This is a genomic window from Corynebacterium durum (assembly GCF_030408675.1).
In the GTDB taxonomy this organism is placed as follows: Bacteria; Actinomycetota; Actinomycetes; order Mycobacteriales; family Mycobacteriaceae; genus Corynebacterium; species Corynebacterium durum.
Genome location: NZ_CP047200.1, coordinates 1,614,395 through 1,672,065 on the forward strand (window position 1 = coordinate 1,614,395; position 57,671 = coordinate 1,672,065).

At 55.4% G+C, this 57,671-nt stretch carries 50 protein-coding genes and 1 pseudogene (2 of these 51 running past the window's edge); 19 read left to right on the forward strand and 32 right to left on the reverse strand.

Annotated elements, in window-relative coordinates; translation table 11 throughout:
- Positions 1-2,435, forward strand: the 3' portion of a protein-coding gene (locus tag CDUR_RS07515) for a DEAD/DEAH box helicase (protein WP_179417723.1). The gene continues 106 nt to the left of window position 1, outside the view; only the last 2,435 of its 2,541 coding nucleotides appear in the window; the start codon falls outside the window, past its left edge; the stop codon is at positions 2,433-2,435.
- A 17-nt stretch (positions 2,436-2,452) separates the two neighbouring features.
- On the opposite strand, the gene ahpD is transcribed toward CDUR_RS07515, so the two are convergent.
- Positions 2,453-2,977, reverse strand: coding sequence for an alkylhydroperoxidase, AhpD family (gene ahpD / locus CDUR_RS07520; protein WP_179417724.1), 525 nt, complete (start codon positions 2,975-2,977; stop codon positions 2,453-2,455).
- Positions 2,978-3,574, reverse strand: a complete 597-nt coding sequence (locus CDUR_RS07525) for a peroxiredoxin (protein WP_006063590.1) — start codon at positions 3,572-3,574, stop codon at positions 2,978-2,980.
- A gap of 183 nt (positions 3,575-3,757) precedes the next feature.
- On the opposite strand from CDUR_RS07525, the gene CDUR_RS07530 reads away from it, so the two are divergent.
- Positions 3,758-4,720, forward strand: coding sequence for a hydrogen peroxide-inducible genes activator (locus CDUR_RS07530; protein WP_179417725.1), 963 nt, complete (start codon positions 3,758-3,760; stop codon positions 4,718-4,720).
- 7 nt (positions 4,721-4,727) lie between these two features.
- Here the strand turns inward: CDUR_RS07530 and CDUR_RS07535 are convergent, their stop codons facing one another.
- On the reverse strand, positions 4,728-5,696 hold the full coding sequence (locus tag CDUR_RS07535; RefSeq protein WP_179417726.1) for a hypothetical protein: 969 nt from the start codon (positions 5,694-5,696) through the stop codon (positions 4,728-4,730).
- A gap of 185 nt (positions 5,697-5,881) precedes the next feature.
- Between CDUR_RS07535 and hrpA the strand changes: the two genes are divergently transcribed.
- Positions 5,882-9,802 (forward strand): ATP-dependent RNA helicase HrpA, encoded by a 3,921-nt coding sequence (gene hrpA, locus CDUR_RS07540; protein ID WP_179417727.1) that lies wholly within the window; start codon positions 5,882-5,884, stop codon positions 9,800-9,802.
- Between the two features lie 5 nt (positions 9,803-9,807).
- Here the strand turns inward: hrpA and nrdR are convergent, their stop codons facing one another.
- Both nrdR and CDUR_RS07550 read right to left on the reverse strand, forming a co-directional pair.
- A complete protein-coding gene (gene nrdR, locus CDUR_RS07545) occupies positions 9,808-10,296 on the reverse strand; it encodes a transcriptional regulator NrdR (RefSeq protein ID WP_179417728.1) in 489 nt (162 codons plus the stop codon).
- 171 nt (positions 10,297-10,467) lie between these two features.
- Positions 10,468-10,833 (reverse strand): hypothetical protein, encoded by a 366-nt coding sequence (locus CDUR_RS07550; protein WP_179417729.1) that lies wholly within the window; start codon positions 10,831-10,833, stop codon positions 10,468-10,470.
- Between the two features lie 407 nt (positions 10,834-11,240).
- Between CDUR_RS07550 and lexA the strand changes: the two genes are divergently transcribed.
- Positions 11,241-11,936, forward strand: coding sequence for a transcriptional repressor LexA (gene lexA, locus CDUR_RS07555; protein ID WP_006063597.1), 696 nt, complete (start codon positions 11,241-11,243; stop codon positions 11,934-11,936).
- Positions 11,937-12,237: 301 nt separating this feature from the next.
- Positions 12,238-13,017: a transcriptional regulator SugR gene (gene sugR / locus CDUR_RS07560; protein ID WP_006063599.1), complete on the forward strand. Its 780-nt coding sequence runs from the start codon at positions 12,238-12,240 to the stop codon at positions 13,015-13,017.
- An 86-nt stretch (positions 13,018-13,103) separates the two neighbouring features.
- On the opposite strand, the gene ptsP is transcribed toward sugR, so the two are convergent.
- Entirely contained in the window at positions 13,104-14,795 is a 1,692-nt protein-coding gene (gene ptsP / locus CDUR_RS07565; protein ID WP_179417730.1) for a phosphoenolpyruvate--protein phosphotransferase, read from the reverse strand.
- Positions 14,796-15,024: 229 nt separating this feature from the next.
- Between ptsP and CDUR_RS07570 the strand changes: the two genes are divergently transcribed.
- From CDUR_RS07570 to CDUR_RS07585, 4 genes are all read left to right on the forward strand, one after another.
- Positions 15,025-15,804, forward strand: coding sequence for a DeoR/GlpR family DNA-binding transcription regulator (locus CDUR_RS07570; protein WP_179417731.1), 780 nt, complete (start codon positions 15,025-15,027; stop codon positions 15,802-15,804).
- Positions 15,801-16,766 (forward strand): 1-phosphofructokinase family hexose kinase, encoded by a 966-nt coding sequence (locus CDUR_RS07575; RefSeq protein ID WP_179417732.1) that lies wholly within the window; start codon positions 15,801-15,803, stop codon positions 16,764-16,766. Before CDUR_RS07570 ends, CDUR_RS07575 begins: the two co-directional genes overlap by 4 nt.
- Before the next feature lie 18 nt (positions 16,767-16,784).
- Positions 16,785-18,860, forward strand: a complete 2,076-nt coding sequence (locus tag CDUR_RS07580) for a PTS fructose transporter subunit IIABC (protein ID WP_179417733.1) — start codon at positions 16,785-16,787, stop codon at positions 18,858-18,860.
- A 130-nt stretch (positions 18,861-18,990) separates the two neighbouring features.
- On the forward strand, positions 18,991-19,263 hold the full coding sequence (locus tag CDUR_RS07585) for an HPr family phosphocarrier protein (RefSeq protein WP_006063605.1): 273 nt from the start codon (positions 18,991-18,993) through the stop codon (positions 19,261-19,263).
- Between the two features lie 75 nt (positions 19,264-19,338).
- Here the strand turns inward: CDUR_RS07585 and CDUR_RS07590 are convergent, their stop codons facing one another.
- The 6 genes from CDUR_RS07590 to CDUR_RS07615 all read right to left on the reverse strand — a co-directional run bounded on the left by CDUR_RS07590 (position 19,339) and on the right by CDUR_RS07615 (position 25,481).
- Positions 19,339-19,806, reverse strand: coding sequence for a GyrI-like domain-containing protein (locus CDUR_RS07590; protein WP_006063606.1), 468 nt, complete (start codon positions 19,804-19,806; stop codon positions 19,339-19,341).
- A gap of 101 nt (positions 19,807-19,907) precedes the next feature.
- Positions 19,908-21,197: a uracil-xanthine permease family protein gene (locus tag CDUR_RS07595; RefSeq protein WP_179419073.1), complete on the reverse strand. Its 1,290-nt coding sequence runs from the start codon at positions 21,195-21,197 to the stop codon at positions 19,908-19,910.
- A 68-nt stretch (positions 21,198-21,265) separates the two neighbouring features.
- Positions 21,266-22,783: a GTPase HflX gene (gene hflX / locus CDUR_RS07600; RefSeq protein WP_179417734.1), complete on the reverse strand. Its 1,518-nt coding sequence runs from the start codon at positions 22,781-22,783 to the stop codon at positions 21,266-21,268.
- Positions 22,784-22,850: 67 nt separating this feature from the next.
- On the reverse strand, positions 22,851-23,231 hold the full coding sequence (locus CDUR_RS07605) for a helix-turn-helix domain-containing protein (protein WP_179417735.1): 381 nt from the start codon (positions 23,229-23,231) through the stop codon (positions 22,851-22,853).
- Between the two features lie 13 nt (positions 23,232-23,244).
- Positions 23,245-25,224, reverse strand: a complete 1,980-nt coding sequence (gene feoB / locus CDUR_RS07610) for a ferrous iron transport protein B (RefSeq protein WP_179417736.1) — start codon at positions 25,222-25,224, stop codon at positions 23,245-23,247.
- Positions 25,224-25,481 (reverse strand): FeoA family protein, encoded by a 258-nt coding sequence (locus tag CDUR_RS07615; protein ID WP_081598691.1) that lies wholly within the window; start codon positions 25,479-25,481, stop codon positions 25,224-25,226. Before CDUR_RS07615 ends, feoB begins: the two co-directional genes overlap by 1 nt.
- Positions 25,482-25,944: 463 nt before the next feature.
- Here CDUR_RS07615 and CDUR_RS07620 point away from each other — a divergent pair, with 463 nt between their 5' ends.
- Both CDUR_RS07620 and CDUR_RS07625 read left to right on the forward strand, forming a co-directional pair.
- Positions 25,945-26,721: a hypothetical protein gene (locus CDUR_RS07620; RefSeq protein ID WP_179417737.1), complete on the forward strand. Its 777-nt coding sequence runs from the start codon at positions 25,945-25,947 to the stop codon at positions 26,719-26,721.
- A gap of 4 nt (positions 26,722-26,725) precedes the next feature.
- The gene (locus CDUR_RS07625) at positions 26,726-27,256 is read left to right on the forward strand and encodes a hypothetical protein (protein WP_179417738.1); all 531 of its coding nucleotides are present in this window, start codon (positions 26,726-26,728) and stop codon (positions 27,254-27,256) included.
- Here the strand turns inward: CDUR_RS07625 and dapF are convergent.
- Both dapF and miaA read right to left on the reverse strand, forming a co-directional pair.
- The gene (gene dapF, locus CDUR_RS07630) at positions 27,243-28,124 is read right to left on the reverse strand and encodes a diaminopimelate epimerase (protein ID WP_179417739.1); all 882 of its coding nucleotides are present in this window, start codon (positions 28,122-28,124) and stop codon (positions 27,243-27,245) included. The genes CDUR_RS07625 and dapF overlap by 14 nt on opposite strands.
- Positions 28,121-29,020, reverse strand: a complete 900-nt coding sequence (gene miaA / locus CDUR_RS07635) for a tRNA (adenosine(37)-N6)-dimethylallyltransferase MiaA (protein WP_179417740.1) — start codon at positions 29,018-29,020, stop codon at positions 28,121-28,123. Before miaA ends, dapF begins: the two co-directional genes overlap by 4 nt.
- Before the next feature lie 205 nt (positions 29,021-29,225).
- Here miaA and CDUR_RS07640 point away from each other — a divergent pair, with 205 nt between their 5' ends.
- Positions 29,226-30,545: a DUF349 domain-containing protein gene (locus CDUR_RS07640; protein WP_179417741.1), complete on the forward strand. Its 1,320-nt coding sequence runs from the start codon at positions 29,226-29,228 to the stop codon at positions 30,543-30,545.
- An 8-nt stretch (positions 30,546-30,553) separates the two neighbouring features.
- On the opposite strand, the gene CDUR_RS07645 is transcribed toward CDUR_RS07640, so the two are convergent.
- From CDUR_RS07645 to CDUR_RS07665, 5 genes are all read right to left on the reverse strand, one after another.
- Positions 30,554-31,285: an Rv2732c family membrane protein gene (locus CDUR_RS07645; protein ID WP_179417742.1), complete on the reverse strand. Its 732-nt coding sequence runs from the start codon at positions 31,283-31,285 to the stop codon at positions 30,554-30,556.
- Positions 31,286-31,307: 22 nt separating this feature from the next.
- Positions 31,308-32,870 (reverse strand): tRNA (N6-isopentenyl adenosine(37)-C2)-methylthiotransferase MiaB, encoded by a 1,563-nt coding sequence (gene miaB, locus CDUR_RS07650; RefSeq protein ID WP_179417743.1) that lies wholly within the window; start codon positions 32,868-32,870, stop codon positions 31,308-31,310.
- Between the two features lie 119 nt (positions 32,871-32,989).
- On the reverse strand, positions 32,990-33,598 hold the full coding sequence (gene recX / locus CDUR_RS07655; RefSeq protein ID WP_179417744.1) for a recombination regulator RecX: 609 nt from the start codon (positions 33,596-33,598) through the stop codon (positions 32,990-32,992).
- Entirely contained in the window at positions 33,588-34,700 is a 1,113-nt protein-coding gene (gene recA / locus CDUR_RS07660) for a recombinase RecA (protein ID WP_179417745.1), read from the reverse strand. Before recA ends, recX begins: the two co-directional genes overlap by 11 nt.
- A gap of 237 nt (positions 34,701-34,937) precedes the next feature.
- Entirely contained in the window at positions 34,938-35,144 is a 207-nt protein-coding gene (locus tag CDUR_RS07665) for a DUF3046 domain-containing protein (protein WP_179417746.1), read from the reverse strand.
- 104 nt (positions 35,145-35,248) lie between these two features.
- Between CDUR_RS07665 and CDUR_RS07670 the strand changes: the two genes are divergently transcribed.
- From CDUR_RS07670 to CDUR_RS07680, 3 genes are read left to right on the forward strand one after another with little or no spacing between them, the layout of a single operon-like run.
- Complete coding sequence (locus CDUR_RS07670; protein ID WP_179417747.1) at positions 35,249-35,839, forward strand: biotin transporter BioY; 591 nt, start codon at positions 35,249-35,251, stop codon at positions 35,837-35,839.
- Positions 35,840-35,845: 6 nt separating this feature from the next.
- Positions 35,846-36,532 (forward strand): energy-coupling factor ABC transporter ATP-binding protein, encoded by a 687-nt coding sequence (locus tag CDUR_RS07675; protein ID WP_179417748.1) that lies wholly within the window; start codon positions 35,846-35,848, stop codon positions 36,530-36,532.
- Positions 36,532-37,146: an energy-coupling factor transporter transmembrane component T family protein gene (locus tag CDUR_RS07680; RefSeq protein ID WP_179417749.1), complete on the forward strand. Its 615-nt coding sequence runs from the start codon at positions 36,532-36,534 to the stop codon at positions 37,144-37,146. The genes CDUR_RS07675 and CDUR_RS07680 overlap by 1 nt, the downstream gene beginning before the upstream one ends.
- On the opposite strand, the gene CDUR_RS07685 is transcribed toward CDUR_RS07680, so the two are convergent.
- A complete protein-coding gene (locus CDUR_RS07685; RefSeq protein ID WP_179417750.1) occupies positions 37,123-38,370 on the reverse strand; it encodes an alpha-amylase family protein in 1,248 nt (415 codons plus the stop codon). The two genes, CDUR_RS07680 and CDUR_RS07685, sit on opposite strands and share 24 nt — an antisense overlap.
- 97 nt (positions 38,371-38,467) lie before the next feature.
- On the opposite strand from CDUR_RS07685, the gene CDUR_RS07690 reads away from it, so the two are divergent.
- Entirely contained in the window at positions 38,468-39,070 is a 603-nt protein-coding gene (locus tag CDUR_RS07690) for a TetR/AcrR family transcriptional regulator (RefSeq protein WP_179417751.1), read from the forward strand.
- Positions 39,071-39,155: 85 nt separating this feature from the next.
- Here CDUR_RS07690 and CDUR_RS07695 read toward each other — a convergent pair whose 3' ends face one another.
- From CDUR_RS07695 to pgsA, 4 genes are all read right to left on the reverse strand, one after another.
- Entirely contained in the window at positions 39,156-40,007 is an 852-nt protein-coding gene (locus CDUR_RS07695) for a PspA/IM30 family protein (protein WP_006063627.1), read from the reverse strand.
- Positions 40,008-40,099: 92 nt separating this feature from the next.
- Positions 40,100-40,417 (reverse strand): helix-turn-helix domain-containing protein, encoded by a 318-nt coding sequence (locus tag CDUR_RS07700; protein WP_040360011.1) that lies wholly within the window; start codon positions 40,415-40,417, stop codon positions 40,100-40,102.
- A 44-nt stretch (positions 40,418-40,461) separates the two neighbouring features.
- Positions 40,462-41,004: a CinA family protein gene (locus tag CDUR_RS07705; RefSeq protein ID WP_179419074.1), complete on the reverse strand. Its 543-nt coding sequence runs from the start codon at positions 41,002-41,004 to the stop codon at positions 40,462-40,464.
- Positions 40,997-41,584: a CDP-diacylglycerol--glycerol-3-phosphate 3-phosphatidyltransferase gene (pgsA, locus tag CDUR_RS07710; protein ID WP_179417752.1), complete on the reverse strand. Its 588-nt coding sequence runs from the start codon at positions 41,582-41,584 to the stop codon at positions 40,997-40,999. The genes CDUR_RS07705 and pgsA overlap by 8 nt, the downstream gene beginning before the upstream one ends.
- Positions 41,585-41,669: 85 nt before the next feature.
- Here pgsA and CDUR_RS07715 point away from each other — a divergent pair, with 85 nt between their 5' ends.
- Positions 41,670-41,963 (forward strand): YciI family protein, encoded by a 294-nt coding sequence (locus CDUR_RS07715; protein ID WP_179417753.1) that lies wholly within the window; start codon positions 41,670-41,672, stop codon positions 41,961-41,963.
- Here CDUR_RS07715 and CDUR_RS07720 read toward each other — a convergent pair.
- The 8 genes and pseudogenes from CDUR_RS07720 to CDUR_RS07755 all read right to left on the reverse strand — a co-directional run bounded on the left by CDUR_RS07720 (position 41,960) and on the right by CDUR_RS07755 (position 54,045).
- On the reverse strand, positions 41,960-42,997 hold the full coding sequence (locus CDUR_RS07720; RefSeq protein WP_179417754.1) for a TerC family protein: 1,038 nt from the start codon (positions 42,995-42,997) through the stop codon (positions 41,960-41,962). The genes CDUR_RS07715 and CDUR_RS07720 overlap by 4 nt on opposite strands.
- A gap of 164 nt (positions 42,998-43,161) precedes the next feature.
- On the reverse strand, positions 43,162-46,221 hold the full coding sequence (locus CDUR_RS07725) for an FtsK/SpoIIIE family DNA translocase (protein ID WP_179417755.1): 3,060 nt from the start codon (positions 46,219-46,221) through the stop codon (positions 43,162-43,164).
- 215 nt (positions 46,222-46,436) lie between these two features.
- A complete protein-coding gene (locus tag CDUR_RS07730) occupies positions 46,437-47,063 on the reverse strand; it encodes a TIGR03085 family metal-binding protein (protein WP_233452919.1) in 627 nt (208 codons plus the stop codon).
- Positions 47,064-47,134: 71 nt separating this feature from the next.
- Positions 47,135-48,979 (reverse strand): annotated as a pseudogene (locus CDUR_RS07735) (ribonuclease J); the annotation flags it as partial.
- Between the two features lie 167 nt (positions 48,980-49,146).
- Complete coding sequence (dapA, locus tag CDUR_RS07740; protein ID WP_179417758.1) at positions 49,147-50,058, reverse strand: 4-hydroxy-tetrahydrodipicolinate synthase; 912 nt, start codon at positions 50,056-50,058, stop codon at positions 49,147-49,149.
- 103 nt (positions 50,059-50,161) lie between these two features.
- Complete coding sequence (gene thyX / locus CDUR_RS07745; RefSeq protein WP_179417759.1) at positions 50,162-50,914, reverse strand: FAD-dependent thymidylate synthase; 753 nt, start codon at positions 50,912-50,914, stop codon at positions 50,162-50,164.
- 2 nt (positions 50,915-50,916) lie between these two features.
- Entirely contained in the window at positions 50,917-51,660 is a 744-nt protein-coding gene (dapB, locus tag CDUR_RS07750) for a 4-hydroxy-tetrahydrodipicolinate reductase (protein WP_179417760.1), read from the reverse strand.
- Positions 51,661-51,810: 150 nt separating this feature from the next.
- The gene (locus CDUR_RS07755; RefSeq protein ID WP_179419075.1) at positions 51,811-54,045 is read right to left on the reverse strand and encodes a polyribonucleotide nucleotidyltransferase; all 2,235 of its coding nucleotides are present in this window, start codon (positions 54,043-54,045) and stop codon (positions 51,811-51,813) included.
- A 200-nt stretch (positions 54,046-54,245) separates the two neighbouring features.
- On the opposite strand from CDUR_RS07755, the gene CDUR_RS07760 reads away from it, so the two are divergent.
- Both CDUR_RS07760 and CDUR_RS07765 read left to right on the forward strand, forming a co-directional pair.
- Entirely contained in the window at positions 54,246-55,499 is a 1,254-nt protein-coding gene (locus CDUR_RS07760; RefSeq protein WP_179417761.1) for a bifunctional glycosyltransferase family 2/GtrA family protein, read from the forward strand.
- A 68-nt stretch (positions 55,500-55,567) separates the two neighbouring features.
- Positions 55,568-57,671: the 5' portion of an ArnT family glycosyltransferase gene (locus tag CDUR_RS07765; RefSeq protein WP_179417762.1), read on the forward strand. Its footprint extends 50 nt past the window's final position; only the first 2,104 of its 2,154 coding nucleotides appear in the window; its start codon is at positions 55,568-55,570; its stop codon lies beyond the right edge, outside the window.

Sequence of the window (57,671 nt, forward strand, 5' to 3'; positions counted from 1 at the left end):
CCCTCTACCCCGCGCAAGAGGAAGCAGCTTTAGGAATCCTGGCCGGAGACAACGTCATCCTGGCCACCCCCACCGGGTCTGGAAAATCCATGGTCGCCATCGCCGCACATTTCATTGCCATGGCGCGCGGCCAACGCTCCTTCTACACCGCCCCCATCAAAGCACTAGTCAGCGAAAAATTCTTTGCGCTCTGCGACATCTTCGGCCCCGAATCAGTAGGCATGATGACAGGCGATGCCACCGTCAATGGTAGCGCCCCCATTATCTGCGCCACCGCCGAAATCGTGGCCAACATTGCGCTTCGCGACGGCGTAAACGCGGCCATCGATCAAGTCATCATGGACGAGTTCCACTACTATTCCGAACCCGACCGCGGGTGGGCATGGCAAGTACCCCTGTTGGAACTCAACCGAGCGCAGTTTCTCCTCATGTCTGCCACCCTGGGCGACACCACATTCCTAGAAAAAGACCTCAGCGACCGCACCGGCCGAGTCACCACCCTCGTCGCAGGCACAGAACGACCAGTCCCCCTCGAATTCTCCTACGTGTACACACCCGTTCACGAAACCATAGAAGAACTCCTAACCGGCGGCAAAGCACCCATCTACGTGGTGCACTTCACCCAGCGCGATGCTATCGAACGTGCGCAGTCGCTCACCTCCATGAGGATCATCACCCCCGAGGAAAAGGAAAAAATCGCCGCCGAGATTGGGGATTTTCGCTTCACCACCACCTTCGGCCGTACACTCTCATCACTCCTACGCAAAGGCATCGGCGTGCACCACGCTGGCATGCTGCCCAAGTATCGACGCCTCGTAGAAAAACTCTCCCAGACAGGGTTGCTGAAAGTCATCTGCGGCACCGACACCCTCGGCGTCGGCATCAACGTACCCATCCGCACCGTCCTCATGACAGGGCTCACCAAATTTGACGGCACCAAACAGCGCATGCTCAAGTCCCGCGAATTTCACCAAATAGCCGGACGAGCTGGGCGCGCCGGGTACGACACAGTAGGCACCGTAGTGATTGAGGCACCCGACCACGAAATTGAGAACTACCGACTCCGCGCCAAAGCTGGTCAGGATCCTAAAAAGCTCAAAAAACTCCGCAAAAAGGCTGTTCGACCAGGTGAAGTAACCTGGACGGAAAACACTTATAAGCGCCTCACCTCGGCTGCCCCAGAGCCACTGCACAGCCAGTTCCGGGTAAGCACCTCCATGCTGTTAAACGTGATCGCCCGTCCAGGAAACGGGTACGAGCATATGAAGAAACTACTGCGCGGAAACCACGACACCCGAACAAAACAAAATCAAGACATCCTTACAGCAGTGGAACTGCTCCAAGGCTTAGTGAGGGCAGGAATCGTGGAAAAGGCAGAAGGCGGCACGGACGCAGCAGGACGCCCCTACCATTTAGTAGAAGAACTCCAGCGAGATTTTGCTCTCAACCAGCCATTAGCACCCTTCGCATTGGCCACACTCGAACTGTTAGATCGCGAATCAGACACCTACGCACTTGATGTGATAAGCATCTTTGAGTCAATTCTGGACGACCCCCGCCAACTGCTCGTCGCGCAGCAAAAAGCCGAACGAAGTGAAGAACTCGCCGCGCTCAAAGCAGACGGTGTGGACTACACCGAGCGAATGGCCATCATCGAAGAGATCACCTGGCCCAAACCCCTTGAGGATCTCCTAGAAGATGCCTTTGATGTCTACACACAGGGACATCCATGGGCGCGTGAATTCGAACTGAGTCCCAAATCGGTTGTGCGCGACATGATCGAACACGCCATGACGTTCTCCGATCTCATTGCCACCTACGGTCTCGCCCGCTCCGAAGGTGTGGTGCTGCGCTACCTCACTGATGCGTGGCGGACCCTGCAGCATTCTGTGCCGCAGGACTACCTGACAGAGGAATTGGAAGACATCATCGTGTGGCTGGGGGAACTCGTGCGCCAGGTGGACTCTTCCCTGGTGGACGAGTGGGCGCATATGGCCGACCCTGATGCCCCCATCTCTAAGGAAACACTGGCACGTGAACTGGCCTTCGGTGTGGAAGATCCCACTGCGCTGACAGCCAACACCCGCGCTTTCAGCATCATGGTACGCAACGCCATGTTCCGCCTCGTAGAACTCTTCGCGTACGAAAAAGAAGATCAGTTGGAGGCTTTAACCAGCTACCTTGACGACGCCCCCGACTTCGGTGCCGGCATGGATGCTTACTTTGATGAATATTCCGATATGGACACTGGTCCTGCCGCCCGTGGACCCGAATACTTCCGTCTGAACAAAACCGGACGGATGTGGACTGTGCGGCAAATAATGAAAGACCCCGAAGGCGACAATTCATTCGCTTTCGAGGCCATCATTGATTTGGATGCGTCTGATGAGGCTGGTGAGGTGCGTTTCGCGTCCCTCACCCTCGACCACACATAAGCTGTGCGCTAATCGGATTAGCTGGCAGACTCAATCTGCACAGCCTGGGCCACACCCTGCATGGTGGCGGCGACCTTGATGGCCTCCCACACCTGCTCCTTGGTCAGCCCTTCTTGGCGAACTACCTTGTCATGTGCAACAGAGCAGTGCTCACAACCATTGATAGTTGATACAGCCAGGCTCCACAACTCAAAATCGGATTTTTCCACACCGGGGTTGGAGATCACATTCATGCGAAGGCCCATCTTGACCTGGGCATAATCAGATCCAAGGTAGCCCTTGGCGCGGTAAGCCACGTTGTTCATGGCCATGATAGAGGCAGCAGCGAGCGCAGCATCAAACGCAGCATCGGACAGGTGCTCCTTAGCCTCGTCAGCAACCTCGGAGAACACGGCGTCGTTACGCGTGGCAGCAGCAGAGGCGAGGAACGTTCCCCACAGTTGTTGCTCGCTGAGCTCAGTGGAGCGGGTAAGCGTGCCAAGATTGAGTTTCAGGTCCTTGGCATACTCGGGGAGGCTGGACTTCAGGTTATCGATCGACATTTACTTCAGACCTTCCTGCAGTTCTTCCATCTTGTTGATGTTCTTGGTCGGGTCGTTCTTCTGCCAGTTGCAGGCACAGACCTCTTCCGACTGAAGGGCATCAAGAACACGCAGCACCTCATCGACGTTGCGGCCAACGGCATCGGGTGTCACTGAGACGAACTGAATGATGCCATCGGGGTCAATGATGAAGGTGGCACGGTCGGCGACGCCATCAGCGTTTTCCACGCCAAGAGCCTTAATGAGGTCATGCTTGATGTCGGAGAACATCGGGAAGGGCACGGTCTTCAGCTCGGGGTGGGTTGCACGCCAGTTGAAGTGGGAGAACTCGTTATCCACGGAGCCGCCAAGGATCTGGGCATCGCGGTCTTGGAACTCCTCATCCAGCTTGCCAAACGCAGCGATTTCGGTGGGGCAGACAAAGGTGAAGTCCTTCGGGTAGAAGAACACAACCAGCCACTTTCCTGGGTAGGAGCTGCTGGTAACGGTCTCAAAGTAGTCCTCCGGCTGCGATGCCTCAACATCATGCAGGTCACCACCCTTCAACGCGGTGAGAGAGAACTCAGGGAATGTATCGCCAATGGTCAGCAGTGCCATGGGGTGCCTCCTTATACAGACAACCAAGAAAGTATGTTCAGTGATACGCGCCACGATCATCGCCCTCATCGCACAGAAAGCCTGCTCAGAATGGCCGACACCATAGCGCTCACACAAAGTATGCACGAACAACCCCAGGCCGTCAAAAGGTAAATCTTTTGGGTGTGTTATATAGTAATAGGCATGAGCAATAAAGAGTACCGCCCCACCCTTGCGCAACTCCGAACGTTCGTGACTATCGCCGAAAACAAACACTTCGGCACCGCCGCCGCCAAGCTGGCTATTTCCCAGCCCTCACTGTCTCAGGCACTTGTTGCCTTGGAAACTGGATTAGGCGTGCAGCTCATTGAGCGTTCCACACGGCGTGTCATTGTCACCCCCTCCGGTGAGGCGCTACTCCCCTACGCCAAAGCGACTCTTGACGCCGCTGAAGCCTTCCTCTCCTACGCACGCGGTGCTAACGGCAATCTCAGCGGACCACTCACCATCGGCATGATTCCGACCATTGCTCCCTACATCCTTCCTAACCTTTTGCACCTCATTAACGCAGAGCTGCCCGAACTAGAGCCACGCATCGTTGAAGACCAAACCAAACATCTCCTTGAACAACTTCGCGACGGCCACATTGACCTAGCAGTATTAGCAGTGCCCACCGACCAACCTGGACTCATTGAAATACCGCTGTACACGGAGGATTTTGTAGTGGTAGTCCCTCACGACCACAAACTAGCGGGACGAGACGACTTGACTATCGACGCTCTTCGTGGCCTCAACCTACTGCTTCTTGACGATGGGCATTGCCTGCGCGACCAGGTTGTTGATCTGTGCCGAAGCGCCGATTTCACCCCCGATAACCGCAATACTGCTGTTACCCGCGCAGCCAGCCTAGCCACAGTGACCCAGTGCGTATCAGGCGGGCTAGGATCCACACTGATCCCCCTAAGCGCTGTCGCAGCAGAATGCCAGCGCGACAGCCTAGCCATCGCTCAATTTAACCCCGCTGTCAACGCATCCCGCACCATCGGCCTAGTCTATCGAGGCTCCACCTCACGGACCGACGAGTTTGCTACCTTTGGCACGTTGATCACACGCGCTTACCAAGACAGCATTGCTGACGTAGTTAAACCAGCGACACTGGCAAGTTAACTAACTTCTATGAAGTGAGTAGTTGAATCTGTCCTCTACTCATCTGGCGATACGCATATGACAACGCCAGAAAAGAGACAGGCAGCGTAGCGATAAGCCCAATCCCACACAGAAGAGAACCAACTACATTAGCAGGACCAATAACAATCCACAGCAGTAGAAGAGGAAAGAAGTTACGAATAGAATCAGACAGCGCCTGACCAATACACGACGCAATGGTGCCACGACCATCAAGCAGGTAAAACGGGACCATTGACACCAATATAGAAATCACCGCCACGACCACAACAGCTAAGCAACCTGCAATAATGATTGCCATGAACGGTGGTGGGGTGGCCGCGGTATCGACCATGAATAACATCGCTGCTACTGGCACAAAGATCGTCACCAAATACCATAGGAAAAGTAGCATGGTAGTAATAACCAGCCGTTGGCCACGCATAAAGTCCCCAAAAGGAACAATCCCTCTATCCATCTGCTGTAGCGCACCATTGACGCCTAAAGCTACCCCGTAGGACAAAGGAAGGGTGAACACAAAAAGCATGACGCTCGTCGACATATTACCCACCAGAGGGGCAAAAAGTGAACTCAAAAACATCCCTCCCCGGTACACGACGTAAATACCCACGAATAATAATGCACCAATGAGCCACGAAGTCCCGTTCCGCATTACGGCAGAAAAACCATACTGAAGCGCATCAGCAACGCTTAGCTTGCCATCCCCCTGCCCGAAAGTCAGAGGGGGACCCGCCTGAGCATGATAGTACTGGTTGCCATATGACGCATAGGAGCTACTTCCCTGCTCAGTGTAGGACTGATGCCCATAACCTTGAGCACCGTATGGTTGTTGTTGATGCTGTCCTCCCTGCTGAGCGTTAGGATGCGCATGCGGTCCGTAAGGATAGTAGTATCCTTGCTGAGGCTGCTGTGAATTCTGCGAGTTCTGCCCATCAGGATGTTCTGGTGTCTGCGCCACGGCTACATTCCTGTCTTTAACATATGGTCGTACGTATGAAACCTCGTACCAAATATACCTTGTAATTTTTTAAATGAAAGCACCATGCAGCCCATCACCACCACCAGCTACAGCACATATGCATATCGCTTCACCGCCGTTGTGCGCGTAAATCACATTACATACACTACGATGATTGGCTAGTTATGAATACAACCACTGACACACCACTTAAAAAAGATCTTTACCCGCTGTTAGACGACGTCTCTTTACGCGACGCTCGCACGTTCCGCCGCCGACTTAGCAAGGCACGCTCATCATCCGCGCTAGCCGCCATCGCTCAGGACATCAACGCTGCACGCGCTTCCTTAGCCGCAAAAAAGGCAAATTTACCAGTAGTTACATACCCGGATTCGCTCCCAGTGAGTGCGAGACGCGATGACATCGCTCAGGCAATCATGGAGAATCAAGTGGTTATTATCGCCGGTGAAACTGGTTCGGGAAAAACTACGCAAATTCCGAAAATCTGCCTAGAACTCGGACGAGGTGTCCGCGGCATGATTGGACACACGCAACCTCGACGACTAGCCGCCCGTACCGTCGCAGAGCGAATCGCAAACGAGCTGGGACAAGATGTTGGAAATAGCATTGGCTATGCCATTCGCTTCGATGATCGTGTTTCCCCTATGACTGCAATTAAGCTCATGACTGACGGCATTTTGCTGGCGGAAATGCAAAAAGATCGATTTTTGAATGCCTACGACACCATTATCATTGATGAAGCCCATGAACGTTCATTGAACATCGATTTCCTACTAGGATACCTCAAACAGTTACTTCCTCGACGCTCCGATCTCAAAGTTATCATCACGTCGGCAACCATTGACCCCGAGCGATTTGCCCGACACTTTAGCGATAGTGACGGAAAACCTGCTCCCATTATTGAAGTGTCTGGACGTACATATCCCGTAGAAATTCGTTACCGTCCACTTCAGCAGAGCCTTGGTGATTCCATCATTGATGTTGATCCGCTAGATGGTTTATGTGACGCCCTGATTGAGCTCATACACGAGGGACCAGGCGACATTCTGTGCTTCTTCGCCGGGGAACGTGAAATTCGTGATGCACTTGAAGTGATTAAAGCAAAAAAGTGGCGTGACATCGAGGTTGTTCCGCTGTATGGACGATTGTCCAACCAGGAACAACACCGTGTTTTTCGGTCGCATCGAGGTCGGAGGATTGTCCTGGCAACAAACATTGCAGAGACCTCCCTTACCGTCCCTGGCATCCGTTATGTGGTGGATACTGGCACAGCGCGCATTTCCCGTTACTCAACCCGCACAAAAGTTCAGCATCTTCCCGTAGAAAATATCTCTCAAGCCAGCGCACATCAACGTTCAGGGCGCTGCGGCCGCGTGGCGGACGGCATTGCGATTCGCCTGTACTCGGAAGAGGATTTTCTGACTCGAGCGGAATTTACTGATCCAGAAATTCTTCGCACGAACCTTGCCAGCGTGATTTTGCGCATGGCATCACTGCGCCTTGGGGATATAGCAGATTTCCCATTTGTAGAGGCGCCGGATCAGCGTTCTATTCGTGACGGTTTGCTGCTGCTTCACGAGTTGGGGGCGTTGAACGACGGCGAGCACAATGGGGCACCGAAACTGAGCGACGTCGGCAAGCAATTGGCGCGTATTCCTGTCGATCCACGCATGGCTCGAATGCTTATTGAGGCACAACAACTGGGGTGTCTACATAACGTGATAGTGATTGTCGCCGCGCTGACCATTCAAGATGTAAGGGAACGGCCACTTGATTTCCAAGCACAGGCCGATCAAGCGCACGCCCGCTTCAAGGATTCGAGCAGTGATTTTCTGAGTTATCTGAAACTGTGGGACTATATTTTACGCACTCGCCGTGAGCTGAGCGGTAATGCTTTTCGTCGTCGCATGAAGCAGGAATTTCTGCACTATATGCGCATTAGAGAGTGGCGTGATTTGGTGCAGCAACTGGAACAGGTGGCACAAGATCTTGGTTGGCTGACCCGTAATAGCGTCTCCGCAGATAACAATGGTGATGCGATACATCAGGCGCTGCTGACCGGGTTGTTGTCGCATATTGGCTCACGCAATGGCGAGTCTAAGGAATTTTCGGGTGCACGGGGAACGCATTTTATGGTCTTTCCGGGTTCGTCATTAGCAAAAAAGCCGCCTTATTTTATCATGGCCGCAGAACTAGTACATACATCACGGCTGTGGGCTCGGGACTGTGCTGAAATCGAGCCAGAATGGGTAGAAAAAGCAGCTTCATCCCTGTTACGTCATCAGTATTCGGAACCACATTGGTCATCAAAAAGAGCGGCAGCGATGGCTCATCAAAAATCTACCTTGTTTGGCGTCACCATTGTGGCCGATCGTATTGTCCCTTATCATCGAGTCGATCCAGGCATAGCGCGTGACTTATTTATACGGCACGCACTGGTTGAAGGTGAATGGAACACCCATCATGCCTTTTTCCACAAAAACATGGAAAAGTTGCAGTCTGCCTCCGAATTAGAGGATAAAGCCCGGCGGCGCGACATCGTGGTAGATGAGCAAACTCTCTTTGATTTTTACGACGCCCGTATACCTTCGTCCGTGACCACTGGTCGTCACTTTGATAGTTGGTGGAAAAAGAGACAGCGTACCGAACCAACACTCCTTGACTTTGATCCATCCAAGCTTGTCAGTGACACTCATAATGTGTCTGAGGTCGCTTTTCCCGATGTTTGGCGGCAGGGCAATGTGGAGTATGAACTTAGTTATCGATTTGAACCAGGAACCCCAGACGATGGTGTGACAGTTCGTATTCCCATGCCACTTCTGGCGGGTTTAACACCCCGCGGATTTGATTGGTTGGTTCCTGGTTTACGCAAAGAGCTGGTTACGGAACTCATTAGGACTCTTCCGAAGCCGCTGCGCCGCACAGTTGTACCGGCCTCCGATTTTGCCGCACGAGCGCTCCCACAACTGCACCCCTACCAGGGGGACAACGATTCAGAGACCACACTCACCAGCCAACTTGCCGACGCCCTGCGCACCCTCGGTGGCCATGGAATCAATGCTTCTGACTTCCAGTTGTCACAACTGCCCCCTCATCTTCGAATGTCATTTGCAGCTGTGGACAAACGTGGCGACATCATTGATCGTGACAAAGACCTCACCGCTTTACAGGAACGTCAAGCCGAGAAAGTCACCTCATCAGTTGGTCGCGTGGCTGGCTCCTCCGGGTCCTCGGTGGTCGAAGCATGGACAAACGACACTCTCGGGGCAATCGATGAGGAGGTTATCACTACGGTAGATGGGCAAAAAGTAGTGGCCTACCCGGCATTAGCGGTCACACCTCAGGGTGTGAGTATCCAGGTGCTTCCGACCAAAGCCGCTGCAGATGCTTCAATGATGACGGCCACGCTGACGCTACTCATGCGGGACATTACTGTGAGCGTGCAACGAATGCTAAATGGTCTCCCTTTGAAACAACGAGTGGCGGTAGAGCACTACCCCCATGGGGGTGCAGCTGGCCTCGTTGATGATGCCCGGGTGACAGCAATCCGAGATGCCATGTTGGAAGCTGGTGGACCAGCACGATCACCAGACGAGTTTGAACAGCTACGCGCTACCATCGCGCCAACAGTTCCAGCAACGGTGAGACAGATTATTGTCCAACTAGCACCAGCACTGGCGGACTATCACAATGTCGTTGAAGAACTAAAACGCTGGTCAGGCGATGCCATTGATGACATGACTGCCCAGCTGGAGTTTTTACTTCCGCCTCATGCCATTTCTGTCCATGGCATGTCACACCTCAAGCATCTTCCCCGCTACCTGCAGGCAATGCTCATTCGGTTAGAGGACATGGAGACCCACCCAGACCGTGATGCCGATAACCAGGACATTATCGCGGACGTGACAGACTATATACGCCAGCGTCTGGCACAACTACCGTCTTCCAGAGCAAAGTCCCGGGAGGTCAAAAACGTGTGGTGGATGGTGGAGGAACTCAGAGTGAGTTTGTTCGCGCAGCGCCTTGGCACCGCCCATGCAGTGTCCGAACGCAGGATACAGAAAGCGGTGGACAAGCTTCGCTAGCAGTATTATCTGCGTGAACGGTGTGATTCAGAGCTTCGTGCAGCCAATCTGGATTGTCGACGCATCATGCGAATTTCCGACTCGAAATCTTCCGCGCTTTCAAATGACTTGTACACAGACGCGAAACGTAAGTACGCCACCTCATCTAGCTCTCGCAACGGGTCCAGAATAGCTAAGCCAATATCGTTGGCGTGAACCTGTGAACCTCCATGCGATCGCACAGACTCCTCCACGGTTTGCGCAAGACGCTTAAGCGCATCTTCCGACACGTCCCTTCCTTGGCACGCCCGTTTCACACCAACTATTACCTTGTCACGGCTAAAGGGCTCCGTCAGACCATTCCGTTTCACGACGATAAGCAGAGCTTTTTCCACTGTGGTGAAGCGTCCACCACAGCTGGTACATTCACGGCGTCGACGGATAGTCGCACCTGATTCAATGGTGCGTGAATCAATAACCTTAGATTGATCTTTGTGGCAGAACGGACAATACATGGCAGAGTCCCATCATAGGTAACGGTAATGTGCTACCCCCGGTTGTGATACAGGCAATAGGGGCGCATATACCCTTATAGTAGCTGCTGACGCTACCCCCACGAGTCCGAGATCCTCAAGCAAGGTTTCACCTCAAGGTTGCCATCTCATCATTCACTTCATCCGATAAAACTACTGGTGACTACGCACTGTGATCTTTGCATCCGTGATAGCTGAGTCTGACACGGTGTCTTCTTTGCTACTCGCAAACCACACACCCGCCACAAAAATCAGCCCCGCAAGACCTCCCACAACGACGGTGCGAACAGTTGCCCACACTCGCGAACCGCCATTATTACCTTGCATTTCTGCGTCATACACGTCATATAATTCACGCTCTTCCATTCGAATGTGGACGGATCCCATTCGAACATGAGGCGTAGGTTGCTGCATGTAGCCATCACAAGAACCCATATCATAGCCACGCTCACCAAACATCTCCGGATGCGAGAAATCCAGAATATCACCAGCATAAAGGGCATCAAATGTAAGAGTCATGAAAAAGTCCTTTCCCAAACTTACCTGCACAACGCTTTGTCAGTGCACACAGAACCTTATCGAACGAACCCAACAAGGCGCGGCACTCATTGATTCATATGTTCGATATATAGCACCCACCCCAGACATTGTCTAGAGTGCGGGGGTAATTTCTCGAACACTCGTCCCACTTTTCCCTGCGCTTGTGTATTGTTGGGTGTATGAATCCAGGCTGAACATGGTTGTCTGCAGATCAGCTATAGCGCACTGTTCGAATCTTTTGCTCCCTGCGCTGGCCGTATGTGCAGCTTATGTGCGACTCACACCTACCAAGCTGAATGAGCGTTGCGCCATGTTCCTCACCATGGATTCGTGCGTTGTTACCGGAACGTTGTGATCGTAATGATCACAGTCAATAAGGGGATGTTGTGAACAAGCCAGTTAACAAGCCTGATCCGAAGAACCTGACGGCACGTCAGCGGAGAATACTGGAGGTCATTCGGGATGCTGTTGTGCTCCGCGGATACCCACCAAGCATCCGCGAGATCGGCGATGCCGCTGGCCTGCAATCGACCTCGTCGGTGGCCTACCAGTTGAAGGAATTAGAGAAAAAGGGTTTTCTGCGACGCGATCCGAAGAAACCTCGGGCCGTTGATGTTCGACACCTGCCAGATGCTGATGCCCCCAAAACTGGGCCGAAGCCCAGCAGGCCGGTTACCCAAGTTGAGGACCTTCCTGAGGATATACCCACACCTAGTTACATTCCTGTGGTTGGCTCCATTGCAGCAGGAAGCCCGATCCTTGCGGAAGAAAATGTTGAGGACTACTTCCCGCTACCTGCAGAGATTGTGGGCGACGGGGAGCTATACATGCTGCAAGTCGTGGGCGAGTCCATGCGCGATGCAGGCATCTTAGACGGTGACTGGGTGGTAGTACGCTCTCAACCTGTCGCTGAACAGGGCGAGTTTGTTGCTGCAATGATTGATGGTGAGGCTACAGTGAAGGAATTCCATAAGGATTCCACCGGAGTGTGGCTTCTGCCCCATAACGATGCGTTCTCCCCCATCCCCGGTGAGAACGCTCAGATTATGGGCAAAGTCGTGTCTCTGATGCGGAAACTCTAAAAAGGGGTAAGCCGCGCCCCCGCTTATCGTCGTGTGTACGACGAAAGATAAGCGGGGGTGCTTCCGGTTCAGTCCCCCTATTTTTGGTTTGTTGACTAAACGTGACGAGCACAACGCAAATGCCCGATATTCGCCAATTTTCGCAGGTCGAACACATCCGACGGTGCCTATTTTTTGATGCTAGTGTTGTTTTTCATTTTTTCGCTACCCCCGTTTTGTCTGCCTTGGGGGGAAGACATGACAAAATAGGTACGTGAATCGGGCATAAACAAGCCCTGCCGCTTCTGACTTAAGGAGTTTCATGTACGCCGAGGAGCGCCGTCGTCAAATCGCATCTCTTACTGCGATTGAGGGGCGAGTGAATGTCACTGAGCTTGCAGCACGGTTTGATGTTACTGCCGAGACGATTCGACGCGATCTTGCCGTTCTTGACAATGAAGGCACAGTGCACCGGGTCCATGGCGGTGCGGTGGCAAGCCAAAACTTCCAAACTGCGGAGCTTACTGTCGATGCGCGTGCAAAGTCAGCCTCATCAGCAAAGTCAGCTATCGCCCGGGCGGCGCTTGATTTTCTTCCGGCAGCTCAGGGGGGCATGTTCCTAGACGCGGGCACAACGCTGGCACCGTTGGCAGAACTTATCGCGGACCATCCAAATGCCCGGCAGTGGTCTATCGTCACCAACTGCCTACCCATCGCTATGAGCCTAGCCTCTGCGGGGCTTGACGAGGTACAGCTGCTGGGTGGCAGTGTTCGAGCGATTACCCAAGCCGTTGTGGGCGATACGGCACTACGCACTTTGGCGCTCATGCGTGCCGACGTCGCGTTCATCGGCACCAACGCCCTTACCTTGGACCACGGTCTTTCTACCGCAGATTCGCAGGAAGCTGCGGTAAAACGCGCCATGATTATTAATGCCCGTAAGGTCGTAGTGCTGTGCGATGCTACCAAAATGGGATGCGATTACCTTGTGAGCTTCGCCGGAATTGACGACATTGATGTTGTGATCACTGATTCCGGTGCCCCACAATCCATTGTTGATTCCCTCCGCGACCGTGAAATTCAGGTGGTCATTGCCCAGTAAGTATCGGGAAAACCACAATAAAAAGGTCGTATCCCCTACCTTTAAGGCGAGGGATACGACCTTTCTTTTCTAGCCACTAATAGCAACTATGGCTGGAGAATGTCACGTACTTTCTGTCGCGCTTCTGTCGCACCTTCTGCGTTGATGGCAGCTTCGGCGGCTTTCACGCAGGTGTCAAAGTCAATGGCGGAAAGCTGAGCACCGACGCCGGCGATGGCCGTAGATGCGCTAGACAGGGAATTCACGCCCAGGCCGACCAACACACAGGCCAGCAGCGGATCAGCGGCGGCTTCACCGCACACACCCACCGCCGTGTTAGTACGCTTGCCCTCTTCACACGTGTGCTGGATCAAGCGGAGAACGGCAGGCTGCCACGGATCGGTAAGGTATGCCAATTGAGGGGACATGCGGTCAGCCGCCATTGTGTACTGCGTGAGGTCATTGGTACCAATGGAGACAAAGTCGAGGTGGGGCATAATTTTGTCTGCCATCAGAGCAGCGGCCGGAACCTCAATCATGGCACCGGCGACAAGTCCACGCTCGGCGCACAGTCCTGCAAACCACTTAGCCTCACGGGCGGTGGCCACCATGGGGGCCATGACCCATGTCGGAGCGTTTTCGTCGCGTCCAAGTTCCTTGACGGCCTTAGCAATAGCATCAAGCTGGCGCGTGAGCAATGGCTCGTTGGCACGAGCAACACGCAGACCGCGAACACCAAGAGCCGGGTTCATTTCATCAGCCATGGTGGCAAAGGCAACGGGCTTGTCGGAGCCAGCGTCAAGGGACCGAACAACCACCTTGGAGTTGGGGAACCTTTCGAGGACTTTCTTGTATACCTCGGCTTGCTCATCGACGGAAGGTTCTTCTAGCGCCGAAAGGAAGCACATCTCCGTGCGGAACAAGCCAATTCCCTCGGCCTGTGTATCAGATGCAATGCGTGCTGCATTGCCATCTTGAACGTTGGCGAGAAGCTGAACGCGGTGACCATCTTTAGTTTCTGCAGGGCCGCGCCATTGTGCAATGCGCTCGGCGAGAAGCTTTGATTCGGCAACCGCAGCAACAGCGATCTCCGGGTCGGCGTTGAGAGTGATGGTGCCCAACGCGCCGTCAACAAGCACCTTGTCGCCCGCCTTGATGTCGTTGAGGTTAGATCCTACAGCGACGATACAAGGAACGTTGAGCTGCCTGGCGATGATAGCGGTATGGCTTGTAGGACCGCCGAGTTCGGTGACTAGGGCAACAAAGTGGTTTGTGTCCAGGGCGGCAGTATCTGCTGGGGAAAGATCGTCGGCGAAGAGAACCACTTCGCCGTTAACCTGCGGAAGGCCGGGTTCCTCTTCGCCGCGCAATTCAGCGATAACGCGATCGCGGATGTCACGGAGGTCGGTGACGCGCTCCGCCATCACGCCACCAGCGGCTTCGAACATGGAAATGAACTTAGTGGTCGCTGCTACGACGGCATATTCAGCCGGATGACCACTCTTGATGTTCTTGTTGACAGCTTTGCGCCAGCCACGGTCACGCACCATACCGGCTGTTGCGTTGAGCACTTCCTTCGCAGCGCCATCAGCCGCTTCCGAACGTGAACTGAGGCGTTCTGCAACTGTGTCGGCTGCGGTGGTGAATCGTTCGTATTCGGCTTCACGCTCACCAGCTTCCACAACCGGCCCAGAGGTCGGAAGTGCCGGGCGGGGACGGATCCATACAGCTTCTGCGTAACGGACACCAGGCACGACGCCGGTGCCGGTGATGACTGTGTCATCGCTCACTTTACTCATTTTTTGGTACCTGCCTCACGGTTTTTGGTTCAGCGTCGAAGATACCATGTTCCTCAAGGCAACAACACACAAACCAAAAATGAAAGTGTTGACAAACCCACACAAATGGGCGTAAACACAATTGTAGATGCAGCAACTCCACGTTATAGTTGCCCGTTTTTACCCATTGAGCTGCGGCATCTCACAAGAAACAACATGTTCATTCGAGACCCAGCTCATGGAGGTGAATATGCTCACAGTGCACGAGCGTCGTGCCGAAATTACAGCATTAGCTTCTAATCAAGGTCACGCAAGTGTCGCTGAACTGGCTGAACGTTTCTCGGTGACACCTGAGACAATTCGCCGGGATCTGAAGTATCTGGAATCCTCCGGCTTGGTGCACCGTGTTCATGGTGGTGCTGTGACAAATCACACCCTAAGGTCAGACGAGCAACCTTTTTGGGTGTCCGAAAAGTCACATTCTGCGGAAAAGAAGGCTATCGCGCAAGCGGCAATGCCTTTTATTCCAACACAATCAGGCAGCATCGTGATTGATTCCGGCACTTCCACCGCAGCTGTCGCACTGCTCATGGCGGACAGTTACCGAGGTCAGCGGTGGACTATCGTCACGAACTCACTGCCTGTTGGTATTTTGCTTTCCACCGCAGGAATCCCAGGAGTCAACCTTTTGGGCGGAACAATGCGGGCATACACCCAAGCAGTGGTAGGCGAACAGGCGGTTGCCACGTTAAAGAGTCTTCGCGCAGATGTCGCCATCATGGGCACCAATGCCCTCAGCGTTCACCATGGTTTGTCTACCCCCGATCCTTCCGAGGCTGCGATCAAACGAGAAATGATTTCCAGCGCAAACAAGGTGGTAGTGCTGTGTGATTCCTCCAAATTTGAACAGGATTACCTTGTCACATTCGCCGATTTGAGCGACATTGATGTGGTGATTACCGACGCGCACGCAAGTGAGCACTTCTTATCCGCCCTCCGTAACAACGATATTCAGGTCGTGATCTCTTGATTCTCACGCTGACCCCTAATCCAAGTACCGATCTCACTCTTGCTCTTGGGGAACAGCTGCAACGCGACAGTGTGCAGCGCCTCCAATCCGTGACCAGTGTTGCTGGCGGTAAAGGAATCAACGTCTCCAACGCCTGCGCGTTGGCTGGCGTTGACACCTTGGCGCTTTTCCCCGCCGCAGCTAGCGACCCTTTCCTTGAGCTACTCAAGGCAATTAACATTCGCCACCAGGCAATTCAGAACGATGGTGCCGTTCGCACTAACACCACCATCACCGAACCCGATGGCACGACTACCAAACTCAACGGACCGGGTTCGTTGCTTTCCGACGCCGCGCGCGCAGAGGTCGAACGCACACTCATCACCGCCGCCAAAGAAGCAACGTGGGTTGTCATGTCTGGTTCCCTCCCTCCAGGTGCCCCAACTGACTGGTATTCCGCACTCACCGCACAGCTGCGGAACGCTTATCCCCACATCAACATTGCGGTCGATACCTCCGATGCTCCTTTGCTGTCTTTGGCAGAAAACCTAGACTCCGCAGCCCCAACGGTAATTAAGCCAAACGGGTTAGAATTGGGGCAAATTGTGGGTACTGACGGCGAAGAGCTAGAAGCAGCCGCAGCTCGCGGCGAGTTTGAGCCGGTTTTAGAGGCTGCCCGAGAATTGAACACACGAGATATCGCTGAGGTCCTTGTGACTCTAGGTGCCGCTGGCGCAGCACTTGTCACCGAACAGGGCACATGGATTGCTTCTCCCCCGCCGACCATCGCAGTATCTACCGTCGGCGCTGGTGACAGCACACTGGCTGGGTATGTGATGGCACGACAGCAGGGGGCTGACTATGCAACAGCACTTGCCAACGCTGTTGCATATGGGTCGGCTGCAGCGAGCCTTCCTGGTACGACAATCCCCAGCCCAGAGCACATCAATGTCGCTGAAACAACTATCACGCAGCTTTCCTAATACAGATAAGGAATGACGATGACTGACAACATCATCACCCCAGAGTTGGTTGCGCTTGACGCCAACTTTGGCGGCACCACTACCGAAGTCATCACGAACCTCGCCACCTTGGTTCAGGGTGCCGGTCGTGCTACTTCCACCGACGTACTTGCAGGCGATGCCCTTGCCCGTGAGGCAAAATCGGACACTGGCGTACCCGGTGGCGTTGCCATTCCACATTGCCGCTCTGAAGCCGTCACCCAGCCAACGCTTGCGTTTGCCCGCTTGGATCCTGCTGTGAACTTTGGTGGCCCCGACGGTGACGCCAACCTCGTATTCCTCATTGCGGCCCCTGCTGGTGGCGGTAAAGAACACTTGAAAATCTTGTCTAAACTTGCCCGCGCATTGGTGAAAAAGGATTTCACGGCCGCACTGCGCAGCGCTGCAACGAAAGATGAAATTGTCGAGCTAGTGCTGAACGTCGTGAACGCTGCCCCCAAGAAGACAACCGCACCAGCTGCAACAACTGAGGCAACCTCTGTCCCCGAGGCGTCGGAAAGCAGCGCACCAAGCAACGATGTGACCCGCATCATTGCCATCACCGCCTGCCCGACTGGCATCGCCCACACCTACATGGCTGCGGATTCCCTCACCCAAACCGCTGAGGAAATGGACGGCGTGGAACTTGTGGTGGAAACGCAGGGTTCCTCAGCTGTGACGCCAGTTGCGTCTGAGGTCATCGACGCTGCTGACGCTGTAATTTTTGCCACCGATGTTGGCGTGAAAGATCGCGAACGGTTTGTGGGCAAACCTGTGATCGAATCGGGCGTAAAACGCGCCATCAACGAGCCCAAAAAGATGATTGAAGAGGCCGTCGCTGCGTCAAAGAACCCCAATGCATATAGGGTGACTGGCGGTAATGGTAGCGCTGAAGCGTCAGCTGATGCGGAAGGCGCACAGCTTGGCTGGGGCAAGCGCATACAGCAAGCCGTGATGACCGGTGTGTCTTACATGGTCCCGTTTGTCGCAGCCGGTGGTTTGCTGCTTGCGCTTGGTTTCCTTTTCGGCGGCTACCAGGTTGCTGATGTCGCAGAATCCGTGGTTAAAGACTTCAGCTTGTCCAATCTGCCTGGCACTATTTTCACTGAAGATGGTGAACAAGTGTCACGGACAGGTCTGCTGCTATACCTCGGTGCAGTGCTATTCGCTACGGGTCAGGCGGCCATGGGCTTTGTGGTTGCAGCGTTGTCTGGTTACATTGCGTACGCATTGGCTGGACGCCCCGGTATCGCCCCCGGTTTCGTCGGTGGTGCTATTTCTGTCACCGTTGGCGCGGGCTTCATTGGCGGTCTAATCACCGGCATCATCGCTGGTCTGGTGGCCATGTGGATTGGTTCATGGAAGGTTCCGCGCATTATCGGTTCGTTAATGCCTGTGGTGATTATCCCGCTGCTCACGTCCCTGGTTGTTGGTCTGTCCATGTACCTGTTGCTCGGACGCCCACTGGAAGCACTCATGACCGCCATGCAGGACGGACTGAAGGGAATGTCCGGTTCCTCGGCTATTGTACTGGGCATCATCCTGGGCTTGATGATGTGCTTCGACCTCGGCGGCCCGGTCAACAAAGCTGCGTACCTATTCGCCACTGCTGGGCTGTCCACCGGTGACGATGCATCCCTGAAGATCATGGCGACCGTCATGGCCGCTGGCATGGTTCCACCCATTGCGCTGTCCGTGGCCACCTTTGTGCGCAAGAATCTGTTCACCCCCGCCGAGCAGGAAAACGGCAAGTCTGCATGGCTTTTGGGCCTGTCCTTCATCTCTGAAGGTGCGATCCCCTTCGCAGCAGCCGATCCGCTACGTGTGATTCCTTCCATGATGCTGGGTGGCGCCGTTACTGGTGCGATCTCCATGTCCTTTGGAACCACCTCACGTGCACCCCACGGAGGTCTGTTCGTATTCTTTGCCATTAGCCCGTTCTGGGCATGGCTGGTGGCCATTGTGGCTGGCGTGATTGTTTCCGCTGCAGCCGTGATTGCCATGAAACAGTTCTGGCCCAATAAAGCTGTTGAAGCTGCCAACAAAAAAGCTGAAACTCAGCCTGTAGCAGCCTAAGATTTTCCCTAAATGTCCCGGTCGGAAAAAAGTTTGGGAATATCCGTGGCGCGGACGATATAACCGAACTAGGCTGGGATTCACGTTCATAAACCCTTCACGAAAAATCGTGAAAGAAAGGACCATTATTATGGCTTCCAAAACTGTCATCGTCGGTTCGGCAGTAGGTCTTCACGCTCGCCCTGCATCCATCATTGCTGATGCAGCTGGTGAATACGATGAGGACATCTTCCTGAGCAAGGTCGGTGAAGAAGACGATGAAGAGCCCACCGAGGCCGCTTCTTCCCTCATGATCATGGCAATGGGCGCCGAAAAGGGCGATCAGGTTGTGGTTACCTCCGATAACGCCGAGGCAGTGGAAAAGATTGCCGGTCTGATCGAGCGGGATCTGGACGCCGAATAGGCCCATTAACACCACACATAACCCCCACGTACCACATAGTCTGGCACCGTGGGGGGTTGTTGTTTATCTTTACATTCACCGCATTTCTTTCACCGGGCAATACAATTCCGTGATCACGTCCTCCGATGGTGTCTCAGGACCAGGTTCCACAATGTATTCCTCCCAACAGGGTTGGGTGGGAATGGAATAACCGTCTTTGACAAGATCTTCCACAAAATACTTCCACGCTTTGGCAAGCGTGTCGTAGCTGCCTCGATGAACCCACTTTGCAGCTTTCACCGCTGAAAACTGCACCGCTCCACTTGTTTTAGCCGCAACATCGGCAACAACAGGAAAGCCACCCAACATGTCTACGGTATCCACCACAGGCGTGAAATAATACGCAACAGCGGGCCCCAGAACAGAGCCACCAACATCAGTAATCCTGTCAGCGGTGTCGTTATAAACACGGTCAAAAAAGGTCACCATGCTATCGGCAGGTATGACGTCGCGAGTTCCCACAACCCACCGCTCAGGCACATCGACAATCGTATAGCTAGGCATATCCCCACTCTACCGACGTGATGGAATGAGTGTTATAGAAAAACAGCTACCAATCAAGCCATTGCTTACCCTGTGTGCCTTCCTCTCGAAGGCACACTCCCTTAGCTCCCCTGCCCCTCGCCCACTGTGCGGTACAGCCATTGAAGAACCGGATACAGCACGATAATTCCGGCGGAACCCCAGGCGATACCCTCCAACTCCACACCAAACACTGTCAGCGTCAGATTGCCAATACCCGCAACCAGCGCTACCGCAGCAGCCGTGATGTTAACCGGATTGTTAAAGTTCACAGCATTGTCCTGCCAGATGCGCACACCCAACAGCCCAATCAACCCGTACAGTACAATTGTGGCCCCACCAAGAACCCCGGTAGGAATGGTGAAAATAAGCGCACCAAACTTGGGAACAAAGGCCAAGGCAATCGCCGTCAAAGCAGCCACCCAGTAGGCAGCAGTGGAATACACTTTCGTCGCGGCCATGACTCCGATATTTTCCGCGTACGTAGTGGTGCCGGAGCCACCAAGACCACCAGCCAGCGTAGTTGCCACGCCGTCAGCGATGAGCGCATCACCAGCCAGGTCATCCATGGTGCGGCCCGTCATCGCTGACACCGCTTTCACGTGTCCCACATTTTCCGCGACCAGCACAATCACTACCGGTAAAGTAACGAGCGCAGCAGACACCTGGAACTGAGGAGTGTGAAAACCTGGCAGACCAATCCACGCTGCATTGGCAATGGTCTCACCTGCCCCCTCCGCGAGATTGCCAGTGGCCGTGGCAAAAAGCCACCCAACGATCACGCCAATCAAGATGCCTAAGCGCGCCACCATTCCGCGGCCTGCGACGGTCGCGATGAGAATGGCCGCCATGGTCACTGTAGCCACCAGCGGTTGTGCCGCGTAATTCGTCGCCGCTGTGGGAGCCAAATTCAGGCCGATCAATGCAACAATCGCACCGGTCACCGCTGGCGGCATCACTGCGTCCAGCACTCTAGGACCAGCGGTTTTCACAACAACCCCCAGCGCCACCACAACCACGCCTACGACAACAATGCCGCCGAGCTGCACTGCGATTCCTTCGCCCTGAGTAGCTGTCAATGGCGCAATAAAGGCGAAAGAACTTCCCAAGTAAGAGGGCAGCCTATTGCGGGTGATCAGCAGGAACACGATAGTTCCCACACCGGAAAACAGCAGTGTGGTGTTAACAGGAAAACCTGTCAATGTTGGGACCAACAGCGTGGCACCAAACATGGCAATCACATGTTGCATCCCGATGCCGATCGTTCGACCCCAGCTCAAACGCTCCTCGGGGGCCACCACATCCCCAGGAGTAATGTGCTTGCCGTCGCCGTGAACAGTCCAACCCCACCGTGGAAATGGGCGCGAACCCATGTTTGATGTACTCACGAAACTCTATTATCGCTCATTGCACGCAGCATAGAAAAACCACGTGCAATGGCCTAGGAAGTTTCGACAATGAAATCCTGAAGTTCTGTGGCTACTGAGTGGGGCAGACGGACGTCGATACGCGTGCCTTCGGCGGTGTAATCCTCCTTCAGCACAGTTCCTAGCTCGTGAATCCGTGCCACCACGCCGCCGTGTGTGAAAGGAATGAGCACCGTAACGTGATCGTCTAAAGAGTTGAGAAACAGCTCTACCCGGGCCTCAAGCTCAGCGATACCCTCCCCTGTGCGTGCGGAGACGAACACGACGTCATCAAGCACATGCCGCAGCTCCGCCAACGTCAGTGGGTCCGCCTGATCAATCTTGTTCACCACAATAATCTCTGGTGGGGCCTGAACCTTCTGCTCCTGCACAATCTCGGTAATCACCGAGTTCACGGCCTCAATTTGTTTCAGCGGGAACGGATCGGAGCCGTCAACTACATGCAACACCAGGTCCGCCTCAACGACTTCCTCCAAAGTAGAACGGAACGATTCCACCAGCTGTGTGGGCAAGTGACGGACAAAACCAACGGTATCCGTAAACACTACTGCACGCCCGTCCGCTAGTTCCGCGCGGCGAGTCGTCGGATCAAGAGTGGCAAAAAGCGCATCCTCCACCAGCACACCCGCGCCCGTCATCGCATTAATCAGCGAAGATTTCCCGGCATTGGTGTACCCGGCGATGGCAATCTGGGGAATTGTCGACGCCCTGCGCTGCGACCGTTTCACCTCGCGCGCGGTTTTCATTCCCGAGAGTTCTTTCCGCAACTTCGCCATCTCAGAACGCAGCCTACGGCGATCCGCTTCAATCTTTGTCTCACCTGGACCACGCAAACCAACACCGCCGTTAGACCCGGCGCGCCCGCCTGCCTGGCGGGAAAGCGCACCGCCCCAACCACGCACGCGGGTGATCAGGTACTCCATTTGCGCCAGAGACACCTGTGCTTTGCCTTCCTTCGATTTCGCGTGTTGGGCGAAAATATCAAGGATGAGCATGGTGCGGTCAATGACTTTCACGTCAAGGGCTTTTTCCAGCGCAATCATTTGTCCGGGGCTAAGCTCACCGTCGCAAATGACGGTGTCTGAACCCGTGGCTGCCACGATGTCTTTTAGTTCCTGCACTTTCCCGGAACCAATGTAGGTGCCTGGGTCGGGCCGATCACGCTTTTGGTACAGCATTTCGGTTACTTCCGATCCTGCGGTTTCCGCCAGTGCGGCAAGTTCCGCCATGCTGGCATCAATTTCAGCGGTGGTGCCTTCTGTCCAGACGCCGACGAGCACCACTTTTTCCAGGCGGAGCTTACGGTATTCAACGTCGTAACCGTCGGATTGTTCGGTGCTGTGGATATTCGTTCCACGTGTGAGGCGACGCAGGCTTGAACGAGCCTCAAGGTCGAGCTCACCTGTTGTAGGTGCCGCACTGCTATGTGGCGCAGCACTGGTGGCAGTCTCAAGAGGCTCGGCGTGGCTCAGATTATCCTGATGGTCGGCAAAAGCAGCTGCAAGTAGCTTATCGTGATGCTTGTTAGTCATTAGCGTTTATTGTCGCACGTCATGCACGGAAAAGCTACCTACCACCACCTCCCACGCGACAGGCTTCCTACTCAGCAGTCTCCTCGGTATCCTCCCCTGGTGCCCCAGGAACTCGACGTGTCAAGGTGAGGGTAACAAGACCCTGAGGAGTGCCCGGCGTGGCTGTGTGATTGCACGTTCCACCCTCATCGTCGGATAAGGCGCACCCGCCGCAGGATCCACCACATACAACATCAAGTCTTCGGTGGATATATCCGGTGCGTTCAAGGTGCTCCATCGCTGCGCTGACGGTGCTTTCCTGCAGCCCAGTCTGTTGGACAATTGCTGATACCGTTGTGGCACCACCTTCTATGGCTCGCGTAACTGCTACTAGCGGCCGGACTTCCTCGGACTCCGCAGCTGTTGCATTATCACCATTGCTCTTGTTTCGAGAGAACCATAGTTTCATCACAGGCCCTCCCCTACAGCCACAGTTTCAGGACTTGGAAGATCACCACTGCCAGAGCCCAAGCGGTGAAAAGCTGGATGGCAATGCCGATGAGAGTCCATTTCAGGCCAATTTCTCGTCGCTGTGCAGCCAGCGTGGCGACACATGGCGTGTAGGCCAGCAGGAACACCATAAATGCCCACACTGCGGCATGAGTGTGTCCACCCGATGCGTTATTAAAGTCCTGCTTGATGGCTTGAGCTAGTGGTGAGGTGCCTTGCTGTTCGCTATCTTCCTCAGTGGGGTCGTCCAGAGCGTAGGTTTGTGCCCAGGAGGAAATCACAGCTTCTTTTGCCACAAAACCAGTAATCAATGTTCCGGCAATGGACCAGGAGTCAAAACCAGCTGGGGCGAATATGGGCGCGATGCCATCAGACACTTTGCCATAGACGCTGTCTTGCGGTTGAAGGTTTTCATCGGCGAAGCTGTAGCCGCTCACCATGGGCGTGGATTGCAGCAGGAATACGACTGTAACTGTCACCACGATGATTCCACCAGCAGTGCTGAGGAAGCCCTTGAGCCGCACCCACATCACCGACAGCGCGAGTTTCGGTCCAGGGACCTGATATACGGGAAGGTCAATCACCAGCGGCTCAGACCCCATCCTGCGCCACAAGGAATTTTTCATGGCCAGGCCAACAAGGACGACTAGTCCAATTGAAATCAGGTACATGGCAAACACCACAGTGCCAGAGCTATTGGGATAGAACGTGGCGGCCAGCATCACGTAGACCGTTAACCGTGCCGAGCATGAGGTGAAAGGAATCAGCAATGCAGTCAGCAGGCGTTGCCGAGGTTGTGTCAGTACGCGTGTTGCAGAGATAGCTGGGACGTTGCATCCAAAACCAACGATCAGCGGAATGAATGCTTTGCCTGGAAGCCCAATGGACTTCATCAAACGGTCCGTGACGACGGCCGCGCGCGCCATGTAGCCGGAATCCTCCAGTACAGCTAGGCACAAGAACATGAGTGCCATCAGCGGCGCAAACGTGAGGACCATACCTACACCACCGATCAAGCCATTGACGATCAACCCTTCAAAGAGTGGATGCGTCAGTCCAACGGCTTGTAGTCCGCTCCGCACCGCGTCGCTGACTGGACCACCGAACAAAGCGTCCAACCCATCTTGCATGGGCTTAGCCACCGTGGTGGTGATTTGGAAAACGATCCACATAGTAGCCAGGAACATCAAGGGCCCGAATACTGGGTGAAGGGCAACCTTATCGATACGTTCGCTCCAGGAAGTGGGGCGCTTATCATTGTTGGTGGTTGCTGCCGACACAGCTTTTTCCACCCACGCGAAGCGGGCATCAGCGAGATCAAATTCCGAGACTGTAGGGTCTGCACCTGCCGGAACAGTGACGGGGCGAAGAACCTTGGGCTCCTTACGCATTTCCTCTGTCACAGCTTCTCCCACTGCGACAAGGTTTGAGCGGTGGCGTGGGTCTACCTCAAGCACTCGTACGCCCAATGCCTTCTCAAGTACTTTGGCATCAATAGTGGTGCCAAATGAGTCAGCCACGTCTGTCTTGGTCATCACCACCACGGTACGGAACGGCTTTTCCGCCAGCTGAGACACCATATAAAGGCTCCGGCCTAGACTTGCGGCATCGACCGCTACCAAAACTAGATCAGGACGTTCCTTGTCTTCACAGTCAATGACAAGATCACGGGTCAACTTTTCGTCTGGGCTAATCGGGTCCAACGAATAGGCACCTGGGAAGTCAATAACGTCGTAGGTTGTCTCACCCACTTTCCACGCACCACGGCTGACCTCAACGGTAGTTCCAGGCCAGTTACCCATACGTGCCTTGGCGCCGGTCAACCCGTTAAACAGGGTCGATTTTCCGGCATTGGGAGCACCCACAAGGGCAATAACAGGAGAACCTGCGGGGGCGGTTTTTCCATGGCTTTCGCAACGGCAGGTGGTTGGCGCGCTAGCTTTCGTTGCCACTACTGCTCACCTCCAGTCTTTACTGAATGAACTTTGATGCTGGATGCGGTCCGACGGTCGAGGGCATACCGGGTGTTATGAATGCGAATCACACGCCCCCCACCACTGGTCTTCTGCACCACGCTCACATGGACGCCAGGGCGCAACCCCAGTTCCGCGAGCCTTCGTTTAATATCGGGCGCAATGAGATCGCTGTTAATAGGAGACAAGACGCATTCGTTGCCGATGGGCACGGTAATCAGAGGAAAATCATCCATGCTATGAGCATTGGCGCCCATATGGTTTTTCCTAGTCTCAGACTTTGAGTCGGGTGAGGCGGATTGAGACATCGCCAGCCATCCTCTCCTACTTGCACGTATTGATGCATAAAAGCTGTTCCACCAATAGTTGGGAACTAGTCACATTCGAAATTACTACCGAGACAAAGCCTAGACATACCTACCCAAGGTGTGGCTTACATTACGTATTGTAGGCACTTCACATAACCACTGGTCAGAACCATCCAACTACCCCCATTAAGCACCCCCTTGCTGTTCATTCATAGTATTTTTCCTAATACGTAACTCAGCGTCACCCACACCCACCAGTAATGGTGACATGACATCAAAGCGCAAAACGACATCCCAAGCTAACCCAAACCTATGTGCATCATGTGTGATTTCTTAACAAAGCCCTATGTAGGATAAAACAATTTTTGGCCCGTGCCATTAAGATGAGAGCATGAACAACGATCTGAAAAGCATCGGTATGGATTTCCCCCGATGGCAAGATGCGATCGAGGCAGCCATCGCATCGGAGAAACTTGCGGTGACCGGAGAAGTCCGCGGCGGTCAGCTCATTCAGTTTGCGGACCCCTCAGGCGCTCAGATCAATATCCTTGCCGTAGATCCTTTTGCTACCTATGCGGGTTTTGCCTCCTCTACTGCAGCAAATGCGCATGTCAACATGGTTAATGACGTCCTCGCCTTTGCAGAGATCGTTGATGATAGCGGTACCCCTCTCGGCAGCGTGACCTGCAATCTTGCTCAAGGACCGCTACTTGTCGACGAACCCACCATGCAGTGGGAACAACTTGCCATCACTGCTCTTGCTGTCGATATAAACACTTACGAGAGTGCTGAAGCCTTCGCAGCAGCACACCCCGGCGCGCATACAGAAATTCTCAGCATGCTAGTCAGCCAAGGTGCTATGATTGTGTCAACAGGTGATGGTTCACAAGTACCTGATGCCTCAGCAGCCCTCACCGCACGCGTAACTTCTGCACATTACCGCACAAACGAGCTCACTGGTCAGCGTTTTATTCACGCAACTGTAGATGGGCCTTTCCCCTTTGATGTGTGCTTGCCCGATGCCCCGAAATTGCCAGAAAATGGAACAATTCTAGCCGGAACAGTCATGCTGACCGGATCCATACTCCCCCCGGCAGGATGTGGAGACTCCTGCGGCGACTCTAGCAGCGGATGCGGATGTGGTTCAGGTGGCTGTGGAAACCACTAAAACCATGAGTGACCTCAGCCCATACCCGCCACATTCACGACGTCCCTTTGACTACTGGGCGCTCGTGATCATTGGCATGTGCTGCTTAGCACTGGTGGTATGGCTGAAAACACTCGGTGTGATCCTCTCCCTTGGGATTATTGCCGCATTATATTGGGCGTTTAAGCTGCGCACATCCGCCCCGGAGGCTATCTCACTGCAGCGCTCCATTGATCTTTCCCGCGCTGACATTGTTGATGTTGTTGATGCCTTTGAACGTTTCCGTGATAGCGGCGATGCTGAAGCCATCGCTGATCGCACACTTCAGCGCCCCGAGCTGAATAATCCCAATTCCACCGACCCAGACATAGAATCTTTCTATATCCAGTTGGCCACGGCTCGACGATTCCTGCAGCGCCTTGACATACATCTTATGTCGGCCAGCACCACAGAGGAACTGGAATCGTTGCTTGCTATCACAGACAAGCGCGCCTTTGAACTCAACCAATCATGGATAAAGGCACGCCGCGCTGCCGTCCGGTTCAAGCGTGGTTAATCAACACGCCTTCCGCCACAATCGCGGAAGGCCCCGTCAGTGTCGATCCATCATGGTCAATGCGAACAGTAACTTCTCCACCTGGTACCACCACAACCACCTCTCCCTTATCGACGCCCGCGTCGGCTAAGGCTGCCTGCGCAGCTGCCACCGTTCCTGTACCGCAAGACCGGGTCTCCCCCGAACCACGTTCATGCACCCGCATGTGCACACGACCGTCGACAAGCTCGGTCAAGACTTCAATGTTGACTCCCTCTGGGAAAAACGCTGGGTCAAAGGTGAACTGTTCAGCAATGGGAAGTTCCCGAAGTGCCTCAGGGGTTAGTTTGGGGATAACGCAAGCCAAATGCGGATTCCCAACATCAACCCCCAAGCCTGCGAAATGATAATCCGCAACTGTGCATGTGGAGACACCCAGAACCGATGGCACACCCATGTCGACGCTGACCACAGCATCAGACTCCGTGACAGAGTGCACAGTCACCGGACGCGCCCCGGCGCGAGTTCCCACAATAAAGCTATTGCTATCGACGAGACCGCGAGACGTCACCCAGTGGGCAAACACTCGAACCCCGTTCCCACACATTTCAGCGATGCTACCGTCGGCGTTGCGGTAGTCCATAAACCAGTCTTCTGGCTTGACCTTAGGGGGAAGCTCCGTAAGCACGCCAGCATCGACCAGTGCCTTAGAGCGGACAACGCGAAGCACCCCATCTCCCCCTAAACCGGCGCGTCGATCGCAGAGTTGCCGTACAAACTCTGGCGTGAGGTTCAGTGCCGCGTCTGGATCGGGCAGGATAATAAAGTCGTTTTCTGTGCCGTGGCCTTTGGCAAACGGGATGGCATCATCGAAGTTGGATTCAGTCATGCCAAGAAGTCTAATGCTTGCGCGTACGTATCACCGGAGGCATCAATCCAGTGGGTTCGCGGGTCCCGGTTGAACCAGGATTTTTGGCGGCGCACGTACTTACGCGTTCCGGTGATGGTGCGATCCACGGCTTCGTCCCAGGTCAGCTCACCCGCCATTGCGGCCAACACATGGGCATAACCAATGGCCCGTCCGGCGGTGGAATCAGCCACCAAACCGGCGGACACAAGACGTTTCACTTCTTCCACCAAGCCTGCGTCGAACATGGCGTGCGTGCGCTGTTCTATGCGAGGGTTCAACCATTCTGTAGTGGTTCGAAGCCCCAGAACACGGGTTCCCCACCGTGGCGGCTGGTTGATAGGTGGTTGCGATGCGGCAAAAGGTTTTCCGGTCAACTCAATTACTTCAAGGGCGCGGACGGTACGTCGTGGGTCTTTGTCTTCAATCACAGCAGCGGCAGCCGGATCAATGGCGGCAAGTTCGTTGTGGAGCGCTGTGATTCCAATATCGTTGAGGCGCTGTTCGTAACGGGCACGGACTGTTGCGTCTGTGGGTGGGAAGGACCAGGCGTCGAGAAGCGATTGCACATACAGCATGGACCCACCAACGAGAATGGGAACGTTACCCCGAGCCATGATCGCTTCGACATCGCGGATCGCGGCCTGCTGATAGCGCGCTACTGAAGCAGTTTGTGTAACATCCAGAACATCAAGTTGATGGTGTGGTACACCCATGCGTTCGGGGATGCTGAGTTTCGCAGTTCCAATGTCCATGCCTTTGTACAATTGCATGGAATCAACATTGACCACTTCACCCCCAAATTTCTGCGCCAACGCAATACCCAGCGCCGATTTACCCGAAGCCGTCGGTCCGATCACCGCAATTGGTGTTACCACGCGCTGGTCCTTTCTGCTGGTTACCACTATGTCACCCCAGCCTAGCCTGCTATCAACTGCATGTTTCAGGGGAGGGTTGTCACCGCGACAAAGTAAGCCACGGTAAAGTGATTCCTTGTAGCTACACGCTTTTGTTGTGTTCTACGTTACGCAGGTAAGTAACCCAGGCAGCCGTGACGCGCGGCGAGAGACGAAGGACCGAATTATGACGACAACTCCCACCCCAAAGCCTGGCCCTCGACCCGGCCCACGGCCCGGCGTCACACCCGCAGTTCGTACGCAGGCTGCTGCGCGCCCGACGGTGCACCGTGACCCAACACGATGGGGACGTATTGACGACGACGGTTCCGTCTACGTAATCACTGCTTCTGGTGAACGCCTCATTGGCTCTTGGCAAGCCGGAACCCGTGAAGAGGGGCTGGCGCACTACCACACCCGCTTCGAGGACCTAGTGACCGAAGTGGAATTGTTGGAGAACCGGCTGAAGGCACATCCCGATGATGCCGCTGCTATTCGCGGTAATGCTGAAACACTGCGCGCAACGCTGCCTACTGCTGCCGCCATTGGTGATCTGGACAGCCTGGACACCCGCCTTGCTGGTGTGATCCGTGACTCCGAATCAGCCGACGAGAAAGTCAAGGCTGATCGTGCGCAGCGCCGCGTGGAAGCCACAGCACGCAAAGAAGCCCTTGTCGAAGAGGCAGAACAGATTGGGGAGTCCTCTGAGGACTGGAAAAGCGCCGGTGACCGACTCCGCGAGATTTTCGAGGAATGGAAAACCATCCGTGGCGTGGATCGCAAAACCGATGATGTGTTGTGGAAACGCTACTCTCGGGCACGCGATGCCTTCAACCGGCGGCGCGGATCGCACTTCGCCGAACTTGATCGGAGCCGCGCCGCTGCCCGAAAACTCAAAGAGGACATTGTCGCCCGCGCCGAGGAGCTCAAAGACTCGCGCGACTGGAACGCCACCGCTCGTGCCTTCCGCGATCTTATGACTGAATGGAAACAAGCAGGACGAGCACCACGTGATCTAGATGAAAAACTGTGGGCAGCATTTAAGTCTGCTCAAGACTTCTTCTTTGCAGCACGCAACGCTGATGCTGAAGAACGCGACCGGGAATTCCTCGACAACGCCGCCGCAAAAGACGCGCTGATCGCCGAATACGACCCCCAGATTGATCCCGCCAAAGACCTTGAAGGCGCACGAGCGAAACTTCGTGAGCTACAAGACAAATGGGAAGCCATCGGCTACGTCCCCCGCAGCCAAGTCCGCGAATTTGAAAACAAGATCGCTGCCCTAGAAAAACGAGTCAGCGATGCAGCCGACACACAGTGGCGACGTACCGACCCTGCGGCACAAGCACGGGCCGCGCAATTCACCGCCAAAGTCGAGGAATTCACCGCGCAAGCAGAGGCTGCCGAAGCCAAAGGCAACACGAAGAAAGCCGAGCAGCTTCGAGCCCAAGCCGCACAGTGGCAGGAATGGGCTGACGCCGCTGTCCACGCAGTTGAGGACCTGTAACTGCGAAACTAGCTCTGGTTCTCCGCTGGCGGCTGTTCTCCGCCAGCGGCCTGCCGCCCCACAGCCCTGCGTTGGGCGGCGCGGGAGCGGCGGTCGTCGACAAACGCAGCGGTGGCCTGCTCATCCGCAAGAATCTTCTCCTGCACTGCTGCCACGTGGTCGTGGTGTTTTTCTTCACGACGCGCCTCCGCCAACGCAGCCTGAAAACTATTGCGGCGCAACACCACGAACGACAATGCCGCAGCGACCACGCTCACGCTCACTGTGCCAATAATTAAGCCAAAACTCGGACCAACACCAGGCTCTGTGGGCGGGCGAGACTGCCTCATCCAAATGGCAAAGACGGAATAAAACATCGCTGCGCCACTAAAAAACCACGTGAGATATGCAATCAGTGCGGACCGCGTCACCAGAGTCGCAGCATTGAGCAGCACCGCGGCGATGAGTGCAAGCCACATGTAGATGCGCTCAGGCACCGTGGTCACATACTGCTGGGCGGTGTCGGAGTAAAACAACACATCCAGGCCAAGGACCTTGCCCGAATGCGGCAAAAACAATGACAGGAAAAACCCCACCATACCTAGGCCCATGAACACCTGTTGCCTACCCAAACTCACCACTTGAGAAGCTTGGCGTTCCGCACCTGCTAGGTCACCACGATAGGCCGCGAGGCGATCACGCTCCTTCGATGGTTCTGGTGTGGGCGAAGTGGTGTCCTGAGGCTTATCTTGCTCGGTCATCTGCACACTTTCCTAATTCCAGTCATGATGAACTACAGCAACCCTGAGCTGCAGCTGCAGGCTGAGGCTCTGGGCGGCCAATCTTTGGCAATCCCAAACCCACCCCAATCGGCGCGGTCGTGGGGGTTTTACCTTGCGACGACATGTCCCCCGCGACGGTTCGGCGATGCGTCAACACACCAGCGTCGGCAATGAGGAAATGCGGAGCCGAGGACGTCACCTCGACCGTGACGACATCGCCAGGCCGGATGCCCCCATCAACAGCCATAGCATCACCCATAGTGGTGACCCCCAGTGTCGGAACTGGCGTGAAGTGCACCAGACGACCATCACGAGCGCGCCCCGAGAGACGACGAGTCTTGTTGTTTTTGCGGCCACCATCAGCCTGAACCAGCAACTCCACAACCCGGCCCACAAACTTCGCGTTCTCTTCCTCGCAGATGCGCTCCTGCAGTTCGAGCAACCGGTTGTAACGCTCCTGCACAACGTCCTTAGGCACCTGGTTATCGTACTCAGCCGCAGGCGTACCAGGACGAGGGCTGTACTGGAAGGTGAAAGCACTGCTGAAACGAGCCTTTTCCACAACATCGAGGGTTGCCTGGAAGTCGTCCTCCGTTTCTCCAGGAAAACCAACGATAATATCCGTGGTAATCGCGGCATGGGGAAGCTTCGCGCGAACCTCATCCAAAATTCCCAGGAAACGCTTCGTCCGGTAGGAACGTCGCATATCCTTAAGCACCCGATCCGACCCAGATTGCAATGGCATATGAAGCTGAGGGCAAATATTAGGAGTTTCAGCCATCGCATCAATCACGTCAGACGTGAACTCCGCCGGATGCGGACTAGTAAACCGCACTCGTTCCAATCCCTCAATCTCACCGCACGCGCGCAGCAGCTTGGAAAAGGCGGAGCGATCACGCTTAATATCTGGGTCAGCGAAGTTCACGCCATAAGCGTTTACGTTCTGGCCCAACAGCGTCACCTCACTCACCCCCTGGTCAACTAATGCTTGCACTTCAGCAAGAATATCGCCAGGTCGACGGTCAATCTCTCTACCGCGCAGACTTGGCACAATACAAAATGTACATGTGTTGTTGCACCCCACGGATACACTCACCCAACCTGCGTAGGCAGACTCACGCTTTGCTGGAAGCACCGATGGGAATTGCTCCAACGAATCAACAATCTCCACCGCGGCTTCCTCATTGTGCGCGGCGCGGTCTAGCAAAGCGGGCAACGAACCAATGTTGTGGGTACCAAACACAACATCCACCCACGGTGCTTTTTTAACCACCATGTCCTTGTCCTTTTGCGCCAGACAGCCGCCCACAGCAATTTGCATGCCAGGATGGTTCTCCTTTACGGAGCGCAACTGCCCCAATGTTCCATACAATCGGTTATCAGCATTTTCCCGCACAGCACAGGTATTGAACACCACAAGATCAGGCTCCACTCCCTCGGAAGCACGGATATAACCGGCTTCCTCTAACAAACCCGACAACCGTTCCGAATCGTGGACGTTCATCTGGCAGCCAAACGTGCGCACTTCGTATGTCTTCTCGTGAGTCTTTGAATCCTGCAACACAGCAAGCCATTCTACCCACCTCTATATTCCCCACCTAATGCAGATGGGGGTGTGCTGACAGTCTTCCCCAAGCCCTGTCATCACACCCCCACGTTTCACACTCCACTGCGGTATGGGATTTAGCTCAATTCAGCAAGACGCTGGTCAAGAGCCTGCCGTGCCACCATCATCGACATGCCTTGCGGGAAACCGCGCCTCGCCAGCACCCCAACGATGCGGCGTAAAGCTTTGGCGTAATCGTCCCTGTTGGCAGAGCAATCATGTTTCACGCTGCGCGCCTTCTTCACCGCCAGCTCACGCGCCTTTTCCCGCTCATCATCCTCATCAATGATGTCCAGTGCCTCCCCGCGTATCGACGCCGCGATGCCTTTCTCCTTCAACTCACGGTCAAGGACGGCCTTGGACTTACCGCGACGTTGATGACGCTGGCGCACCCACTCCTGGGCGAAAAGCGCATCATCAATGAGACGGTCACGCTCCAGGTCTGCAATGACATCTGCAACCACATCAGGGGCAAAATCTAGCGCTATCAGACGGTCCTGCATTTCCTGGCGCGAACGTGCCCGATGGTCCAAAAGAAGCAAAGCACGGTGGCGAACTTTCGCTTTGGCTTCCTCCGCAGCGCGGTCAAACAGGGGCGGCTCACTACTGGTGCCTGACTCGTACTGTTCAAGCGCCTGCCGCAACCGCTCCAGTTTTGCAGGGTCAACTGGTTGACTACTCGTCATCAAGATCTGAATCGTCGAAATCAACGTTTGGAACAACATCCACCGGGTCATCTGACAACGTGTCTTCAGCGGTGGCATGCTCACCAACACCCAGCTTGGCGAAGATTTTCTGCTCAATCTCGTCAGAAATGGCCGGGTTGCTCTTCAAGAATAAGCGGACCTTCTCTTTGCCCTGTCCCAGCTGGTCACCGTTGTAGGTAAACCAGGAACCGGACTTCTTCACAATGCCATGCTCCACACCCAAGTCAATGATGGATGATTCGCGGGAAATACCCTCACCATAGATGATGTCAAACTCGGCGATTTTGAACGGCGGCGATACCTTGTTCTTGACCACCTTCAGTTTCGTGCGGTTACCAATGGCGTCCTGACCGTCCTTGAGTGTTTGGATCCGGCGGACGTCGCAACGCACCGACGCGTAAAACTTCAGGGCCTTGCCACCCGTGGTGGTTTCCGGCGATCCAAACATCACGCCGATCTTCTCGCGCAGCTGGTTAATAAAGATGGCAGTAGTGCCCGAGTTGTAGAGAGCACCGGTCATCTTGCGCAGGGCCTGGCTCATCAAGCGTGCTTGCAAACCAACGTGACTGTCCCCCATGTCACCTTCAATCTCGGCCTTAGGGGTTAGGGCAGCCACCGAGTCGATGACAATGATGTCAATCGCACCAGAACGAATCAGCATATCGGCGATTTCCAGCGCCTGTTCGCCTGTGTCAGGCTGAGAGACCAGCAGAGCGTCGGTGTCTACCCCGAGCTTGCGGGCGTACTCAGGATCGAGTGCATGCTCGGCGTCGATAAACGCGGCGATTCCGCCACCTTTTTGTGCCTGTGCAATTGCGTGAAGCGCTACAGTGGTTTTACCGGAGGACTCAGGGCCATACACCTCAATGATGCGTCCACGAGGGAAACCACCAATGCCTAGGGCAATATCGATCGCCGTGTTACCAGAGGAAATAGCCTGAATCGGCGGGCGGTTATCATCACCCAGCCGCATGATGGCGCCCTTACCAAAGTCCTTTTCAATCTGTGCGAGTGCATTGGTGAGTGCCTTGTTGCGGTCATCACTTGTCGCTGTGGTGGTTTTGGTCTTCTTTGCTGCCATGTTCCTTACATTCCTTCAACGATAAAAATTCACTGCATGTGCTGGTAACACAGACCAGCTAGAGCTTAGACTGAAAAACCCCACCAAGAGGTTCCACACACCTTATAAGTATGTGAAAAATTTCTGCGCGGCTCTTGATTCAACAACCTATGTCCCACTGCGGACATCGAACGCTTACGTTCACCATACATGCACAGGTGTTCGATAATCAAGTTCGAACCCGAAAGTCTTAGAAATCTACAGATCAGGCCCTAACCAGCGTTCTTTCGGCACGTCAAAATCACGACACAGCGCCCACCAGATTTCTCGAACATTCGTTTCGGTCTCGAGCAACTCATTCGAGGTCTTGCCATACTCACTTAAGACGTGGGAGCGCAGGATCCAGGTGCCGTAGTCGTGGCCAAACTCGTCGTCAACACACTGATGAAACCTCGTCAACTCCATGGGTCGATCCTACATGCATGGAAACGTTAGATTCTTCACAAAGACATGAACAAAGTTCAAGAAGAATAGCTAAAACCCGAAACTTCCCGCTAAGGTATACCTCCATGACTACATCATCCTCTGCATCTCGTTCCTACACGCGTGACATTGCCTACATCGCCGTGTTCGCCGCGCTCATCATCGCGCTAGGCTTTTTCTCCATACCTCTTGCTGCCGGCATCCCGATTGTGCTTCAAAATATTGCCTGCATTCTGGCCGGACTCATCCTGGGGCCACGCCGTGGCACCCTTGCTGTTGCCTTGTTCCTCTTGCTGGGTCTTGTTGGGATTCCGGTACTTCCTGGCGGGCGTACAGTCCTCACTGCCCTTAGTGGACCAACGGTGGGCTACTTCGTGGGATATCTGTTATCTGCGTTTGTTGCCGGCCTCATTGCGTGGTCGTCTCCCCGCAAACAACCCGGATTCCTCATCGGATTAAGCATCGCAGTCGTCGTTGGGGTTCTCATCCAGTACACCTGCGGCACCATCGGTCTAGTTATACGTGGCACCGACCTGAATGGCGCTCTTAAAATCCAAGTCCCATTCCTCATTCCTGACGCCATCAAGGCTGTTGTTGCGGTATCTATCGCCGCAGCCGTGCACCTAGCCCTCCCCGACCTTCGCCCACAGCGCACGGCACCAAACACGGCTGCTTAGCCCCACATGTCACGCATTGTTTTTGACCATGTCTCGGTAGCATTCGACGAGCGAAACGTTCTCAACGACATTTCTCTTGAACTCACCGAACAGCGCATTGGTATCGTCGGCGCCAACGGCGGCGGAAAGTCCACCCTGATCCGCTTGATCAACGGCCTGGGTTCTCCCACCGCCGGAACCGTCACAGTGGACGGCCTTGACGTGGAGAAAAACGGCAAAGAGGTGCGCCGGAAAGTCGGCTTCGTCTTCTCTGATGCAGAGAATCAGATTGTCATGCCGACGGTAGAAGATGACATTGCTTTCTCCTTGCGTCGGGTAAAAATGCCCAAGGCAGATAAGCAGCGCAAGGTCAAGGACATGCTGGAACGCTTCAACCTCGCAGGCCATGCCACTCAGTCCCCACACTTTCTATCAGGGGGCCAGAAGCAACTCTTAGCCTTGGCTTCTGTGCTCATTCTTGAACCGGACGTAATTATTGCCGATGAGCCCACGACCCTCCTGGACCTGCGTAACCGCATCAAGATCAAGAAGGTTTTTGCGGAACTGCCCCAACAATTGATCGTGGTCAGCCACGACCTCAACTTTATTGCTGATTTCGACCGTGTGATCTGCATTGACAACAACAGCATTGCCGCTGATGGGGAACCCAGCGAAGTTATCCAGATGTACACCGACCGCATCATGGGGGCCTAATGCGGCAAAATATTCCCCTCGGCGTGTACGTCCCAGGCACAACAATCATTCACCGCCTTAATCCCTCAATCAAGTTTGTGAGTCTGATTGTCTTCATCATCGCCTCCACTATCTGGGCGCATACCCTCACGCACGCCGGGATATGCCTTGCTGCCCCCTTGTTGCTCCTGGCTGTGGCAAAGATTCCGCCGAAAATAGTGTGGGGTCAACTCTGGCCGCCACTCCCTTTTCTCCTGTTCCTCGGTGCCTTCAACTGGTGGCAGCAAGGCTGGGAGAAAGCACTGGTGGTCACGCTCGTCATCATGTCCAGCATCGGCATGGCTGCAGTACTCACACTCACCACCACTGTCGCTGAAATGCTGGAAGCATTGGAAAAAGCCCTCAGCCCAACCGCACGTTTCGGCGTCCCAGTGGAGTCCATCAGCCTCGCGATCTCACTGACCATCAGGCTTATCCCACTGCAGTTTGCCACAGTCGGTGAGGTTCTCGACGCCCGCAAGGCACGCGGCGCCGATTTCTCCATCACCGCTTTTGGCGCGCCCGTAATGATTCGTTCCATCAGGCGCGCCCGTGTCATTGGCGACGCCTTGCTAGCCCGCGGTGTAGGCGACTAGCACCTGCGTGCCTGCGCTGATCTGAGCGGCTTTCCGCTCGCCCCAGTCCAGCTCCACGCGCAGCACCTGGCTTGGGTCAGCGCCGTAACTTTCGTACACGTACCGAGTGTTGGTGAGTTCCAACGGCCGTGTGCGTGCGTGCACAAGCCACGGATGGCGGCGTCGACAAGCAATCAGTTCCTGGTATAGGCGGTACAGCCACATGCCGTCGTCTGGTAGCTCGTCGGGACTCATGGGATACGGCGGACGCACGGCATCATCTCCTCCGACGCGCTTTTCCTGCTGCCCCCGGAATGCCTGTTCATCACCGTAGTAGATGTTCGGGACACCTCCGATGGTGAACAGAATAAAGGCAGCAATGGCGGCACCCGCATCGCCAATCTGGGTGGCAATGCGCGTGACATCATGGTTACCAATAAACGTCATGGGGGTGAAGGTATCCAGAAAGTCGTTGTTGCGCGTCAAACACCAATCGAGCTCGAAGAAATTGGCATCGTTGATCGAACTCCAGATGGCTTTCCACAGTTCGTATTGCGTCACGGAGTTAATGTCAGACTCGCGGACATAGGCTGCGTAGTCACCATGAATAATCTCCCCAACAAACCATGCATCGGGGAATTCTTCACGCACTCGCGCCACAACCTGTGTCCAAAATTCAGCGGGAACTTGATAGGCGGCATCAAGACGCCACCCCGCCACACCTCGCCGCATCCAGTACAGCATCACCTCAACCACAAGATCCACAACGCGCTGGTCGGAGTGGTTAAGTTCCACCAACCCTTCGTGCCCCTCAAAAGTGCCGAAGGTAGGAGTTCCTGTATCGTCCCACGTCACATGAAGCATAGATTGATGATTACCGGCAGGCCCCTCTTCGATTACCTGAGCAACCAGCGGGTGGGCGCGGCCGATATGGTTAAACACACCATCAAGAATCACCGAAATGCCCTTGTCTCTGCACACATCAATGAGGTGAACAACATCATCTTCAGTACCCAATCGAGGGTCAACAGTAAAGTAATCAATAGTGTCATAGCCGTGGGTTTCTGCGTGGAAAATCGGCCCTAATTGCAGGCAATTAGCACCCATATTTATGAGGTAATCCAGCCAGTTTTCCACCTGCTTTATGCTGTGTGTCAGCGGCGGAGTTACCTCGGGACGAATAGGCGCTCCGACAAAACCAAGTGGGTAGACGTGCCACATGATTGTATAGTCCGCAAAACTCATTAGTGTCTCCCTCTCGCTCGGCACAGCACCTGACACTGCACCATTGCTTAGTGAGACTATCTCACTAACGTTTGTGCTGTCAAGGTATGCTAGACACATGTCGGCCAGCAACAAACCCATACGCTCCCGAATGGCCCCCGAACAACGCCAAGCACTGATCATCAACGCCGCCATTGACATCTTTTCAACATCAGCCTACGAAGCCACCCCCCTGGCCCGCATCGCCAAGGCCGCCGGAACCTCCGAAGCACTCATCCACAAGTACTTCGACAACAAGGCAACCCTCTATGCACAGGCACTAGCCACTACCTACCGGGAACTACGGGAACGACAAAAGGACGCTGACCACCCCGAACACGCCACCCGCGAACGCATCTGCACAGGACTAATGGTGTATCTCGACTTCCTCGCAGAACAGCCCCCAGGATGGGCGGCCATACTCGCTCACCCTGGTAACGAACCACAACCAGCAGTGGAGGTGCGCACCAACGCGATACAAGACTACGCCACAACAATCGTCGACATGATCGGCGGCATACACCTCGACCGCGACCTGTACGCCATCAATGGCTTCTTCGGATTCCTCGCTGTTGCCTGCCTGCGCTGGATAGAACAAGGCTGTCCAGACGATCATCGGCATTCGCTTATTGACGCCGCTCTAGGCGGCCTGCAAGGCGCACTCGGAGATTGGCGCAGTTAACGGCGCAGTTAACCTAGCCTCTACACACAACAAAACCGCGCACCACATAGGCGCGCGGTTTCAGCGTCACACTGTACAAACAGTTTTACTCGCCACGTAGCTCCCGCATACGCTGCGCGACAGCATCGCTTGAGGGCGCACCGGCGGCAGAACCATCAGCCGCTGCACCCCCGGTAATAGCCTGTTGCTGAGAAGACGAACCAGTGATGGCATCACCCCCACCCATCTGGGCGCGAATCTGCTCGAGGCGAGCGTGCCCAGCCAGTTGAACACCAGCCTGCTCCACCTCAGCCATGCGTCCCTGAATGGAGTTTTCTGCCAGTTCCGCCTGACCCAAAGCGTTGGCGTAGCGGCGCTCAATCTTCTCTCGCACCTGATCCAAGTTCGGGGAATTATCGTTGGCAGTCAAGGAGTTCATGGACTTGAGGGACTCAGAGACCTTCTCCTGCATCTTCGCCTGCTCCAGCTGGGAAAGCAGTTTGGTGCGCTCAGCAACTTTCTGCTGTAGCGACATGGCATTACGCTCGACAGCACGTTTTGCCTGCGCAGCCTGCTGCAGAGACTGGTCATGTAGCTGCTTGGTATCTTCCACAGCCTGCTCTGCAGTTACCAACTGTGCAGCAAAAGCTTCGGCAGCGTTTTCGTACTCCACAGCCTTGGCTTCATTCCCCTCAGCACGAGCTTTATCGGCAAGTTGAAGTGCCTGGCGGGTATTACCCTGAAGCTTCTCAATCTCCGCGAGACGACGGTTCAGCTGCATCTCCAACTGACGTTGGTTACCAATCACTGCCGCTGCCTGCTGGGACAGCTCCTGATGTTGACGCTGGGCGTCTTCAATAGCCTGCTGAATCTGCACCTTTGGATCAGCATGCTCTTCGATTTTTGAATCAAAGAGGGCCATCAAATATTTCCAAGCCTTGGAGAATGGATTAGCCATGAGAGAATCGTGCCTTCCTGAAAATTGTCTATTGAGTGCTACGCAGTTTCAACATACCCGTTTTTGCCGCCAGCCTCCATAAGATAGAAGATTTACAGCGCAGCAAGCTCACTGTCGGAGTGCTGCATAGCCATGGAACCTGCGGCTTCAATCAGTACGTCAGAAACATTCGCACCCAACGCCCGGCAAACAGCAGCAAGAAGTTCTGACGAGACCTCCTTGCGTCCACGCTCCAGCTCAGAAAGATAACCAGGTGAGACGCGGGCAAGCTCTGCAAGTTCACGCAAAGTAATGCCACGATCGGCCCGGAAAGAGCGCAGCGCAGCCCCTAGAGCTTCACGCAAGAGGGGTTCAACATGTGCCGGAGTTTTTTTAACCGGCTGATCCAAAAGGGCTGTGTAAGTAACCATCACTTGTATAAACGTCTCCCTGGCGGCCTTTGTTCCCAAGCCACTCAACTATTTTTTTGCAACTCAATGAGCAGCTTATACAAGGTTTCTAGCGCAAAGCTTGCCGCCACGGTTCGGATAAGTTGCCTGTCGCCCTCAATAACGCTCTGTGGTTCCGTCTCTCCAGGTAGGAGCACCCAACGATGATATCCGTGAGGATGGGCGCGTATGGCATCAGCCCACCCATTTGGGTCAGCCACGCCTATCCATACCTCCCCTACCGGATGCCCGTCTTGGGAATCTGGACCAGCCACACCAGTCATAGACAACCCCCACGATGCGGCACAGCGTTCCCGCACCCCCAGTGCCATCTCACGGGCGCATTCCCGCGACACAGGTCCCACTGACTCCAGCACCTCGCAAGGAACCCCAGCAAGACGATGTTTCATCGGCGTTGCATAGGTGACCAGGGCACCATTGAACACGGCGCTGGCTCCCGGAACGTCGACAAGCATTGCGGAAGCCAGGCCACCGGTGAGGGATTCACACAGCGCCACCGTTTCTTTGCGGCGAGCGAGTTCGGCGACCAACAGGGTCGGGTCAAACATGTGAGGCATTTGTGTTCCTGGAATCAAGGAGATACTGCAAGCCCGTCACTACCGTCACCAACACTGCGGCACCCATGACCGCATACTTGGGCACATTCATCCAGTCTGGAAGCGGCACCAGGTAAAACGCCACAGCGACAGCCTGCAGCGTCGTTTTGATTTTTCCGCCTCTCGACGCCGGTACAACCCGGCCACGACGTAACTGCACCATGCGCCACAGCGTGATGCCGAATTCGCGAATACAAATCACGATTGTTACCCACCACGGCAATGCACCCACATAATTCAGGCACACCAGCGCCGTAGTCATCAGTGCTTTATCCGCAATAGGGTCAGCGATTTTCCCAAAGTTTGTGATAAGCCCACGCGCGCGGGCAATATCGCCATCAAGTTTGTCAGTAATCATCAGGGCAACAAACGTGCCAAACGACCACCACATCCAACCGATGTGGTGGTTGTTGCCCTTCAACACCAGCCAAGCAAACACTGGAATGACAATAATGCGCAGGCTCGTGAGCACATTGGGAACATTCCAATTCGAAGGCTGCTTGGCAGGTGCCTGCTGTTGTTGACCACTCACAGCCTTATAGCCTACCCAACTGAGTCTCTATGCAGCGCATCACGTGGCCAGTGCCAAAGGAAACAACCAGGCTAGACTGATGCTCATGAGTATTTTTGCGGTTGTGTACCACTACCCAGCAGACAGCGAGAAAATCGCCAACGTTCGCCCCAAGCATCGTGAATTCATAGCGGGGCTGAAAAGCGAAGGAAAAATAATCGGCTCCGGCCCATTCACTGATGGTAGTGGCGGCGCGCTGATCACCCTCCGTCTCGACGACGCGGCAACCCTTGACGACGTCCGCACACTCATGAACTCCGACCCCTTCTACGTTGAAGGGGCGCTAACCGGGCGAAGCTTCCACACCTGGAACCCGGTTATTAACAGCTTCGACGACTAGCTCGCATCCTTGGCAGTATTCCACTTCGGCGGAATGCCGCCAAGGTTTTCATCACGTTTGTTCTTGATCAGCGATGCCACGGCCGTCACTGCCAGCGTCACCACAATGAACAACAAGGACGCCACTGTGGGGATCTCCAACACATGGAAGCCTTCACCACCGTTGATAAAAGCAAGATTATTTTCGTGCAGTGCGTGAAGTACCAGTTTCACGCCGATAAAGCCGAGGATCACCCCCAGACCATATGGCAAATACACCAGGCGATCCAACAGGCCATCAAGCAGGAAGTACATTTGGCGCAGCCCCATTAAGGCAAACGCGTTGGCGGTGAACACGATGTAGGGTTCCTTGGTCAAGCCGAAGATTGCCGGGATTGAGTCAAAGGCGAACATCAGGTCAATAAATCCGATGGATACCAACGCCAGCATCAGCGGAGTGACCATCCTGTTTCCTTTTTCCCTAGTGAACAGCTTATCGCCGTCAAAGCTGCTGGAAACTGGGATGACCTTCCGTGTCATACGCACCACCAGCATGTCGTCCACGTCAGTCTCTTCTTCTCCGCGAATCTCATCTCTGATGAGCTTAACGGCCGTATACAGCAAAAACGCGCCGAACAGGTAGAACACCGCTGACGCAGCCGAAATGGCCGCAGCACCAATAGCGATGAAAACACCACGGAAAATCAACGCCAGCGCAATGCCGATGAGCAGCACTTTCTGTTGGTAAGCGCGTGGAACTTTAAAAGAACCGATAATCAACGCAAAGATGAACAGGTTGTCAATGCTCAGTGACAGTTCAGTGATATAGCCCGCAAAGAACTCAATAGCATGATCATGTTTGCCCTGCGGACCGCCCCAGGCATACCACAAGAAAATACCAAAACCGCAGGCCAGAAGAACATAAAAAATCATCCACCCCGCGGCTTCTTTGATGGTTGGTTCGTGGGGCTTGCGCACGTGAGATACGAAGTCAAATATGATGAACCCCAACAGCACCACAATGGTGATACCCCATGTGAGGGAATTAACTTCCACAAGAAAACCTCCGGCTTCATGCCTTACCTGATGAACCGGAGGTCTCCCCCGCCGCTGCTAGCGGCCGACATGACCGGGAAACCGGAAATGCCAGTTTGCCGTGTTGACGATCAATGCCGAGGGTGGGGTACTCCCCTCCATGACCTGACCCACCTTATATGACGCTAGAACACACCGCCAGTTGGGTTAGCGTCCACGACACGAACATCACTGGACCCTGCTCCGGGATCGGATTCACTACCGGCATCGTCCCCAAGACCTGCATCGTCAAACCCAGGTTCCTTGGGGGCATCGGCGGCATCGGCACCTTTGATCATCCACAATATAGTGTCCAGCTCCTCTGGTTTTACCAGCACCTCACGCGCCTTAGAACCTTCGGACGGCCCGACCACGCCGCGGGTTTCCATCAGATCCATCAAACGCCCAGCCTTGGCAAAACCAATACGTAGCTTGCGCTGCAGCATGGACGTAGAGCCAAACTGCGAGGTCACAACCAGTTCGACGGCCTGCAGCAAATCGTCAAGATCATCGCCAATGTCCGCGTCAATGTCCTTCTTAGCTTCGGCGGCTTTGTCGTCGGTGACGCCATCAGTGTAGTTCGGCTCGGCCTGTTCCTTCGCGGCATCAACGACCGCCTGCACTTCTTCGTCGGTAACAAACGCACCCTGGATACGTTGCGGCTTACCTGCGCCCTGCGGGATAAACAGGCCATCGCCCATGCCGATGAGCTTCTCGGCGCCACCCTGATCGAGGATGACGCGGGAGTCCGTGAGCGAGGAGGTCGCAAAGGCCAAGCGTGACGGCACGTTGGTCTTGATCAAACCGGTCACTACGTCCACCGACGGGCGCTGAGTAGCCAACACCAGGTGAATACCAGCAGCGCGAGCCTTCTGGGTGATGCGCACAATGGAATCCTCAATTTCCTTCGGCGCGGTCATCATCAGGTCGGCGAGCTCGTCCACCACACACACAATGTAGGGGTACGCACGGTATTCGCGTTGAGAGCCTGGGGGCGCCTGCACCTCACCCGTGTTTACTTTGCGGTTGTAGTCCTTGATGTGGCGGACTCGGGCAGCCTTCATGTCCATGTAGCGCTGCTCCATTTCCTCAACCAGCCACGTTAGTGCTGCAGCGGCCTTCTTCGGCTGAGTGATAATCGGCGTGATCAGGTGCGGAATACCCTCGTACGGGGTGAGTTCCACCATCTTCGGGTCCACCAGAATCAGTCGCACCTCGTCTGGGGTGGCGCGGGTAAGCAGCGACACCAGTAGGGAGTTCACAAAGGCTGACTTACCCGAGCCCGTGGAACCTGCGACCAACAGGTGCGGCATCTTCTGCACCGAGTGTGTCACAAAGTCACCCTCAATGTCCTTGCCCAAGCCGATCAGCATCGGATCGTGGTCGGCAAGGGTGCTGGGTGCATTCAACACATCGCCCAACCGCACCATCTCACGGTCGGTATTGGGAACCTCAATGCCCACAGCAGATTTACCGGGAATGGGTGTCAACAAACGCACGTTGTCAGTGGCCACCGCATAGGCCAGGTTGGACTGGAGGTTGGTAATTTTGGACACCTTCACGCCGGGACCGAGTTCCACCTCATAGCGAGTCACTGTCGGCCCACGCGAGAACCCCGTCACCACCGCGTCCACATTGAACTCACGGAACACATCAGTGATGGCCTCGATCATGCGGTCATTCGCCTCGGAACGGGTTTTCGGCGGGTTACCCGGAATCAGCAGCTCTGTGCTCGGAAGCTCATAGTCGCTGTCCACCGTCCGAGGCTCAGGCGTAGGCATATCCTTCTGCTCTTCGCTCTTGGGCGTGGACGCAGGCACAGCAGATGCATCAATCCCGGAACGCGCGATAATCGCGGCACGCATAGCCTCACGGCTCGCAGCCACAGCATCACCTGCTGCTTCCGCCTGCTTAGCGACGCCCGCCCCTGCCGCAGCAACGGCCGCACCGGCACTCGCCGCAGCAGCGTCAACACCGGCGGTGGTTGTGGACTTCTTCTTCGGTTTCTGCGCGGCCTTCTGGCTCCGCCTCTTCGGCTGGGCGGCTGCATCAGTGATGGCAGGCATTTCGTCAGTATCGGTCAACGACGGCTGACGTCGTTCCAACACCGTCGTCGGTTCTTCAATGGGGTAGTTATCCATTGGTGACGGTTTGATCTGCGAGATCGGCAGCTCCTGTTGCTGACCGTAATCATCCTGGTGTTGGCGAGTGTCGGGGCGTCGAGAAGCACGTTCAGCGGTGCGACGGGGACGACGGGCAGGGCGCTCGGACCGTTCGCGGCCTTCTGCAATGTCCTCCAGCTCCTCATCAACGGAAGCGTACAGGTCATCCTCATCATAGGCATCGTCGTAGTCATCATAGCCGCTGCTCCCCAACGCACCTGCACGGAACTTGGACATGACATAATCCGCAAACTGGCGCACAGTAATATTGGTCAGCTTCAGTGCACCATAAAACAGCACCAGCGCGAGAATAGGAATGGCCAAGTACACGCTGAAACCAGCCGCCAACGGCGTAGCCACCACAGCACCAACGATGCCGCCTGCAGTATCGCGACCCGCCGACGTTGTCGGATTGCCAGCAAAAAGATGCACCAATCCCAGCATGGGAACCACCAGCAAAGTAGCACCAATACCAAAACGCAGGCGCTGCGACGGGGGCGGCATGTACCCCAGCATCAGGCATACCGCACAGCCCAACAACACCAGCGGCACGATCAACGCACCAGCACCAAAAACACCATGCGCAATGCCAGCAATAAACTCACCAACCGGGCCAGCAACGTTCAACCACACCGACGCACCCAGCACCGCGGCGATACCAATCAAGGTGAAACCCACACCATCGGCGTGGGCACTCACACCGCCTCCCAGTCCAGGGCGTGGACTTGACATCACCTCAGTTGGTTTGTTGTTATTTTGTTGTTTTCCTCGTTTCTTCCGAGGCGTTGCTGGCTCCGACTTGGCCGATGCCCGCTTAGCTCTAGTAGTTCTAGGCCTATCCACTTCTTCCCAACTATCACGATCATCCTCTTCATACAGCTCGTCCTGCGAACGTCTGCGAAGAGCACTACGGGTCACACTACCCACTCCCCTAGCGGAAGCGGTAAACACCGTTGAAAGACCTCTGCCCACAGCACGAAGAGCGCTACCAGTGCGCTCATTTGAGGTTTCGGCAGCGCGTCGGGCGGGACGCGAGTTCACCATAATAGACGTGCTCGCTGTATCACCGCGATCGCTACGCTGTGGACGGGACGACGGACCCGTCTTCCTTCGCGTAGTTTTCAACGACCCACTTCGACTGTTGACAGACATGTATTCCACAATAGTCGCAGAAAGCTCAGTAGTCACAGGTGCCACACCGGTGTAGGGCAAAAATAGTATGCCCTATCTACGGTTTACGACTATGCCTGTCAGTCTTTTTATGCCTCGCGCCTGGCGATGGCATTCTGCTCACCGTCAACCCGCACCCCCACAGTCGGGCGGTTATATGCCCACAGCACCAGCTCACTCACTGAGCCAATGACCTGCACACTCTGCGCCGGGTTAGCGACGCCGCGCTGCTCAACCACCACAATACGGTCCATCCCTTCGGGGTTGAGCACCAGAGGAACGGTCGTCTTGGACAATAACAACCGCGACATCGTCTGCAACACTCGGTGCAGAGCCTTACGATCCTCCTGCCCAAACGCGCGGGGCTGCCATTTCTCCTGCGCACGACGCACATCTTCGTGATGCACATAATGCTCCCCGGCATTAACCAGCGGATCAACTAAACGCATCGGATTAAACCGCGCTGGGCCTTTAGCCCACTCCCCCACCACACGCTCGTAGGTCATGGACCGCCCAACTTGTTCCGTCACCCGCTCAAGGTGGCCCTTCACCGAACCAATAAACATTCCGGCCGCCGCATCAGGCCGGTTTTCCCGCAGGTAAAGGTGAATAGCCAAATCCCTTGTGGTCCAATCTCCACACAGCGTCGGAGCGTCGGGGCCAACCTCCAGCAGCAGCTTGGCAAGCTGGGTGCGTTCAGAAGCAGAAAAACTCATACGCCCCAGCCTAACCATTCTTAGCTATGTCCGTACCGTCAAGCCCATCGACGCTCGTCCACGCAAGCCTCTTACAAGCTCGGGCGAGTCCCCTTGATGTCATCGTCATCGGCCTGCACAGGATCGGAACTCATAGGCACCACGGTGGGGATGATCATCGGCTTGCGGCGCCACTTCTGCTCCACAAACCGCGCCACACGGCGTCGCAGCTGTCGGACCATACGGTACGGGTCATTCTCGCCCTCACCAGCAAGCTCCAGCATGGTGTTTTCCACCAGCTCCGCAACCTCAGGCATCATGGCAACAGCATCCTCAGAGAATCCTGTAGCCTGTACCGCCGGATGCTCCAGCGGGCGACCAGTGCGGTTATCGATCACCACCGTGATGGAAATCAAACCACCCTCGCCCATGGATGTGCGGTCCGCCAGAACTTCTTCATCAATGTCACCCATGGTGGTGCCATCAACGTAGAGATTACCAACAGGAACCTGGCCCACAACACTCGCGCGGCCGTCGACAAGATCCACCACAACACCATTCTGTGCAAGCACCACACGATCGGCCTCAACACCAGTGGAAATAGCCAGTTCCTTATTGGCACGTAGGTGTCGCCACTCGCCGTGCACCGGCATGGCATTGGTGGGTCGCACAACGTTGTACAAGAACAACAACTCGCCAGAGTAGCCATGGCCCGAAGTATGCACCTTCGCATCCCGACCAGTCACCACTGTGGCACCGATCTGGGCAAGCATGTTGATCACACCGAACACTGCTTCCTCATTGCCCGGAACCAGTGACGAACTGAGGATAATCAAGTCCCCATCACGGACAGTAATCTGTCGGTGCTCGCGCCGGGCCATACGGGACAGGGCAGCCATCGGCTCACCTTGGGTACCAGTGGTCACCAGCATCACCTTGTGCGGAGCGAGCTTTGCGGCCTCGTCCATGGTGATGAATGTTCCACGCGGTGCCTTCAAAAAGCCCATCTTTTCCGCGATTTCCATGTTGCGGATCATGGAACGCCCATTGAATGCCACCCTGCGTCCCGCAGCAACTGCTGCATCAACGGCGGCTTGAACGCGGTACACATTGGAGGCAAACGAGGCGACAATAACACGCTGCTTAGCGTCAGCGACCAGGCGTTTCAGAGTCGGTGCAATGTCCGATTCAGACCCAGACACACCCGGTGTGGTGGCGTTAGTGGAGTCGCACATCAGCAAATCCACACCTTCGTCACCGAAACGAGCCAGTGCGGGCAAATCGGTCGGACGACCATCCGGCGGGGTCTGATCAAGCTTAATATCGCCAGTATGAACGACCAGGCCAGCGCCAGTCTTAATGGCCACACCAAGGCAATCAGGAATGGAGTGATTCACCGCAAAAAAGCGAACATCAAAAGGTCCGCGCTTTTCACGAGACTTTTCGTTCACTTCAATCAATTTCGGACGCTGGCGGTGCTCCTGCGTCTTCGCATGAATCAAGGCGCATGTAAACCGGGAGGCAATGATCGGCAAATCGGGGCGCTGTTTCAACAGCCACGGAATGGCGCCAATATGGTCTTCATGTCCGTGTGTAACAACGAGCGCTTCCACCCGATCCATCTTGTCTTCTAGGTACGAGAAGTCTGGAAGGATCAAGTCCACGCCCGGCTCCCCTGACGATGGGAACAACACGCCACAGTCCACAATCAGGAGGCGGCCACGGTACTCAAAAACCGTCATGTTGCGGCCGATTTCGGAGATACCACCAAGCGCCACAATGCGTAGCCCATCCTTCGGCGGACGCGGCGGCGCAGGCAGACGGTGCGTCAGATCCGCACCCTGCATAGATTTCACAACATTCCGGCGACCACGATTGTTGCTGCGGTTTCCGTTACGACGCCCGCGCGCGCCACCGTTGCCGTTTCCATTTCGGGAGTTTCCGCTGTTATCTGCACTCGTTTTCGCCGGCACCTTGGATTTTTTCTTCTCCGTACTCTTCTCAGAGCGCCCGTCTGTATCCGCCGACTGCGGGGCCTGAAACTCTACAGCCTCTGGCGGGCCTGCTTTACGGGTGACTTTCCGAGTGCGATTGCGGGGTTCAGTCATATTGTAAGGACTCCAGCCTTTTCTAGATCACGTCGAAGTTCCTCCAGCTGAGCATCGCTTGCGGCGATTTGCGGCAGCCGGGGATCCCCAACTTCAATGCCTTGCAGACGCAAAGCAGCTTTAGCAAAGCTGACACCTCCCAGGCGGGCCTGGGCTGCGACCAGCGGGGTCAAGGTGGCGTTGATTTCCCGCGCACGGGCGAGGTCGCCTTCCTCGAAGCTTGTGTGAAGCTCGCGCAAAATATGCGGAGCTGCATGTCCAATCACAGAAATGAAACCCGTGGCACCCACGGCAAGCCAGGGAAGATTGAGCGTATCGTCGCCTGAATACCATGCCAGCCCGGTTTCGAGGATGAGCGGAGCGGAACCCGCGATGTCACCCTTAGCGTCTTTGAGCGCTTTAATATTCTTGTGGTCGGCTAGACGTCGTATCGTATCATTTTCAATCGGAATTACCGAACGCGGCGGAATGTCGTAGAGGCATATGGGAAGGTCCGTGGCATTGGCAATCATCGTGAAATGCCGGTACAGTCCTTCCTGGTTCGGCTTGGAGTAATAGGGTGTGACCACCAGCAATGCGTCCGCACCGGCCTGCGCACTTGCACGGGCAAGCTCCATTGATTCAGCTGTGTTGTAGGTTCCAGCACCAGCCACAAGTTTTACCCCATCCCCTACCTCAGCACGCACATGAGTAATGAGATCAATTTTTTCCGCCATGGTTGTGGTTGGGGACTCCCCAGTGGTTCCGGAAAGGATCAAGCTATCGCAACCCTTGTCCACCAGGTGAGCCGCAAGTGCACGTGCAGCCGCAACATCAAGTGAGCCATCAGCCGCAAACGGGGTGACCATTGCCACCGCTACGGTGCCGAAGTCCTCAGCACCTGTCGTCACCGCAAAACCTGAGTTCATAGTAGTCCACGCAACCTTTTCTGCAACTATAGGGAAACTATTGGGATGAAAGAGTCTACGTAAATCATGGCACATATAGGCCACGAAGGCGTCAGCCCATATCTTAAAAATCTGTCACAAAGGGGCTGGTCGCCATTTCGGAACCGTCGCTCAGTGTGGCTACCTGAAAATCACCGAACACCACAGGTGCTACTTCCTGCAATAACTTCAAGCATTCCACCGCCACATGACGGATCTCCACATCTGCATGCTCGGTAGCCCGCATCCCGATGAAATGCCTCCACGACCGGAAATTACCACTCACCACGATTCGGGATTCCGTGGCGTTGGGCAACACCGACCGCGCGGCCTGTCGCGCCTGCTTTTTGCGCAGTAAAGCGTTAGGTTCCTCACCGAGCTTGTCTTCCAGGGCGTCGAGAAGCTCATCGAAGGCAAACCGAGATTCGTTGATAGCACGATCAAACAGCCTGGTCAGATCCTCATCCTCGCGGATCAGCGGCGGCACAATCACTGATGCCTCGTCGGGGTGCACAAAACGCTGCGAGAGCTGCGAAAACGAAAAGTGACGATGCCGCACCAGTTCATGCGTCGCCGAACGGGAAATGCCCCGGATATACATGGTGGCACTGGCATGCTCCAGCAGCGCGGTGTGCCCCACCTCCATGATGTGCCGAAGATATGCCTCATTCGTGGCGGTACGGGGGTTGGGCTTGTCAAAGCTCTCGTAGCATGCGCGGCCCGCAAACTCGATGAGCGCCTCCCCACCTTCAGCATCCGTCGTCCACTCCACGTCCATTGGCGGGGTGAACTCGGTGCACGCAATCAACTGGACATTAAGATCCACATGGTGAGCCACAACTACATCCCTAGATAGTGTTCCAGGCCAACCGTCAGGCCAGGATGCTTATCGACGCCCCGAACCCCCACCAGCACGCCCGGAATAAACGACGTGCGATCGTAAGAATCCTGGCGGATAGTGAGTGTTTGGCCCTGGGAACCGAAAATCACAGCCTCATGCGCGACCATGCCTGTCATCCGCACAGCATGCACTGGAATACCATCAACATCCGCGCCGCGGGCACCATCAAGTGACTGGTCCGTCGCATCCGGCTGCGCACCAAGACCAGCCTCACGGCGGGCCTGTGCAATCCCCTGAGCCGTATGGATCGCGGTTCCAGACGGCGCGTCTAGCTTGTTCGGGTGATGCAGTTCAATAACCTCCACCGAATCAAAGTACGGTGCGGCCTGCTTGGCAAAAGCCATAGTCAAGACGGCGGAAATAGCAAAATTGGGGGCGATCAACACGCTCACACCCTGGTTCGCATCGCACCATTTCTGTACCTGCTGCAGGCGCTCCTCCGTAAAACCAGTGGTTCCTACCACGCAGGAAATGCCGTTGTTGATGCAAAATTCCAGGTTGTCCATCACCACGCCAGGCGCCGTGAAATCCACCACGACTTGGGCTTTATTATCCACAAGAAGCTGGAGGCTATCATCGCGATCCACCTCGGTCACCACTTCAAGATCATCAGCGGCGTTCACCCCCTCAACCACAGCCTGGCCTACCTTACCCTTCGCCCCAAGCACACCAACCCTGATCATTGATGGTTCCCTCCATGTATCACTGTTGTCTGTTACCACCGATCAAGTCTAGGCTTTTGCGACTCTGCCTGCTATTTGGGTGTACTCAAGAAGAACACCCGCTGATGAATCCTCTACTTCATCAGCGGGTGTTGTCGCTATCTACGGTGACTAGTCCTCAACTGGCACCAGGGAGATCTTGCCACGATTATCAATATCGGCGATTTCCACTTGGATCTTATCGCCTACGTTGACCACATCTTCAACCTTGTCGATACGCTTGCCGCCGCCAAGCTTGGAGATGTGTACCAGGCCATCGCGACCGGGAAGGAGGGAGACAAACGCACCGAAGGCGGTGGTTTTCACCACGGTTCCCAGGAAGCGTTCACCCACCTTGGGCAGCTGTGGGTTCGCAATGGAGTTAATCTTTTCAATAGCCGCATCGGCTGCCTCACCGTTGGTGGCGGACACGAAGACGGTGCCATCTTCCTCAATAGAGATGTTCGCGCCGGTTTCCTCGGTAATGGTGTTGATGGTCTTGCCCTTGGGGCCGATGAGCTCGCCAATCTTGCTGGGCGGCACGCTCACTGTGGTGATGCGCGGCGCGAAAGAACTCATCTCATCGGGGGTGTCAATCACCTCAGCCATGGTTTCCAGGATGGTAAGGCGCGCATCGCGTGCCTGGGATAGGGCGTCGGCAAGCACGGACGACGGGATGCCGTCGAGTTTGGTGTCCAGCTGCAGGGCGGTGATGAAGTCGGCGGTACCAGCAACTTTGAAGTCCATGTCACCGAAGGCATCTTCCGCACCCAGAATGTCGGTGAGGGCAACATAGCGGGTTTCGCCCTTCACTTCATCAGACACCAAGCCCATGGCAATACCGGCAACGGGCGCTTTCAGCGGCACGCCGGCGTTGTACAGGGACAACGTGGAGGCACACACGGACCCCATGGATGTGGAGCCGTTGGAGCCTAGGGCTTCAGACACCTGACGGATGGTGTACGGGAATTCTTCACGGGAAGGAATCACCGGAATGAGGGCACGCTCGGCGAGGGCACCATGGCCAATTTCGCGACGCTTCGGGGACCCCACACGCCCAGTTTCACCGGTGGAATAGGGCGGGAAATTGTAGTGGTGGATGTAGCGCTTGTGGTCAACAGGCGTGAGCGAATCGATCTGCTGCTCCATTTTCAGCATATCTAGGGTGGTCACGCCAAGGATTTGAGTTTCGCCACGCTCGAACAGCGAGGAACCGTGGGCACGTGGAATGAGGTCTACCTCCACCCCAAGGTCGCGGATGTCGGTGATGCCGCGGCCGTCGATACGGAAGTGGTCGGTGAGGATGCGGCGGCGAACAATGGCCTTCATCAGGGCATTGTAAGCGGCGCGGATGTCTTTCTCCTGCTCTTCAAAGCGGGAGGACAGGTCCTCAACGATAGAGTCCATGTGCTCGTTGGTGGCCTCATCGCGCTCTTGCTTATTTTTGATGGTCAGCAGCTGCTCAAGCTTCTTCGCTGCTTTCTTCTCCACTGCGGCATAAATGTCGTCAGTGTAGGGCGGGAACAGTGGGAATTCCTGCGTTTCTTTCGCGGCCTCTTTGGCAAGGCCCATCTGTGCACGACACAGAACTTCAATAAACGGCTTCGCCGCTTCCAGGCCCTGAGCCACAACGCTTTCCGTGGGGCTGGGCGCGCCGTCTTTGATGCGTTCTACCACCTGTGAGGTCGCACCAGCCTCCACCATCATGATGGCTACGTCATTGATGGTTTTGCGGCCTTTCTTCTTAGACACGATGCGGCCCGCAACAACGATTTCAAACAGTGCCTGCTCGTGTTGTTCATGCGTGGGGAAGGCGACCCACTGGCCCTTGGGATGGTCGTCGTCAGCGATCAATGCCATGCGGACGCCGCCGACTGGGCCGGATACCGGAAGCCCGGAAAGTTGCGTGGAGGCGGATGCGGCATTGATGGCCACGACATCGTACATGTCCTTTGGATCCATGGACATGACAGTGACAATCACCTGCACCTCGTTGCGTAGCCCCTTGACAAAGGTGGGGCGCAGCGGGCGGTCAATCAACCGAGCAGCCAGAATAGCCTCTGTGGATGGGCGGCCTTCACGCCGGAAGAATGATCCAGGTATTCGACCTGCGGCGTACATGCGTTCTTCTACGTCCACGGTAAGGGGGAAAAAGTCAAAACCCTCGCGCGGTTGGTTGGAGGCCGTTGTGGTGGATAGAAGCATCGTGTCTTCATCCAGATAGGCGGTCACTGACCCGTCAGCCTGGCGTGCGAGCTGGCCTGTTTCAAAACGAATAGTGCGGGTACCAAAATCACCGTTATCAATCGTGGCAAGTGCCTCCACAATGCCGTATTCGGTGTCCTTGTTAATCACAACGTCTTTCATGGTAAGGACAAAACTCCTCTTTAGTTTTGCTTCAGCGATGGTCGTCGGTGCCATCGAATGTCCGTCATCTTGTACCAAGACTCCCCTAGACCATAGCAGAGCACCGAGGAAAATGCCTGCCAGCATTCTCACAGCAACTCCTATTCAGTTGCCAGTGGTGTTCCATGGTGCTTGCAGTTTGCCCCAGCACACTATGCACCATGACCACGAAAGAATCCACCCTCGAACGTGTGCCAGAGGCACTTCCAGGCCAACCGGTTCCTGCCTATTCCTCTCCACAGTCCCTGCGTCAGGCCACCATGGACATCATCATCCCGGTGTACAACGAAGAACACTCCCTGCCGCGCTGCGTGGACCAACTCGCTGCCTTCATCAGCACAGAAATGCCAGTACCCACATCAGTGATCATCGCCGACAACGCATCCACCGACGACACCTGGGAGGTCGCTGGCACGCTGTGTGCCCAGTACGACAACGTCCATCGCATCCATCTGGATGAGAAGGGCCGCGGCCGTGCTCTCAAACGCGCATGGTTGGCTTCTAATGCAACTGTTGTTGCGTACATGGACGTAGACCTATCCACCGACCTCAACGGCCTGCTTCCGCTCGTGGCCCCACTGCTCACCGGGCATTCCGACATTGCCATTGGCACCCGCCTTGCGCGTACCTCCCGTGTGGAGCGCGGGCCGAAGCGGGAATTCATTTCCCGCACCTACAACCTCATGCTGAAAACAGCCATGGCTGCACACTTCAGCGACGCACAATGCGGGTTCAAAGCCATGCGTACCGACGTCGCGGCACGCCTGCTGCCCCATGTGGAGGACAACGCCTGGTTTTTTGACACGGAGCTGCTGCTTCTCGCTGAAAAAGCCGGGTACCGCGTCCACGAAGTTCCTGTCGACTGGATCGACGACCCCGACTCTCGCGTCAACATCATTGACACTGCCGTCAAAGACATCCAAGGCATGTGGCGGGTAGGCACAGGTCTGATCACCGGCAAAATTCAGCCCAAGGAGTTCTCCGCATTTGCCACCGAGAAATACGTGACCAAAACCGACACCACCGGACAGATACTGCGTTTCATCACCGTCGGAGTCGCCTCCACCATTGCCTATGCGCTGTTGTATCTGGTCTTCCAAATGTTCATGGGACCGCAGGCCGCAAACTTCCTGGCCTTGCTCACCACCGCTGTGGGCAACACTGCAGCAAACCGAGCCTTCACCTTCGGCGTGAACGGACGCCACCGCATCACGTCCGATCACAGCATTGGCCTGGGAGTTTTCTTCCTTGGTTGGGCGCTCACAGCCGGTAGCCTTTGGCTGCTTCATGCCGCTTTCCCCGGTGCGGGCGCAGTGATAGAACTTGGCGTGCTCACCGTGGCAAACCTCGTGTCCACGCTGATCCGCTTCGTCGCTCTGAGGATGCTGTTCAACGGCAGGGAGGGTGCACGCTAATCACCTCACATTCACATGATTCCCCAGGTAAAAATTCTTTTTCGCAGACTTCAAAGGATGTTGACACCATGAGTGTGACCCTCTCTCCCGGCGCGTCAGAAACCCAGCGCCCCATTGTTCCCGGGCCAGTGTCCCCACATTCCCAGCGCGATACGGCAACGCGGCGCCTGCCGTGGGAAAAAATTGGTTTTGTTTCCCTGCTGCTTGTCACTGCAGTTCTGTACTTCTGGAACTTGTCTATCAACGATTATGGCAATAGTTTCTACGCCGCTGCGGCCCAAGCAGGTGCCAATAACTGGACGGCTTTCTTCTTCGGCTCCTCCGACATGGCTAATTCGATCACGGTTGATAAGACACCGCTGTCGCTATGGCCAATGATGCTGGCCGTTAAAATCTTCGGCTTGAATTCCTATTCACTTCTGGGCCCCGAGGCGTTGCTGGGCGTGGCGTCGGTGGCGTTGTTGTATCACACGGTGCGCCGCCACCATGGCGTGCCTGCTGCTTTGATTGCTGGTTGGGCACTGGCTCTGACACCGGTGGCAACGCTGATGTTCCGGTTTAACAACCCTGATGCGATGCTGGTGTTCTTGATGATTGCCGCTGTGTGGGCTGGCCTGCGCGGTGTTGAAGATGGACGTTGGCGTTGGGCCGTTGCTGCCGGCGCATTCATTGGCCTAGGTTTCTTGGCAAAGCAGCTTCAGGTTCTGCTGATTGTTCCACCGCTGGCTCTCATGTGGCTGATCTGTGCTCGTGGTGGTGTTATGCGCCGCATTGGGCAGCTGTTGGCTGCGGGTGCGTCTATGGTTGCGGCAGTTGCCTGGTATATTGCTGCCGTTGAACTGTGGCCTGCCGACAAACGCCCCTACATTGGTGGCTCGCAAAACAACTCCATTATTGAACTCACGCTTGGCTACAACGGGTTGGGACGCCTGAACGGTAACGAAACCGGCTCTGTTGTGCCTGGCGGTGGCCAGGGCCAAGGTGGCGCCTGGGGCGAAACAGGAATCTTCCGCATGTTTGAATCCGCGCAGGGTGGGCAAATTGCCTGGCTTCTTCCTCTCGCCCTGGTGCTGTTCGTTGTGGGCCTATGGGTGACCCGCACCGCCGCGCGCACCAGCACCATCCGTGCCTCCTACATCGCTTGGGGCGGCTGGCTTGTGGCCACCGCGCTGACGTTCAGCTTCATGCAGGGTATTTTCCACCAGTACTACACGGTGGCACTCGCGCCTGCCATCGCTGCACTTGTTGGTGCCGGGCTTATCGACGCCCATCGCTCCACCTCCCGCGTCATCCACACCGTCCTTGCCGCATCCATGTTGGGTAGTTCTATCTGGGCGTATATCCTGCTGAATCGCAGTTCCGATTTCCTACCTTGGTTGAAGTTTGTTGTGGTGGCAGCCGGAGTTATCACCTTCGTGCTGATCATGATTCACACCTTCGCTCCACGACTCCTCAACCCAAAGATGCTGCTAGTGAGCACACTTGTCGCAGGCTCTCTTACTTTGTTGTCCGGCCCACTGGCCTACTCCCTTGAAACAGTGAACAGCAGCAACATGGGATCTATCCCCACCGCAGGCCCGGCTGTTGCGGGCGGCATGGGCGGGCCGGGTGGTCCTGGTGGACAAGGTGGTCCCAACGGTCACAATGGCAACATGATGCCCCCAACCGGCGGAAATGATGGAAACACCGGACAGGCACATGGGCAACAGCGTCCAGCACCTCCCAGTCAGAATGGCACCATGCCCACCCCGCCGAACGGTAGTGCCGATGGTGCAGGCACCCCAGGTGGCCAGGCAGGTCAAGGCGGTCCCGGCGGCGGCCAAGGTGGACCTGGCGGTCTACTCGGTGGCGGAGATGCGAGCACAGAGGTTACCAGCCTCCTGACCGCCAATGCCGATTCCTACACCTGGGTCGCGGCCACCTCGGGGTCGCAATCCGCAGCAACCTACCAGCTAGCGGCCGGATACTCGGTCATGCCGATTGGTGGATTCAACGGGTCCGACCCTTCCCCCACTTTGGAGCAATTCAAGCAGTGGGTTGCTGAAGGCAAAATCCACTACTACATCGTGAGTGACGGTCCCGGCGGCGGTCCCGGTGGCCCTGGCGGTGAAAACTCTGATAGCTCTACTGAGCGCACATCCACCCAGATCCAGAGCTGGGTGGAAGAAAACT

Excerpts from the sequence above, each read along its gene's own strand:
- CDUR_RS07670 (WP_179417747.1), top strand. The coding sequence starts at position 35,249 with ATGACTACATCATCCTCTGCATCTCGTTCCTACACGCGTGACATTGCC.
- CDUR_RS07525 (WP_006063590.1), bottom strand. The coding sequence starts at position 3,574 with ATGGCACTGCTGACCATTGGCGATACATTCCCTGAGTTCTCTCTCACC.
- CDUR_RS07725 (WP_179417755.1), bottom strand. The coding sequence starts at position 46,221 with ATGGTGAACTCGCGTCCCGCCCGACGCGCTGCCGAAACCTCAAATGAG.
- CDUR_RS07550 (WP_179417729.1), bottom strand. The coding sequence starts at position 10,833 with ATGACTCTTACATTTGATGCCCTTTATGCTGGTGATATTCTGGATTTC.
- ahpD (WP_179417724.1), bottom strand. The coding sequence starts at position 2,977 with ATGTCGATCGATAACCTGAAGTCCAGCCTCCCCGAGTATGCCAAGGAC.
- CDUR_RS07590 (WP_006063606.1), bottom strand. The coding sequence starts at position 19,806 with ATGCCTAGCTATACGATTGTCGATGTGCCTGAGCGGTGGGTTGTGGGA.
- CDUR_RS07700 (WP_040360011.1), bottom strand. The coding sequence starts at position 40,417 with ATGGTTACTTACACAGCCCTTTTGGATCAGCCGGTTAAAAAAACTCCG.
- CDUR_RS07760 (WP_179417761.1), top strand. The coding sequence starts at position 54,246 with ATGACCACGAAAGAATCCACCCTCGAACGTGTGCCAGAGGCACTTCCA.
- CDUR_RS07690 (WP_179417751.1), top strand. The coding sequence starts at position 38,468 with ATGTCGGCCAGCAACAAACCCATACGCTCCCGAATGGCCCCCGAACAA.
- CDUR_RS07625 (WP_179417738.1), top strand. The coding sequence starts at position 26,726 with ATGAGTGACCTCAGCCCATACCCGCCACATTCACGACGTCCCTTTGAC.
- ptsP (WP_179417730.1), bottom strand. The coding sequence starts at position 14,795 with ATGAGTAAAGTGAGCGATGACACAGTCATCACCGGCACCGGCGTCGTG.
- hrpA (WP_179417727.1), top strand. The coding sequence starts at position 5,882 with ATGAATACAACCACTGACACACCACTTAAAAAAGATCTTTACCCGCTG.
- dapB (WP_179417760.1), bottom strand. The coding sequence starts at position 51,660 with ATGATCAGGGTTGGTGTGCTTGGGGCGAAGGGTAAGGTAGGCCAGGCT.
- hflX (WP_179417734.1), bottom strand. The coding sequence starts at position 22,783 with ATGACTAACAAGCATCACGATAAGCTACTTGCAGCTGCTTTTGCCGAC.
- CDUR_RS07730 (WP_233452919.1), bottom strand. The coding sequence starts at position 47,063 with ATGAGTTTTTCTGCTTCTGAACGCACCCAGCTTGCCAAGCTGCTGCTG.
- dapA (WP_179417758.1), bottom strand. The coding sequence starts at position 50,058 with ATGAACTCAGGTTTTGCGGTGACGACAGGTGCTGAGGACTTCGGCACC.
- nrdR (WP_179417728.1), bottom strand. The coding sequence starts at position 10,296 with ATGTATTGTCCGTTCTGCCACAAAGATCAATCTAAGGTTATTGATTCA.
- dapF (WP_179417739.1), bottom strand. The coding sequence starts at position 28,124 with ATGACTGAATCCAACTTCGATGATGCCATCCCGTTTGCCAAAGGCCAC.
- CDUR_RS07715 (WP_179417753.1), top strand. The coding sequence starts at position 41,670 with ATGAGTATTTTTGCGGTTGTGTACCACTACCCAGCAGACAGCGAGAAA.
- CDUR_RS07570 (WP_179417731.1), top strand. The coding sequence starts at position 15,025 with ATGCTCACAGTGCACGAGCGTCGTGCCGAAATTACAGCATTAGCTTCT.
- sugR (WP_006063599.1), top strand. The coding sequence starts at position 12,238 with ATGTACGCCGAGGAGCGCCGTCGTCAAATCGCATCTCTTACTGCGATT.
- CDUR_RS07530 (WP_179417725.1), top strand. The coding sequence starts at position 3,758 with ATGAGCAATAAAGAGTACCGCCCCACCCTTGCGCAACTCCGAACGTTC.
- CDUR_RS07695 (WP_006063627.1), bottom strand. The coding sequence starts at position 40,007 with ATGGCTAATCCATTCTCCAAGGCTTGGAAATATTTGATGGCCCTCTTT.
- CDUR_RS07605 (WP_179417735.1), bottom strand. The coding sequence starts at position 23,231 with ATGAAACTATGGTTCTCTCGAAACAAGAGCAATGGTGATAATGCAACA.
- CDUR_RS07680 (WP_179417749.1), top strand. The coding sequence starts at position 36,532 with ATGCGGCAAAATATTCCCCTCGGCGTGTACGTCCCAGGCACAACAATC.
- CDUR_RS07665 (WP_179417746.1), bottom strand. The coding sequence starts at position 35,144 with ATGGAGTTGACGAGGTTTCATCAGTGTGTTGACGACGAGTTTGGCCAC.
- CDUR_RS07585 (WP_006063605.1), top strand. The coding sequence starts at position 18,991 with ATGGCTTCCAAAACTGTCATCGTCGGTTCGGCAGTAGGTCTTCACGCT.
- recX (WP_179417744.1), bottom strand. The coding sequence starts at position 33,598 with ATGACGAGTAGTCAACCAGTTGACCCTGCAAAACTGGAGCGGTTGCGG.
- CDUR_RS07615 (WP_081598691.1), bottom strand. The coding sequence starts at position 25,481 with ATGGATGATTTTCCTCTGATTACCGTGCCCATCGGCAACGAATGCGTC.
- CDUR_RS07675 (WP_179417748.1), top strand. The coding sequence starts at position 35,846 with ATGTCACGCATTGTTTTTGACCATGTCTCGGTAGCATTCGACGAGCGA.
- CDUR_RS07685 (WP_179417750.1), bottom strand. The coding sequence starts at position 38,370 with ATGAGTTTTGCGGACTATACAATCATGTGGCACGTCTACCCACTTGGT.
- CDUR_RS07755 (WP_179419075.1), bottom strand. The coding sequence starts at position 54,045 with ATGAAAGACGTTGTGATTAACAAGGACACCGAATACGGCATTGTGGAG.
- CDUR_RS07595 (WP_179419073.1), bottom strand. The coding sequence starts at position 21,197 with ATGGGTTCGCGCCCATTTCCACGGTGGGGTTGGACTGTTCACGGCGAC.
- CDUR_RS07620 (WP_179417737.1), top strand. The coding sequence starts at position 25,945 with ATGAACAACGATCTGAAAAGCATCGGTATGGATTTCCCCCGATGGCAA.
- CDUR_RS07640 (WP_179417741.1), top strand. The coding sequence starts at position 29,226 with ATGACGACAACTCCCACCCCAAAGCCTGGCCCTCGACCCGGCCCACGG.
- recA (WP_179417745.1), bottom strand. The coding sequence starts at position 34,700 with ATGGCAGCAAAGAAGACCAAAACCACCACAGCGACAAGTGATGACCGC.
- CDUR_RS07705 (WP_179419074.1), bottom strand. The coding sequence starts at position 41,004 with ATGTTTGACCCGACCCTGTTGGTCGCCGAACTCGCTCGCCGCAAAGAA.
- CDUR_RS07645 (WP_179417742.1), bottom strand. The coding sequence starts at position 31,285 with ATGACCGAGCAAGATAAGCCTCAGGACACCACTTCGCCCACACCAGAA.
- CDUR_RS07580 (WP_179417733.1), top strand. The coding sequence starts at position 16,785 with ATGACTGACAACATCATCACCCCAGAGTTGGTTGCGCTTGACGCCAAC.